The 56,555-nt window shown below is 66.5% G+C and carries 50 protein-coding genes, 2 tRNA genes and 1 riboswitch (2 of these 53 cut by a window edge); of the genes, 20 read left to right on the top strand and 32 right to left on the bottom strand.

The genetic code is table 11. The annotated features are described in order from the left end of the window. A protein-coding gene (locus AC1DIM_RS00500; RefSeq protein WP_477708736.1) for an RluA family pseudouridine synthase crosses the window boundary here: on the bottom strand, positions 1-686 show its 5' portion. Its footprint begins 322 nt before the window's first position; only the first 686 of its 1,008 coding nucleotides appear in the window; the start codon lies at positions 684-686; its stop codon lies beyond the left edge, outside the window. Positions 687-796: 110 nt separating this feature from the next. Between AC1DIM_RS00500 and AC1DIM_RS00495 the strand changes: the two genes are divergently transcribed. Both AC1DIM_RS00495 and AC1DIM_RS00490 read left to right on the top strand, forming a co-directional pair. Beyond that, positions 797-1,462 carry a helix-turn-helix domain-containing protein gene (locus AC1DIM_RS00495; protein ID WP_477708541.1) on the top strand — a complete coding sequence of 222 codons (666 nt, stop codon included), beginning with the start codon at positions 797-799 and terminating at the stop codon, positions 1,460-1,462. Beyond that, the gene (locus tag AC1DIM_RS00490; RefSeq protein WP_477708540.1) at positions 1,452-2,144 is read left to right on the top strand and encodes an SRPBCC family protein; all 693 of its coding nucleotides are present in this window, start codon (positions 1,452-1,454) and stop codon (positions 2,142-2,144) included. The genes AC1DIM_RS00495 and AC1DIM_RS00490 overlap by 11 nt, the downstream gene beginning before the upstream one ends. A gap of 37 nt (positions 2,145-2,181) precedes the next feature. Here the strand turns inward: AC1DIM_RS00490 and yczR are convergent, their stop codons facing one another. Continuing rightward, positions 2,182-3,810: a MocR-like transcription factor YczR gene (gene yczR, locus AC1DIM_RS00485; protein ID WP_477708539.1), complete on the bottom strand. Its 1,629-nt coding sequence runs from the start codon at positions 3,808-3,810 to the stop codon at positions 2,182-2,184. A 61-nt stretch (positions 3,811-3,871) separates the two neighbouring features. Between yczR and yczE the strand changes: the two genes are divergently transcribed. Further along, positions 3,872-4,504 carry a membrane protein YczE gene (yczE, locus tag AC1DIM_RS00480; RefSeq protein WP_477708538.1) on the top strand — a complete coding sequence of 211 codons (633 nt, stop codon included), beginning with the start codon at positions 3,872-3,874 and terminating at the stop codon, positions 4,502-4,504. An 11-nt stretch (positions 4,505-4,515) separates the two neighbouring features. Here yczE and AC1DIM_RS00475 read toward each other — a convergent pair whose 3' ends face one another. Genes AC1DIM_RS00475 through AC1DIM_RS00460 form a run of 4 tightly spaced genes read right to left on the bottom strand, consistent with a single transcriptional unit; the run spans position 4,516 to position 12,544 of the window. After that, entirely contained in the window at positions 4,516-5,391 is an 876-nt protein-coding gene (locus AC1DIM_RS00475; protein ID WP_477708537.1) for a DNA-formamidopyrimidine glycosylase family protein, read from the bottom strand. 35 nt (positions 5,392-5,426) lie between these two features. Then, on the bottom strand, positions 5,427-10,547 hold the full coding sequence (locus AC1DIM_RS00470) for a DNA glycosylase AlkZ-like family protein (RefSeq protein WP_477708536.1): 5,121 nt from the start codon (positions 10,545-10,547) through the stop codon (positions 5,427-5,429). Between the two features lie 56 nt (positions 10,548-10,603). Further along, positions 10,604-12,088, bottom strand: a complete 1,485-nt coding sequence (locus tag AC1DIM_RS00465; protein ID WP_477708535.1) for an FAD-dependent oxidoreductase — start codon at positions 12,086-12,088, stop codon at positions 10,604-10,606. A 60-nt stretch (positions 12,089-12,148) separates the two neighbouring features. Then, positions 12,149-12,544 (bottom strand): DUF4232 domain-containing protein, encoded by a 396-nt coding sequence (locus tag AC1DIM_RS00460; protein ID WP_477708534.1) that lies wholly within the window; start codon positions 12,542-12,544, stop codon positions 12,149-12,151. A 1-nt stretch (position 12,545) separates the two neighbouring features. Between AC1DIM_RS00460 and AC1DIM_RS00455 the strand changes: the two genes are divergently transcribed. After that, positions 12,546-12,782, top strand: a complete 237-nt coding sequence (locus AC1DIM_RS00455) for a hypothetical protein (RefSeq protein ID WP_477708533.1) — start codon at positions 12,546-12,548, stop codon at positions 12,780-12,782. 112 nt (positions 12,783-12,894) lie between these two features. Here the strand turns inward: AC1DIM_RS00455 and AC1DIM_RS00450 are convergent, their stop codons facing one another. From AC1DIM_RS00450 to AC1DIM_RS00435, 4 genes are all read right to left on the bottom strand, one after another. Next, positions 12,895-13,644 carry a YcnI family copper-binding membrane protein gene (locus AC1DIM_RS00450; protein WP_477708532.1) on the bottom strand — a complete coding sequence of 250 codons (750 nt, stop codon included), beginning with the start codon at positions 13,642-13,644 and terminating at the stop codon, positions 12,895-12,897. 88 nt (positions 13,645-13,732) lie between these two features. Then, the gene (locus AC1DIM_RS00445) at positions 13,733-14,350 is read right to left on the bottom strand and encodes a hypothetical protein (RefSeq protein WP_477708531.1); all 618 of its coding nucleotides are present in this window, start codon (positions 14,348-14,350) and stop codon (positions 13,733-13,735) included. Positions 14,351-14,433: 83 nt separating this feature from the next. Further along, complete coding sequence (locus tag AC1DIM_RS00440; RefSeq protein ID WP_477708530.1) at positions 14,434-15,774, bottom strand: hypothetical protein; 1,341 nt, start codon at positions 15,772-15,774, stop codon at positions 14,434-14,436. A gap of 70 nt (positions 15,775-15,844) precedes the next feature. After that, entirely contained in the window at positions 15,845-16,924 is a 1,080-nt protein-coding gene (locus tag AC1DIM_RS00435; protein WP_477708529.1) for an NAD(P)H-dependent flavin oxidoreductase, read from the bottom strand. A gap of 191 nt (positions 16,925-17,115) precedes the next feature. On the opposite strand from AC1DIM_RS00435, the gene AC1DIM_RS00430 reads away from it, so the two are divergent. Further along, positions 17,116-17,460 carry a hypothetical protein gene (locus tag AC1DIM_RS00430; protein ID WP_477708528.1) on the top strand — a complete coding sequence of 115 codons (345 nt, stop codon included), beginning with the start codon at positions 17,116-17,118 and terminating at the stop codon, positions 17,458-17,460. Position 17,461: 1 nt separating this feature from the next. Here AC1DIM_RS00430 and AC1DIM_RS00425 read toward each other — a convergent pair whose 3' ends face one another. The 3 genes from AC1DIM_RS00425 to AC1DIM_RS00415 form a co-directional block, all read right to left on the bottom strand. Further along, positions 17,462-18,646, bottom strand: coding sequence for a cation:proton antiporter (locus AC1DIM_RS00425; RefSeq protein WP_477708527.1), 1,185 nt, complete (start codon positions 18,644-18,646; stop codon positions 17,462-17,464). Between the two features lie 65 nt (positions 18,647-18,711). Then, on the bottom strand, positions 18,712-19,107 hold the full coding sequence (locus AC1DIM_RS00420) for a hypothetical protein (RefSeq protein WP_477708526.1): 396 nt from the start codon (positions 19,105-19,107) through the stop codon (positions 18,712-18,714). 122 nt (positions 19,108-19,229) lie between these two features. Beyond that, on the bottom strand, positions 19,230-19,793 hold the full coding sequence (locus tag AC1DIM_RS00415; RefSeq protein WP_477708525.1) for a M23 family metallopeptidase: 564 nt from the start codon (positions 19,791-19,793) through the stop codon (positions 19,230-19,232). A gap of 268 nt (positions 19,794-20,061) precedes the next feature. On the opposite strand from AC1DIM_RS00415, the gene AC1DIM_RS00410 reads away from it, so the two are divergent. Further along, positions 20,062-20,841, top strand: a complete 780-nt coding sequence (locus AC1DIM_RS00410) for a type 1 glutamine amidotransferase domain-containing protein (protein WP_477708524.1) — start codon at positions 20,062-20,064, stop codon at positions 20,839-20,841. Positions 20,842-21,172: 331 nt separating this feature from the next. On the opposite strand, the gene AC1DIM_RS00405 is transcribed toward AC1DIM_RS00410, so the two are convergent. After that, positions 21,173-21,262: transfer RNA gene (locus tag AC1DIM_RS00405), tRNA-Ser, on the bottom strand. A gap of 183 nt (positions 21,263-21,445) precedes the next feature. Here AC1DIM_RS00405 and AC1DIM_RS00400 point away from each other — a divergent pair. The 5 genes from AC1DIM_RS00400 to AC1DIM_RS00380 all read left to right on the top strand — a co-directional run bounded on the left by AC1DIM_RS00400 (position 21,446) and on the right by AC1DIM_RS00380 (position 27,021). Then, positions 21,446-22,894 carry an HNH endonuclease signature motif containing protein gene (locus AC1DIM_RS00400; protein ID WP_477708523.1) on the top strand — a complete coding sequence of 483 codons (1,449 nt, stop codon included), beginning with the start codon at positions 21,446-21,448 and terminating at the stop codon, positions 22,892-22,894. Positions 22,895-23,177: 283 nt separating this feature from the next. Continuing rightward, complete coding sequence (locus tag AC1DIM_RS00395; RefSeq protein ID WP_477708522.1) at positions 23,178-24,221, top strand: zinc-dependent alcohol dehydrogenase; 1,044 nt, start codon at positions 23,178-23,180, stop codon at positions 24,219-24,221. A gap of 3 nt (positions 24,222-24,224) precedes the next feature. Continuing rightward, positions 24,225-24,620: a 6-pyruvoyl trahydropterin synthase family protein gene (locus AC1DIM_RS00390; protein WP_477708521.1), complete on the top strand. Its 396-nt coding sequence runs from the start codon at positions 24,225-24,227 to the stop codon at positions 24,618-24,620. A gap of 2 nt (positions 24,621-24,622) precedes the next feature. Next, positions 24,623-25,750: a glycosyltransferase family 4 protein gene (locus AC1DIM_RS00385; protein WP_477708520.1), complete on the top strand. Its 1,128-nt coding sequence runs from the start codon at positions 24,623-24,625 to the stop codon at positions 25,748-25,750. Continuing rightward, entirely contained in the window at positions 25,747-27,021 is a 1,275-nt protein-coding gene (locus tag AC1DIM_RS00380) for a DNA glycosylase AlkZ-like family protein (RefSeq protein WP_477708519.1), read from the top strand. Before AC1DIM_RS00385 ends, AC1DIM_RS00380 begins: the two co-directional genes overlap by 4 nt. Positions 27,022-27,037: 16 nt before the next feature. On the opposite strand, the gene AC1DIM_RS00375 is transcribed toward AC1DIM_RS00380, so the two are convergent. Continuing rightward, a complete protein-coding gene (locus AC1DIM_RS00375; protein ID WP_477708518.1) occupies positions 27,038-27,541 on the bottom strand; it encodes a nucleoside deaminase in 504 nt (167 codons plus the stop codon). Between the two features lie 60 nt (positions 27,542-27,601). On the opposite strand from AC1DIM_RS00375, the gene AC1DIM_RS00370 reads away from it, so the two are divergent. The 3 genes from AC1DIM_RS00370 to AC1DIM_RS00360 are packed head-to-tail and all read left to right on the top strand — an operon-like array spanning position 27,602 to position 29,476. After that, the gene (locus AC1DIM_RS00370; protein WP_477708517.1) at positions 27,602-28,393 is read left to right on the top strand and encodes a phosphatase PAP2 family protein; all 792 of its coding nucleotides are present in this window, start codon (positions 27,602-27,604) and stop codon (positions 28,391-28,393) included. 12 nt (positions 28,394-28,405) lie between these two features. Further along, positions 28,406-29,041, top strand: a complete 636-nt coding sequence (gene upp / locus AC1DIM_RS00365) for a uracil phosphoribosyltransferase (protein ID WP_477708516.1) — start codon at positions 28,406-28,408, stop codon at positions 29,039-29,041. Positions 29,042-29,101: 60 nt separating this feature from the next. Next, complete coding sequence (locus tag AC1DIM_RS00360) at positions 29,102-29,476, top strand: VOC family protein (RefSeq protein ID WP_477708515.1); 375 nt, start codon at positions 29,102-29,104, stop codon at positions 29,474-29,476. 110 nt (positions 29,477-29,586) lie between these two features. On the opposite strand, the gene AC1DIM_RS00355 is transcribed toward AC1DIM_RS00360, so the two are convergent. From AC1DIM_RS00355 to AC1DIM_RS00325, 7 genes are all read right to left on the bottom strand, one after another. After that, entirely contained in the window at positions 29,587-30,030 is a 444-nt protein-coding gene (locus AC1DIM_RS00355) for a YdeI/OmpD-associated family protein (RefSeq protein WP_477708514.1), read from the bottom strand. Positions 30,031-30,195: 165 nt separating this feature from the next. Beyond that, entirely contained in the window at positions 30,196-30,900 is a 705-nt protein-coding gene (locus AC1DIM_RS00350; protein ID WP_477708513.1) for an aggregation-promoting factor C-terminal-like domain-containing protein, read from the bottom strand. 5 nt (positions 30,901-30,905) lie between these two features. Beyond that, positions 30,906-31,067: riboswitch (cyclic di-AMP (ydaO/yuaA leader) on the bottom strand. 220 nt (positions 31,068-31,287) lie between these two features. Beyond that, positions 31,288-33,363, bottom strand: a complete 2,076-nt coding sequence (locus tag AC1DIM_RS00345) for an ArnT family glycosyltransferase (protein ID WP_477708512.1) — start codon at positions 33,361-33,363, stop codon at positions 31,288-31,290. A 3-nt stretch (positions 33,364-33,366) separates the two neighbouring features. Further along, positions 33,367-35,514, bottom strand: a complete 2,148-nt coding sequence (locus tag AC1DIM_RS00340; RefSeq protein ID WP_477708511.1) for a glycosyltransferase family 39 protein — start codon at positions 35,512-35,514, stop codon at positions 33,367-33,369. Then, positions 35,511-36,902, bottom strand: coding sequence for a bifunctional glycosyltransferase family 2/GtrA family protein (locus AC1DIM_RS00335; RefSeq protein ID WP_477708510.1), 1,392 nt, complete (start codon positions 36,900-36,902; stop codon positions 35,511-35,513). Before AC1DIM_RS00335 ends, AC1DIM_RS00340 begins: the two co-directional genes overlap by 4 nt. An 82-nt stretch (positions 36,903-36,984) precedes the next feature. Then, positions 36,985-38,463 (bottom strand): sensor histidine kinase, encoded by a 1,479-nt coding sequence (locus tag AC1DIM_RS00330; RefSeq protein ID WP_477708509.1) that lies wholly within the window; start codon positions 38,461-38,463, stop codon positions 36,985-36,987. 11 nt (positions 38,464-38,474) lie between these two features. Beyond that, positions 38,475-39,215 carry a response regulator transcription factor gene (locus AC1DIM_RS00325; protein ID WP_477708508.1) on the bottom strand — a complete coding sequence of 247 codons (741 nt, stop codon included), beginning with the start codon at positions 39,213-39,215 and terminating at the stop codon, positions 38,475-38,477. A 219-nt stretch (positions 39,216-39,434) separates the two neighbouring features. On the opposite strand from AC1DIM_RS00325, the gene AC1DIM_RS00320 reads away from it, so the two are divergent. Then, positions 39,435-40,403 (top strand): hypothetical protein, encoded by a 969-nt coding sequence (locus AC1DIM_RS00320; RefSeq protein ID WP_477708507.1) that lies wholly within the window; start codon positions 39,435-39,437, stop codon positions 40,401-40,403. Between the two features lie 222 nt (positions 40,404-40,625). Here the strand turns inward: AC1DIM_RS00320 and AC1DIM_RS00315 are convergent, their stop codons facing one another. Then, positions 40,626-40,868 (bottom strand): hypothetical protein, encoded by a 243-nt coding sequence (locus tag AC1DIM_RS00315; protein ID WP_477708506.1) that lies wholly within the window; start codon positions 40,866-40,868, stop codon positions 40,626-40,628. A gap of 103 nt (positions 40,869-40,971) precedes the next feature. On the opposite strand from AC1DIM_RS00315, the gene AC1DIM_RS00310 reads away from it, so the two are divergent. From AC1DIM_RS00310 to AC1DIM_RS00300, 3 genes are all read left to right on the top strand, one after another. Continuing rightward, positions 40,972-41,838, top strand: a complete 867-nt coding sequence (locus AC1DIM_RS00310; RefSeq protein ID WP_477708505.1) for a winged helix-turn-helix domain-containing protein — start codon at positions 40,972-40,974, stop codon at positions 41,836-41,838. 236 nt (positions 41,839-42,074) lie between these two features. Beyond that, on the top strand, positions 42,075-42,602 hold the full coding sequence (locus AC1DIM_RS00305) for a SixA phosphatase family protein (RefSeq protein ID WP_477708504.1): 528 nt from the start codon (positions 42,075-42,077) through the stop codon (positions 42,600-42,602). Positions 42,603-42,629: 27 nt separating this feature from the next. Continuing rightward, positions 42,630-43,655, top strand: a complete 1,026-nt coding sequence (locus AC1DIM_RS00300) for an EamA family transporter (protein WP_477708503.1) — start codon at positions 42,630-42,632, stop codon at positions 43,653-43,655. A 526-nt stretch (positions 43,656-44,181) separates the two neighbouring features. Here the strand turns inward: AC1DIM_RS00300 and AC1DIM_RS00295 are convergent. The 5 genes from AC1DIM_RS00295 to AC1DIM_RS00275 form a co-directional block, all read right to left on the bottom strand. Then, positions 44,182-44,832 carry a TetR/AcrR family transcriptional regulator gene (locus AC1DIM_RS00295; protein WP_477708502.1) on the bottom strand — a complete coding sequence of 217 codons (651 nt, stop codon included), beginning with the start codon at positions 44,830-44,832 and terminating at the stop codon, positions 44,182-44,184. Further along, complete coding sequence (locus AC1DIM_RS00290) at positions 44,829-46,865, bottom strand: YhgE/Pip family protein (RefSeq protein ID WP_477708501.1); 2,037 nt, start codon at positions 46,863-46,865, stop codon at positions 44,829-44,831. The genes AC1DIM_RS00295 and AC1DIM_RS00290 overlap by 4 nt, the downstream gene beginning before the upstream one ends. After that, entirely contained in the window at positions 46,862-47,608 is a 747-nt protein-coding gene (locus tag AC1DIM_RS00285; RefSeq protein ID WP_477708500.1) for an ABC transporter ATP-binding protein, read from the bottom strand. The genes AC1DIM_RS00290 and AC1DIM_RS00285 overlap by 4 nt, the downstream gene beginning before the upstream one ends. A 66-nt stretch (positions 47,609-47,674) precedes the next feature. Further along, the gene (locus AC1DIM_RS00280) at positions 47,675-49,144 is read right to left on the bottom strand and encodes a dihydrolipoyl dehydrogenase family protein (protein ID WP_477708499.1); all 1,470 of its coding nucleotides are present in this window, start codon (positions 49,142-49,144) and stop codon (positions 47,675-47,677) included. 217 nt (positions 49,145-49,361) lie between these two features. Continuing rightward, positions 49,362-49,435, bottom strand: a tRNA-Arg gene (locus tag AC1DIM_RS00275). Positions 49,436-49,710: 275 nt separating this feature from the next. On the opposite strand from AC1DIM_RS00275, the gene AC1DIM_RS00270 reads away from it, so the two are divergent. Further along, positions 49,711-51,546 carry a phosphoenolpyruvate carboxykinase (GTP) gene (locus AC1DIM_RS00270; protein WP_477708735.1) on the top strand — a complete coding sequence of 612 codons (1,836 nt, stop codon included), beginning with the start codon at positions 49,711-49,713 and terminating at the stop codon, positions 51,544-51,546. A 151-nt stretch (positions 51,547-51,697) separates the two neighbouring features. Here the strand turns inward: AC1DIM_RS00270 and AC1DIM_RS00265 are convergent, their stop codons facing one another. The 4 genes from AC1DIM_RS00265 to AC1DIM_RS00250 form a co-directional block, all read right to left on the bottom strand. After that, positions 51,698-52,858 (bottom strand): globin domain-containing protein, encoded by a 1,161-nt coding sequence (locus AC1DIM_RS00265; protein WP_477708498.1) that lies wholly within the window; start codon positions 52,856-52,858, stop codon positions 51,698-51,700. Between the two features lie 175 nt (positions 52,859-53,033). Further along, positions 53,034-53,507 carry an RrF2 family transcriptional regulator gene (locus AC1DIM_RS00260; RefSeq protein ID WP_477708497.1) on the bottom strand — a complete coding sequence of 158 codons (474 nt, stop codon included), beginning with the start codon at positions 53,505-53,507 and terminating at the stop codon, positions 53,034-53,036. Between the two features lie 15 nt (positions 53,508-53,522). Beyond that, on the bottom strand, positions 53,523-54,041 hold the full coding sequence (locus tag AC1DIM_RS00255) for a hypothetical protein (protein ID WP_477708496.1): 519 nt from the start codon (positions 54,039-54,041) through the stop codon (positions 53,523-53,525). Continuing rightward, positions 54,028-55,446, bottom strand: coding sequence for a phosphomannomutase/phosphoglucomutase (locus AC1DIM_RS00250; protein WP_477708495.1), 1,419 nt, complete (start codon positions 55,444-55,446; stop codon positions 54,028-54,030). Before AC1DIM_RS00250 ends, AC1DIM_RS00255 begins: the two co-directional genes overlap by 14 nt. Before the next feature lie 161 nt (positions 55,447-55,607). On the opposite strand from AC1DIM_RS00250, the gene AC1DIM_RS00245 reads away from it, so the two are divergent. Next, positions 55,608-56,555: the 5' end (the start) of a RecQ family ATP-dependent DNA helicase gene (locus AC1DIM_RS00245; protein ID WP_477708494.1), read on the top strand. Its footprint extends 1,233 nt past the window's final position; the window shows 948 of its 2,181 coding nt (coding positions 1-948); the start codon lies at positions 55,608-55,610; its stop codon lies beyond the right edge, outside the window.

Below are 56,555 nucleotides of genomic sequence, written 5' to 3'. Positions count from 1 at the left end.
GAGGCGCCGCCGTCGAACGTTCCCAGCCGTTCAATCCGGGTCTCCGCGTTCGGTTCGCCGTCGATCACTTCGGCCAGCAGGTAGCTGCGGGATTTGGTCATCCGGTTGCGGACCACCACGGGGAAGTCCACGGCGGGGTACCCGGCAGCGGGCTCCGCGGCGGAGACGCACTCGTATTCCTTCTGCACTTGGCGCTTCTCGAACAAAACCTGGTACTTGCCGCGCGTCTCGGGGTTGGTGGACAGCAGCAGCACACCGGCGGTCATACGGTCCAGGCGGTGCATGGGGATGAGGTCCGGCAGGTTCAGTTGGTTGCGCAGCCGGACCAGGGCCGATTCCTGGATGTAGGTGCCGCCGGGGGTGGTGGGCAGGAAGTGCGGCTTGTCCACCACCAGGAGGTGCTCGTCCTGGTGCAGGATGCTGATGTCCACCGGGATCCGTGTCTCCGGCGGCAGGGTCCGGTAGTACCAGATGAAAGTATGGTCATCGAGCTTTGCGGCCCGGTCCAGGGGGATGCCGCCCTCGCCCACGATCTCGCCGGCGTCGAACCGGTCCTCGATGCCCTGCGGATCGATGTGGCCCCAGCGGTGCATCATGTAGTCCATCGCGGTGGTCCATGGCCCCTCGTCCGGAAGGCGCAGGCGGGTGGCGTTGACGCCGTCGCGCACGGGGAGGGGGGATTGCATCACCGGTCTATTCTACTTTGCTGCTGCCTTGTCCCCATTTCGAGCGATTCCGATAACCGACGGTAAAAAAGTTCTTGACAAGAAAAGTTGTCGGTAAGCATACTGGAAGCATGTTGGACATCGAAGTGATCGAGGACCCGGCAGCGGCGGAAGCGTCGCTGGACCCGATCCGCACGCRGATCCTCCGGGAGTTGGCGGAGCCCGGGTCAGCCACGCAGCTCGCCGCGAAGGTTGGCCTGCCGCGGCAGAAGGTCAACTACCACCTCAAAGCGCTCGAACGCCACGGGCTGGTGGAGTTGGTGGAGGAGCGGCGCAAGGGGAACGTCACCGAACGTGTCCTCCAGGCGACGGCGGCCTCCTACCTGATTTCCCCCGTGGCGCTTGCGTCGGTGGCGCCGGATCCGCACCGGTTCTCGGACCGCTTCTCGGCCTTCTGGCTGCTGGCGCTCGCCGGCCGGATGGTTCAAGAGGTGGGCAAGCTGATCGCCGGCGCGGCCGCGGCGCGGCAAAAGCTGGCCACGTTCGCGATCGACGGCGAGATCACCTTCCGCACCGCAGCGGACCGGGCCGCGTTTGCCGAGGAACTCGGTGTTGCCGTGGCCCGGCTGGTGGACAAATACCACGACGGCGGCGCGCCAGTAAACGGGTCAGGCGCTCCACCGGGCGGCACCCGGGCGGCCAACGGACGGAAGCACCGGCTCGTCGTCGCGCTTCACCCCTTCCTCAAGACCCCTACCAGAACCACCTCAGCGAAGGAGCAGGACAATGACAGATAACCGCGAATTTGAGATCGTCTACGACACCGAACTGCCGGGCACTCCCGAGCGCGTCTGGGAAGCCGTGACCAATGGCACTCCGGCGTGGATGTTCCCCACCGACCAGTGGCCGGACGTCAAAACGGTGCAGGAATATCCCTCTCACCTGGTCTCCCGGATGGATGGCCCTGATGGCTGGTTCAACCAACTGGAGCACGTCCTTGAACCGCTCGACGGCGGCCGCGCCCGGCTGCACTACGTCCACAGCGGGATTTTCGCCGACAACTGGGATGAGCAGTACGACGGCGCCAGCAAGCACACCGAGTTCTACCTCCACACACTGGGCCAGTACCTGGCGCACTTCGACACCCGGCCGGTGGTGTTCACGGACATCCAGGGGCCCGCGGCCTCGCAAACGCCGGACGGATTCGACCGGCTGAAGAAAGCCCTCGGTGTGGACTCTGCCGCCCAGGGTTCCGCAGTGCACGTGGAGGTCGACGGCGTCGGGCGGCTCACCGGGGAAGTGGACTTCATCAACGAGCACTTCCTCGGGCTCCGGACCGCCGACGCGATGTACCGGTTCTTCGGCCGCAACGCCTTCGGCGCGCCGGTGGGCATGACGGTCCACGACTTCAGCGGCAACGGCGATTCGGACGCCACTGCCAGCGCCTGGAGTGGATTCTTCGAACGGGTTTACGCGTAGGGCAGCAGCCGATTCCGTATCTTTTCGTGTCGCAGGCTCAGGCGATGGCCACGGCCGGGGCATTCCTGAGGGTCTGGCGGAGCTGCGGGGCGGCCTGGAGCCTTCCCTGGGCGGAGCACAAGGCCAGGACTGCCGTCTCCAGCTGTTCCGGCGGCAGGGTGAACGGCACCCGGAGGTAGCGTTCGAAGGCGCCTCCCATGCCGAAGCGTGGACCGGCGGCCAGCCTGATGCCGAAGTCCGGGGCGATAACCGTCAGTGCGGTACTGATGGGCGCCGGCAGCCTGCACCAGACGGAGAGCCCGCCGGCCGGGTGTTCCGTGCGCCATTCCGGGAGGTGTCCGGCCAGCAGTTCCAGCACGGCGGCGCGGCTGTCCCGGAGGGCGCCCAGCCGGACGGGAAGCGGTTCGTCCAGTGCTCGGACCAGGTGGGCTGCAGCCAGTTGTTCCATGACCGGGCCGCCCAAATCCAGGGACGACCGTGCTGCGGCAAACTGCTGGATCATTGCTTCCGACGCGCGGATCCAGCCCGTCCGGAGACCTGCCCAGTGGGATTTACTGAGCGAGCCGATGGTTACCACCGCAGGACTGAAGGCAGCCACGGGAGTGGTCACGGCGCCGTCGAGGTTCAACGCCCGAAGCGTTTCATCAACCACCAGCACGGTACCGGTGTCCGCTGCCATGCGGACCAGTTGGCGGCGCTGGCTGTCCGGCATCAGTTGCCCGGTGGGGTTGTGGAAGTCCGGCACAACGTACGCCATCTTGGGGCGCTGCTGAATCATGGCGGCGCGCAGGGCGTGCATGTCCCACGCCGGACCGGGCGGACCGGGCGGACCGCCCGGGAATCCCGCAGCGCCGGCACCGCGGCTGGCGCCGGCGTCGTGCATTGACCCGGTGTCGCGCACTGAAGTGAACGCGACAGGGATGGCCCGGCAGCCCGCGGCCCGGATGGCATCCAATGCGTTCGGGTAGCTGGGGTGCTCCACCAGCACCCTGTCCTGCCGCCCGGCCAGCGCCCGGATGATGACGTTCAAGGCGTGTTGCGCTCCCGACGTCACCAGGATCTGCTCGGCAGTGGTGGGCGCGCCTGCAGCGGTATAGCGCGCAGCCACAGCCTCGCGCAGGGGGAGCAGGCCAATGGCGTCGTAGCCGAAACCCGGCAGGAGGGCGGGCAGTTCGGTGAGGGCTGCCGCGAACGCGCGATGCACCACCTCGCCGCTCGCTGGCAGCGATGCGTAGGCGAGGTCGATCAGTCCATCGGGTGCGGCAAGCCCGGGTGCCGCGAGCCCGGGAGCGGCAAATTCCAGTTCGGCGGATTCGTGCCCGAGCGTCAGCGCCGGGCTGCCAGGAGTAGTCGCCGCCGGGCCGCTGAACATTCCGGGTCTCCTTGGCGTCATGCGCGGAATCCGGGTCCGGCCCCGCGAGCCTTGCCCGCTGCTGAGGAATCCCTCCTCGCGGAGGAGGGCGTACGCGGCCGTCACGGTGGTCCGGCTGACGCACAGTACCTCCGACAGGGCCCGCTCGCTCGGGAGCGCGGTATCCAGGGCCACCCGGCCGTCCAGGACCAGGAGGCGGACGACGTCGGCCAACTCGCGGTACGCGGGCGCGGCGCCGAGGTGCCACTCGCCGAGGAGGCGTGCCAGTGCGGACGGGTTGAGGGAGGCAGACATAAAGCCAGTATCTCAAACTGGCTATGTAATTCAATGCCAGTTTTCTGGCAGGGTTGTGGTCATGTTGACCCGCAGAATCCTTCAGCTTCTTATCGGCCTGGCCATGTACGGTCTCTCGCTGGCGCTGTTCATCCGTGCAGGCCTGGGCCTTGACCCTTGGGATGTCTTCCACCAGGGCGTTGCGGGCAGGACCGGTTTGAGTATCGGCGCGGTGGTCGTCATCGCGAGTTTCGTGGTGTTGTTGCTGTGGATCCCGCTGCGGCAGAAGCCAGGCTTCGGAACGCTGGCCAACGCGGTCCTGGTGGGTGTCTTCGCCGACGTCGGGTTGGCGCTGATCCCGGAGTTCTCCCACCTGGGCGGCCAGATCGCGATGCTCGTCGGGGCCGTGGTGCTAAACGGCATTGCAACCGCCTGTTACATCGGGGCGCGGTTCGGTCCGGGCCCCCGGGACGGCCTGATGACGGGACTGGCGCGGCGGACTGGCTGGTCCGTGCGGATCGCGCGCACCCTGATTGAGGTGGTGGTTCTCGGCATCGGGTGGCTGCTGGGCGGCTCCGTGGGCGTGGGCACCGTGGTCTACGCCCTGGCAATCGGGCCCCTGGTCCAACTGCTGCTGCCCTGGTTTATGGTGCCGGCTCCCGTGAAGGAAGCCGTGGCGCCCGAGCCCCGGGAAAGTGACGCACTTCGGTCCTAGGGCACCAGCGGCTAGTCCACCAGGGGCTCATCCACCGGCGGCTGGCACTTCGGGCAGAAGTAGATGTCCCGTTCTTCCTCGCCGTTGAGCTTTCCCAGTACCGCACGGCGGATGGGGGTGCCGCATTTGAGGCACGGCTGGTGTTCGCGGCGGTAAACCCAGTAGCCCGGCCTTCCGGCCATTCGTCCCACCGGCATCCCGCGGGGATTGAGGATGGTGACCCGGCGTCCGGGGCCGAGGTTTGCTTCCAGCAGTTGCTTGGCGTCCGTCATGAGCGTCCGGAGGTCCTGGACACCGGAGACGGGTGTTGCCGGGTGCACCCCGGACAGGAAGCAGGCTTCGCAGCGATAGATGTTGCCGATGCCCGCCAGATTGCGCTGGTCCAGGAGGGCAACACCGATGGGCACCTCCGGCGCCGCGCGGATCCGCTGTTCCGCTTCGGCCAGGTCCCAGTCCGGGCCGAGCAGATCCGGTCCCAGATGACCCACGATCGTGTCCTCATCTGCGGTGCGGACCACTTCCACAATCCCCAGGGAGAAGCCGACAGCGTCCGCCACCGCAGTGCGCAGCACGCAACGTGCGGTGAATCCCGGCTTTCGCCAGCGTCCGCCGGACGGGTAGACCTGCCAGGCACCTTCCATTTTCAGGTGCGAATGGATGGTCAGCCTTCGCCGCTCCGGGTCCTGTTCGCCCCCGCCATGTTCGCCCGGTCCTTGCACGCGCATCAGGAGGTGTTTGCCGCGCGGCACAACTTCGGTCACGGTCCAGCCGGCGAGGTTGAGGGTGGCAAAGCGTGGCACGCGGAAATCGGACCCGGTGAGAGTCTGCCCGGCCAGGGCCTGGTGCAGCTGGGCGGCCGCCCGCCAAACGGAATCTCCCTCAGGCACGGATCCTCACTTCCCCGGACTGCATCTTCCGGATCTCAGGCACGGATCCTCAGCCCCTTGGGAGTGGAGTAGGCGCCGGCGGCAGCGAGCGCTCTGGCGACGGCGGTGTCCAGGATGTCGTGACCGTTGACCTTCTCCATGATCAGCTTTTCCACAGCACCGCGGGTGACCACCCCAACCAGTGCGGCGCCGGCGGCGGACAGGATGGCATCGTCATCGCTGAATGCCAGCAGGGTCTTGCCGCCGCGCTCCACGTAGAGAATGAGGGCGCCGTCCACGACCACTACCAGGGAACCGGCTTTCCGCCCTGGCCGGTGGCCGGTGCCGGCTTCCTCGTTGAGGGCCGGCCAAGCCAGGGCTGCACCGTACGGGTTGGCCGGGTCGGTGGCGGCGAGTGCCAGGGCGATGGGTTCCGGTTTCGCCAGTTGGCTGTCCTCGGAATAGGAGCGCAGCCGGTCCACGGTTGCCGGGACGGCGAACTGGGCAGCGCCGAGATGCTCGATGAAGTATCCGCGGCGGCAGCGGCCGGCCTCCTCCAGCCTGGCCAGGACTTTGTACATCAGGCCAAAACCGCCAAGGATCTGTTCCGCCATCACCGATCCCCGCGTCACCACGCCGTATCGGTCCAGCAGCAATTCTGCTGTGGCACGGGCATGGATGGTGGCATCCAGTTCAGGCAAAGGCAGCGCCGACCACCGTCCGGCGGCCAGCGGCGGGGTGGCTGCTGCGCTGCCCGAGGAGCCGTACCTGCCGCCGCCGAGGCCGGGCGAGCCCAACCCCGAAGAGCCCAAGAGGCCGGTGCCGTGGGAGCGGCCCAGCCTGCTCAGCCGTGGTGCACGGGCCCGGGGTGCGCGCGCCACCTGCCTGTGGGCGGTATGGCCACCGGCGATCAGGGCACGGACCGGCGCAAAAGTGTCCCCGGTGACGCGGCCAGCCCAGGCCAGATCCCACAATGCCGAGACCACGTCCCGGTCGCTGAGGACGGAGTCCATGCCGCCTGCGACGTCCGTCAGTTGGCGGAAGAAATAGCCACCGCCATTGTTGCGAAGGTGGTCGAGCAAACGCTGTTGGGCATCCCCCGGCTTGTACTCGATGGCCGGGTTTAGCGTCAGGTCGGCGGAATCGGCCAGATGCATGCTCACCCAGCCGTCATTGCCGGGGAGGGCGCCCGCCCCGGACCAGAGGACCTCGCCGGCGGCCATAAGTTCGTCCAGCATGGCGGGCTGGTAGTTGGAAACCCGGCTCGCCAGCACCAGCGGCTCCCACGCCGACGCGGGTATCGGCACGCCGGACAGTTGGTCGATTGCGGTGACAATCCCATCGAGTCCCCGCAGGGACGGCTGCCCGCGTCCGGACCCCGGGGTGCGGACGTGTTGCCAGGCGGGAAGGAAACGCCCGTAGGCGGCGGCGTCCACCGGTTCCACTTCTGCACGCAAAGCCGCCAGCGAACGACGCCGAAGCTTCCGGAGCACTTCGGCGTCGCACCACTCGCTGGTGGTGGGCGTCTGTGCTTCCTGTTGTTGTTCCTGCGTGACCGGCTGGGGCTGGCCGTCCGGTTCGGCGGCGGCAAGGGTTTCCGGCGGTGTGACGTGCGGACGGAACTCGCCTTCCACCACACGGCCATCGGCAGCTAGCCGCTTCAGCGCAGTGCCAACTACGGCGACGCCGAGGCCCAGCCGGGCCGCGGCTTCCATCGCCGTGAAAGGTCCGTGCGTGCGTGCATACCGGGAGACGAGGTCGCCGAGCGGGTCAGCGACGGGTTCGATGAAAGCGAGCGGGACACCCATGGGTAGCGGCACGCCGATGGCGTCGCGCAGGCGGGCTGCGTCCTCGACGGCGGCATAGCGCTCAGCCCCGCCGAGGTTTACCTTGATGGCGCGTGCGGCCCGTTGCAGTGCCGCCAGGTGGGACGCGGCCAGGGCGGTATCGGCATGCGGGGTTTCGACAGGCGCAACCACCGGGGAGCCCTCACCCTCCGGGGCAGGCTCTCCCAGCAGGGCCGGCTCAACCAGCGGGGCTGTCTCAACCACCACGGTTGCGGCCGCTTCAACTTCCGGGTCCAACCGGGCGGCAACTTCCGCGGGCGTCAGCGGCCCCAGCAGCCGGAGCAGGTCCGCAACACCTTCCATGCCGCGGGCACGTCGGTCCGGCGCAAGCCGCTGGAGTTCGAGCTCGGTGGCGTCGATGACTTTCGCGTCGAGCAGTTCGCGGAGTTCCACGCGCCCGAGCAGTTCATTCAGGAGGGTTGAGTCCAGGGCCAGGGCAGCCGCACGGCGTTCGGCCAGCGGCGAGTCACCTTCATACAGGAACTGCGCCACGTACCCGAACAGCAAGGACTTGGCGAACGGTGACGGCTGCTGGGTGGTGGTCTCTACGATCCTCAGCTCGCGGCGTTCCACCGAGGCGGCGATGTCCTTCAGCGCCGGCAGGTCGTACACGTCCTGGAGGCACTCGCGGACGGTCTCCAGAACGATGGGGAACGTGGGATATTTCCGCGCGACGTCGAGCAGTTGTGCCGACCGCTGGCGTTGCTGCCACAGCGGCTGCCGCTTGCCCGGCGTCTGGCGGGGCAGCAGCAGGGCACGCGCGGCGCACTCCCGGAATCTCGAGGCAAACAGGGCGCTGCCACCCACTTCCGCGGTGACAATCTGCTCAAGTTCCTCGGGATCAAAGATGAACAGCTCGGCCCCGGGCGGTTCGTCCTCCATCATGGGGACGCGCAGCACGATGCCGTCGTCCGCGGCCATCGCGGAGCCGTCCAGCCCGTACCGCTGGTGGAGCCGTTGCCCGACGGCGAGTGCCCACGGCGCGTGGACGGGCATGCCGAACGGGCTGTGGAGGATGACCCGCCAGTCGCCCAGTTCATCGTGGAACCGTTCCACCACCAGGGTGGTGTCGCTCGGGACAACGTCGGTGGCAAGCTTCTGCTCGCTCAGGTACTGGATAAGGTTGTTCGCGGCAAAGGCGTCCAGCCCGCTGGCCGTGCAGCGCTCGGTGGCAGGGCCGACGTCGGACGCCGAGAGTTCGCGGACGAACGCACCCAGGGCGCGGCCCAGGTCCACCGGCCTGCCCAGCGAGTCGCCTTTCCAGAACGGGAGCTTGCCTGGCTGGCCGAAGGCGGGGGAGACCAGGACGCGGTCATGGGTGATGTCTTCGATCTTCCAGCTCGTGGCACCGAGGGCAAAGATGTCGCCCACCCGGGACTCGTAGACCATCTCTTCGTCCAGCTCGCCCACGCGGCGCCCGCCTTTGGCGGGGGACGGGGTGGAAGTCTTGCCGTCACCGGAAGGCGAGGCCGAGCCCTCAACCTCGGTGCCGATGATGTAGACGCCAAACAGTCCCCGGTCCGGGATGGTGCCGCCGGAGGTGACGGCCAGCCGCTGGGCGCCCGGCCGGCCTTCGATGGTGCCCGCATTGCGGTCCCAGATAATCCGCGGCCGCAGTTCGGCGAATTCGTCAGAGGGATAGCGCCCCGCCAGCAGATCAAGCGTCGCCTCGAAGGCTGAACGGGGGAGGGAGGCGAAGGGCGCTGACCGCCGGACCGTGGCGAACCATTCCTCCACGTCGATGCTGCCCAGGGCGGTGGCAGCAACGGTCTGCTGGGCCAGGATGTCCAAGGGATTGGCGGGTACGAACAGCCGCTCGATCTTTCCCTCGAGCATCCGCTCCACCGTGATGGCGGTGTGGACCAGGTCTGCACGGTGCTTGGGAAAGAGCACACCTTGGGAGATTTCGCCGACTTGGTGGCCTGCCCGGCCCACGCGTTGCAGGCCGCTGGCCACTGACGGCGGGGACTCCACCTGGACCACCAGGTCCACGGCGCCCATGTCGATGCCCAGTTCCAGGGACGAGGTGGCCACAACGCAGCGGAGCCGGCCGGACTTCAGGTCATCCTCGATGAGGGCGCGTTGGTCCTTGGAGACTGAGCCGTGGTGCGCGCGGGCCAGCAACGGATCTGCTCCCGCGGTGCTGCCGGCCTGCGCCATCATGTGGGCGGGTGTGGCTGTGGAGACCGGAACTCCACCGGAGGCCGGGCCGCGGCCAGACGCCGATACACCTCCGGCCGCGCCGCCGGCGGGAGATTCCGGAGAATCAGAGTCTCCCCAGCCACCACCGGCTGCCACGAGCTGACGTTCGGCGTAGATCTCGTTGAGCCGGGCCGTGAGCCGCTCAGCAAGGCGGCGCGAGTTGGCAAACACGATGGTGGACTGGTTGGCCAGCACCAGGTCAACGATTTTTTCCTCGACATGCGGCCAGATGGACGCCTGCGGCTGCAGCCCCGAAGCCGGCCCGGAGTCGAAGGCCCCCGCCGCGCCCTGAAGGTCGGACATGTCCTCCACAGGCACGGAAACGGTCAGGTCCCAGGTTTTCCGCGAAGGAGGCGCCACCACTTCCACCGGAGCGGAACCCGCCAGGAACTGGGCCACGAGCTCCCGGGGCTCCACGGTTGCAGACAGGCCGATCCGCTGGGCGGGCTTTGGCAGGAGGGCGTCAAGCCGTTCCAATGAAACCGCCAAGTGGGCTCCACGCTTGGTGCCCGCGACCGCATGGACCTCGTCAACGATGATGGTGTCCACCTCGGTGAGGGTTTCCCTTGCCTTGGACGTGAGCATCAGGAAGAGCGATTCCGGTGTGGTGATCAGGATGTCCGGCGGGTTGCTGAGCAGCGAGCGGCGGTCCGACGCGGTGGTGTCACCGGACCTGACCCCCACCGTGATGAGCGGGGCAGGCAGTCCCAGCCGCTTGGCCGTCTGCGTGATCCCGATCAGCGGCGCGCGCAGGTTCCGCTCAACGTCCACCCCGAGGGCCTTCAACGGCGAGATGTACAGGACACGCGTCTTCCGTTTGGGCGGACGCGGCCGCCTGCCTTTGGCGGCCGGGGCATCCAGGCCGGGCAATTCAGGGTCAGGGGCAGGAGCCGAAACCAACAGCCGGTCCAGGGCCCACAGGAACGCGGCGAGGGTCTTTCCGGAGCCGGTCGGGGCTACCACCAGGGCATGCGAGCCAGACGAAATGGCGTTCCAGGCGCCGTTCTGGGCAGGCGTTGGTTCCGAAAAGGCACCGAGGAACCAGTCCCGGGTGGGCCTGCTGAACCGGCCCATGGGAGTGCCGGTAAGGGCGCCCGGGCCCGCTGCCGGCGGTTGCTGCTCCTGCATTCCTCCATCATGCCCTACCCCGCTGACAGGATTGCCGGGCCCTCCCGCCGGACGAATCAACCCTTCCCTGCCGGCGGAAGGTTCTTGGTGGCAGGGCCTTCGAGGAGCTGCCCGTCACTGTTGAAGCGGGAGCCGTGGAGCGGGCAGTCCCACGTCCGTTCGCTGTCGTTCCAGTGCACAATGCCACCGAGATGGGTGCAGACGGCGGAGAGCCTGCACGTGGTTCCCCCGACGGTCGAGACAGCCACCGGTCGGGCACCGTCGCGGTAAACCCTCCCGGCGTCGTCGGGCGGTGGCGTTCCGTCGGAGGCGAGCTTCACCCAGCCGGTGGCGAGGGTCGCAGCCACCTTGGCGTTAAGGGTAACGGCCTGGGCAGCGCCGGCGGGCGAGGTGATGCGGTGATGGATGGTGTCCGCCCAGGGGATCTTTCCGCCGAGGATCTCGGCCGAGATGCCGAGGGCAACCGCCACGGCGTTGGTCATGCCCCACTTGTTGTAGCCGGTGCCGAAAAGGATCCTTCCCCGCCCCCGCGGCAGCTTGCCAAAGAACGGCATGAGGTTGGTGGCCTGGTAGTCCTGGGCCGACCAGGTGTGGGTGGCCGCGGCGCCGGGGAAGTGGGTGCCGGCCCAGTCGAGAAGGCCCGAAAGGTGGGATTTTTCCGACGTCGTCCGCCCCACGTGGTGCCCGTGCCCGCCCACCAGCAGGAGCCTGCGGCCGTCCGCTTCATAGTCGCGGAGGGAATGCGTGGGATCTTCGGCGGAGAGATACATTCCTGGCGGCGGTGTCAGCCCGGTCGGCAGCTCAAGCGCCGCGGCGTAGGACCGCTGCGGCTTCAGTTTCGCGAAGTAGAGGCCCCGGTCCAGTACCGGGGTCCCGGTGGCCAGAACGACATGGTCAGCCGAGACGTTGCCATGATCGGTTTGGACCGTCAACGGTCCACGCCCGGTCACGTCCTGCAGCCGGACCCCGCCCGCCACGCTGCCGCCGCGGGCGCGGACGTCCAGCAGCAGGCCGTCCAAAACGTCCATGGGATTGACCTGGGCCTGGTCGGCCAGCATGAGGGCGCCCTGGATGGGGAAGGGAAGGCCGGCGTCGAGCACGTACTCCACGTTGAGTCCTGCCGTGGTTGCCGCAATGAGTTCCTCGCGGAGCCGCTCGGCCCCGTCGCCGGTGGTGGCATAGGTGTAGGCGTCCCGGCGCTGGTACGGCAGGGCGTTCTCGTCGAGGTAGCGCAGCAGCCACGCCTGCCCCTCACGGTTCGCCTCAACGTACGCCTGGACCTGCTTGTCCGAATACTGCCGCGACAACGAGCCCAGGACGGTTCCCTGCAGGACGCTGACCTTGGCCGTGGTGTTCCCCGTTGTCACGGCACCCGGGTACCGGGCTTCCAGCACCAGCACCCGCTGCCCCGACCGTGCAAGCAACAACGCTGTGACCAGGCCGGTCAGGCCGGCGCCCGCGACCACGGTGTCATACTCTGCGCCGGCCCTGAAAGGGTCAGAACTGAAGGTCTCTTCGCGGTCCAACCAGAGGGACATCATGAAAGCTAAGTGTACTTATCACTGACGGTTACGCCCATAGGTCCGGCCGCCTGGAACAGCCTAGGCCGGCTGGAACGCTCCGATAGTCAGCAATTCGATGGCTGCGTTGCTGCAGGCCTGGGTGGGCTGGGCCAGGAAGAGGGACGCAGTGTCCTCCGGGGGATAAATCCGGTAACCGGCCGCGGGCGTCAGGGTGCAGTCTGAGTAGTTTTCTGCGTGGGTGTAGCGGAGCACGGCTTTACCGCCCTGGCCGGGCGCCAGCAGAACATCCGCAACAGGTGTTGACTCGTCGCGTTTCGCCGGGGCGCCGATGGGTTCGCCGTTGGCGTCCGCGGTGAGGGAGACGCCGGGGAATCCCTTCAGGACACACGGCTCGGAGCCGGTGTTGGTCAGCGTGAGGGTCATGTAAACGCTGCCCGCCGCCCCGCCGCCGGTGGCGTCGGTGGCGGCGGACAAAGTGGCAGCCTTGCACAGCGAGGGGCCCGCCGACATGCTGGTGGGCGCGGACGACGACGACGACGACGTCGGTGACTGGGACTGGGTCGGAGCCGCCGAGGTAGCGGCGGGGCTGGCTGTGCCGGTGGCGGGTGCCGAGGATCCTTGCGGCTGCGCTTGGCTTGAACCGCACGCGGTGAGCATCAGTGCTGCCGCGGCGACCGCCGTCGTAACCAAAAACCCTTGTGAAATGCGCTGAGACGTCATGGCATAACCTTTGTTGTTGCTGTGACCGGAGTCAACGATGCCACGGGTCGGTGTGGGGATTTGATGCCCGGATCGTAATGATCCGGGCATCAGACCCGCCAACGTTACGAAGCAGACTCAGCCTTACGCTTCGAGCTGCTGCGTACGAAGGCTACGCCGCCCAACACCAGTCCACCGAGCCCGGCGGCCAGGCCTGCCCAGCTGCGGGCGTCGGCACCGCTGCTGGTCACCGCGGCTGCCTGCTCCGTGTCTGCCTCAGGAGTGGAGGCCGTGGAAACCGCATGGGAAGCCGAAGCATGGGCGTCCGCAGCTGCGGAGATGGTGATGGACGGCGCCGGCGCCTTCAGGGAGTGCGGATCCTGGCCGTCCTTGGCGATCTCCGACCAGTCAGTCTGTCCCGTCTCACAGCTTTGCAGGGTAGGGAAGTAGAGCGTGGTGCCGGCGGCGTCGGGCAGTTTCACGGACAGCACCAGGGCGTCCCTGAGTGAGTGGTCCAGCGGGGCTTTGGCCGTGTAGACAATCTGGCTGGTGCGTTTGGTGATGGAACTGCCGTCCGCCAGCTTCTTGGGCTCCGCCAGCTGTTCGGTCACCTTCTCCACGGTCCAGTTGGGGTTGACGGTGGGCTGGGCGTCGTTGAGTTCGGCCGGCAGCGTGATGGCCACCTTGGTGGTGCCGGACTCGTCGCAGCCGTGCGGGATGCCGAAGGTCAGCAGGGCATAGGAGTTGGCCGCGGTTTTGTCCGGGGTAACGCCTACGTGGGCGGACGCGCCGGTGGCGGCGGCCAGCAGGAGGACGGCGGCGCCGGCAGCCGCGGCTGCAGGGGTGAGGGTACGGCGAAGTGCGGTGGTGTTCATGGGTGTGCCTTTCGGACGCATGCCTGTTGCAGGCATGCGGAAGTACGGGATGAGGCCCGCCAGCCGGTGAAGTCCGGTACGGGCCGGGTCAGGGAAGAACGACGGCGGAAGGCGGGCCGCGTCGGCTGTCCTGCCTGAGGTTCCGCCAAGGGCGGTGGGGGAGAACCGCAGGGGTGTGGGGCACCGCCCGGGGGGTGCCGGCGTCGGGCGTTACTGCTTCGGGGAGCCGGACGAGGGGTTTGAGCCAGGCAGCGAGGGCCCAGAGGGCGGCCTCACCTTTGGCGAGCAGGAGCGCACACGCGGCGGTGGCCAGGGCATGGGTCGCAAGCATCAGGATGCTCGTGGGGCTGGCCAGGGCGTGGACGTGCGCGGCGGCGTCGAGGGCAGGTAGCGCTGCGGCGGAAAAGTGGTGGGCGTCTGTCGCCGGGTGGGAGGCCACCACGGGGGTGCTGAACGCCGTGAAGACTTCGTGCAAGGCGAACTGTCCGGCTCCCAGCACGGCGATCATCGCCGCGAAATCCAGCTTCAGCCGGGTGGCTGTGGTGGCCGCCAAGACTGAAAGGGCCAGTACCGCGAGGAGGATTTCCGGGGCGGGGAGATCGCCGCCGCCCAGCACGTGGGCCCCGGCGGCAAGCGTGAGGATCCCCGTGGAGAGCGAGGCAGCGCGCAGGAAATGGAAGGGTGCCCGGGCGTGGTGAGCGCGCACTGTTCCTCCCTTGTTTCGGTGCTGCCGGTTGAGGCGTCGGCGCGCTGCAGGTCCCTGCAACGCTGCACGACGACGTTCAGATTCTATCTATTTTTGGTCGGACGGCCAGTGTGTGACGGGCCATGCAGGGGGACAACGTTGGACCCGGACTCCAGACCGTTGGCTGGTTCGGGAGCAGGATTCAGGAAACCCAAGGCCAAGTCCACACACTGGATGGCCACCGGCGGAACACGATAGTCAGTCCCGGCTTCCACCAGCCCCAACTCCGCCAGCAACAACAGCCGCTGCTGGGCCTCCAACGCTGCGAACGATGCATAGATCTCTTCGAGGCCGCTCTCGGCCAGCTCCGGATCCGCAAACTCGGTGTCACCGAGGAATGGTTCCGGGTCCATCGCCGCCAGACTTTCGAGGTGGGCCACGGGTACCGGGTCATCAGTTGTGCCGTAGGCGAGGATGGCGCAAAGCGTCTCCGACACCGTTTCCCGGTCCCATGCGTCGTCCGATTCGCTGAGAATCCGGACTAAAAGGACCACGCATAGCATCCGACGCATGTCCAGCCGTTCGTCGACCTTGGCACTGTTCCAGGCGGTCAATGCGGGGCCTGGTACGGCACGGGTGGAACTGAGTGTGATGAGGCCGGCGCCGACCAGCGCCGCCCAGATTTCACGGAGCACCGGCACGTCGAACATGGTGCTCACCTCCAAGGGCGCGTCCGGCTGGCCGGAAACCTCGAGCTCCTCGCGGGCCCCGACGGTCCGTGCCCCGCGTTTGCCTCGGGCCTGCACCTCCACGGCGGCAGCGGCCGCCTCGATGTCCTTGAGCCGCAGGGCACCGGTGGCCGTGACTTCCTTGCCGGTGCCCAGCCAGTCCAGGAGGGAGGACGCCCGCTGGATCAGGGGCATGGTTTTGAATGCGGCGTCCTGCTCCTCACCGCTGAGCTGAGGCACCGGGATGTCCGGAAGGCCCGGGGCTGCCGCGTCGATGCCGCTGCCCAGCACCGAATGAAGTTCCTCGTAGGCGTCTTCCGTCCCTGTCCAACGGCCGGTCCCCCTGAGGAAGTGGGCGAATGCGTGCAGGGCGAAGTAGAAGTCGTCCAGGGCCTCCTCAGCCTGTTCCGGGTCCAATGCTGCAATGACCGATTCAACCGCGGGCTGGACGCTTTCTCCGGGAATCTCTGTGGCAGAGCTTGAACCGTCGATGGCGTGCCGGGCCGTGAGGAAGAGTTTGACCAGTTCGAGGCATTCGAAGGCCTCGGCAGGATCGGGGGATTCAGCGCCGTGCCATTGAATGAACTCAACAGCCATCGAATCAACGGCCCGATGGTTCAGGACCAGTTGCAGGGGCATCTTGGGGGCTGGCGGCACTGCCTTGAGGTGCCGCTGGTTCTTGCTTTTGGTCTTGGACCTGCCGGTCTTTTTCGCCAAGGATTTGCCTCCGGTCCAGTGGCGGGGGTTCCCCGCGTTTGCCCGCGGGATCTCCGGAGGCATATCGAGCTTACAAAACAGGGCTGCCGGCGAGAAGTTCGGCGAGGACGTCAGCGGCGGAGTCGTGTCGGATCAGGGGCGCGGCCTGGCCTGCCCAGAGCGACATCAGCTCCGTGTTTCCCTGTGCTGCCGCCTGGGGCCGGAAACGGCCGGTTAGCCAGTTCTGGGCGGGGAACGGGGCGGTTCCCGCGGCCTCGGAGAGTTCGCGGATGATGCGGTTGGGGATGCCGCGGGCCAGCCGTCCGCTGAGGACGCGCGTCAGCACCGTTTCGCTGGCGGCAGGGCTGTGAAGGATGGCGCGGTACGCCGGGACGGCAGCGGATTCCCGGGTGGCCAGGAAGGCTGAGCCCACCTGCACTGCGTCGGCGCCGAGCGCGCGTGCGGCTGCGTAGCCGCGGCGGTCCGCGATGCCGCCGGCAGCGATCACCGGAATCCTGATGGCGTCCACCACCTGCGGGATCAGGGCAAACGTGCCGATCAGCGACTCTTCGGCAGGTTTGAGGAATGAGACCCGGTGCCCGCCGGATTCCATGCCGCTGGCAACCACGGCATCCACTCCGCCCGCTTCCAGCGCTACCGCTTCGGCCACGGTGGTTGCAGTGCCCACCAGCACGATTCCGCGCCGGTGGGCATCCTCCACAAGTTCCGGAGCCGGCACGCCAAAGACAAAACTGACGACGGCGGGACCCGACTCCAGCGTGGCTGCCACCTGCTCGTCGTAGTCGGGCATGTAGCGGTCGGGCATGGCCGGCAGGGGCAGGCCCACCTCGTCGAAGTAGGGCTTCAGGGTTGCTGCGTACTTGTCGAAGTCTGTTTGGGGGAGCGAGGTTGTTTCGTCTCCGGTGGGAACCCAAAGGTTCAGGGCGAACGGTTTGGCGGTCGCCTTCCTGAGCTGCGCGGCGGTGTCACGGATGGCGTCGGCACCGTAGCCGTAGAGGCCGTAGGAACCCAGCCCACCGCCGTCGCTCACTGCTGCGGTCAGTTCCACGGAGGACACTCCGCCGAAGGGTCCAAGGACCACCGGAATCTCCGTGCCAAACAGCTCGGTGAGGCGGTTCCGGTGAGTGGGGGTACGGTGCTCCGGCGTCATGTGTGCTCCTGGAAGGTCGCTGGTGGCTTCGGCTCCAGTCTCGCAGGGCACGTGCCGGACCCCAAGCCCGTATGGCCTGTCGGCCCTGTGGGCCCTGTGGGCCCTGTCGGCTCTGTGGGGGCCTATGTACCCCGTCAGGGGCCCGGGCTAAACTGCTCGCGTAAGTCGCCGACAATCTCAGGAGACACACCATGAACTACTCAGGGACTGGCAACGAGAAAGCCGTTCTGGCCAGCGAACTCAACCGAACCCATGTTGGGCAAACTGTCAGCTTCGAGCCGGACGAATTCACGTTGGTTTTCGGCAAGATCGCAGCCATCGCGCGGAAGGAAGGCGGGGTCACCATCGCCTTGCGCGGCGTGGAAGGAAGCGGCGGCCTGCAGTCCAGCTACAGCCTCCCGGGCAGCCAGAACGTGTACTTGCAGCCGGACATGCTCACGAACACCGAGTCCACCATCAAGGATCTTTTCGGGAAGGTTCAGGAAAACCTCCGCGGCGGCGGGCACCGGGGAGATGACAAAACGGACAAGCTCTGATCTACACCGCGTTCTTTGGTGGGTGCGGGCTTGCACCATGGGGAGCTGGCGGCGCGCCCTTCCCGAACGCCCGTGCCGCCTGGGAGCCGGCGGCGGCACTGGCTCCGATGCTGATGAGGGCACCCAGAATCATGGCCGCAGCTTCGCCCGGCTCCAGCAGGTGCAATTGTGAGCCGATGGTGGCCGCGGCGACTGGAACACCGAGTTGCGATGCCGTCATGATCGCCAGCGGCAGCGGTTGGCCCAGCAGCCGCAGGCTTCCATGCACCAGCAGGGTACCGAAGCCCAGGCACACCCCCAGCAGGATCATCCGGGGGCTGCCTGTCAAGGCACGCAAATCCAGTGACGCGCCCAACCACACGAAGAACACGGGCCCAAGAAAGCCGTCGCTGACAGCAAATAGTTGATGCGCAAGGCGCCGCGGCTCACCGACGGCTGCGACCACCAGGCCGAAGGAGAAGCCGGCCAGCATGATGGAGACGTGCCCGGCAACAGCCAGCCCCGCCAGCGCGAACAGCAAAGCCAGTTGGATGCGCAGCTCGAGGGCGAACTTCCGGTCCTCGGACATGTCGTGCAGCCGGGCCCGGGTGCCGCTGCTCTCGAGGGCGCGGAGCACAAAGTAAAGGACCGCCGCGCAGCCGGCCACGGCGGCGGCCCCGATGGCCGCCATCCCGGCGTTTGGTGGGTCGACGGCGAGCGGAAGAGCCACAATACAGGCGATGTCGGCGATGGCCACTTGCGCCGTGGTGGTCAGGACCTTGGGCCCGGCCAGCCGCAGGGAGTCGATAATTGGCAGCACTAGTGCCGCTGACGAGGACGCCAGCAGAACTACGTACAAAGGTGCATGGCCAGTGCCGAAAATCAGGGCAACAAGGATTCCGACGACGGCGGCGAGCCCTGCGGCTATGCCTGCCCGAAGGGCGCCCGCACCGAGGGCAGGGCGGATTGCTTTATCCCGGACGGGAACATGTGACCCGGCGACAAACATGATTAAGGCGAATCCGACGTCGGCCACGAAGGTGAATGTGGGATCGCTGGAATCCACCAGCCCCAGCCCTGTCCGTCCGATGGCTATCCCCGCCAGAAGCTGCCCCAGCACCACGGGAAGGTGCCACTTTTGGGGGAGTGCCAGCAGCGGCCCGAGCAGGGCAACGGTGGCGATCAGCGAAAGCTGAAGGAATGACACATGCCTCCTCTGCTGGCGTTCTCTGACTGGCGTTCCGGGGAACGCTGTGTGGCGGCGGGCAGCAGTTACCGGGGAAGGGGCGCCAGCTTGAGCGGGATGTCCGTGTTCTCATCCGTATAGTAGCTGGCGCAGACCCGGTGGTAGCCGTCCGCTACCTGCGCGGGAACGCCGCCGGCCAGGTCGCCGCGGACCATCAGGATGGGGGAAAGCCGTTTGCCGTCCTTGATTTTCTTCAGGTCCGCAGCCACATGGGCGTTGTCCGGCGGCAGCAACACCAACCGGGCGGCCCTCAGGATGTCCTTGGCCTTGCGGTGCTCGATGGGGGCATCCCTGAGCGCCGAGACAACGGTGCCGACGACGTCGTCCGCACCCAGCAGGGACAGGTAGCTGGAAGCGTTCGGATAATCCTGGTCCTCGGGCGCGGGCAGCCAGAGCACTTCGCTTTTGTCTTCACCATGCATGGCGTTCTCCTGGGTGGGTCAGCGGGTGCGGATGATGGTGCTCAACAGTACGTACGCACCGACAGGACGGTCAACGGTCCGCCTCCGATATCGTCCGCGCCCGGGTTGGCAGGAGGCTCGGATCAGGTCTTGACGATTTCAGACTCCCCGGGAACCCACACGGTCCCGTCAGGGCCGCGGAAGGCAAGGGGCACTCCGCGGGCCCGTTGCCAGTCAGTCGAGTCAGTTACCTGGACATGCACGTGCGGCTCGGTGCTATTGCCGGAATTACCGCATTGGCCGACCGGATCGCCCGCCTTCACTGGCTGCCCCGCGCGTACTTGGACCGTGCCCTGGCGCAGGTGCGCAAGCAGCACAAAGGGGCCGTCAGTACCTGCGGCGATCACGACGTGATTCCCGGCCACGGCCGCAACACCCGCGCGGATCCGTGCCGCCTGACCCAGCGTGTATGCCACGAGCGCCAGCTGTGAGCGGCGACCTTCGTGATCCGGCTGGCCGTCAAGGACAGAAATCACCGTCCCGGACAAGGGCGCGAGGATCGGTTGCCCGAAGCCGATGAATACTTCAGGGCGTTCCGCAGCAACGAGGGAGCGCCACGTGCGGGGCGCGGACCTGCCCGCATCATTGACCGCGACGAAGTCGATCGCATGGGAGGTCCCGAAAGCGTATGTACCGTGGCTTGGCACACGGCGAGCGGGGCTGTTCTCCACCCGCCAACTACCCCGAAAAGGCAGCTCGAGAACAACTGCATCCGCTGCAGGCCGCGGGGAACCCCTAAAAGAGCCGTGGGCGGGTCCGATGCTCTTGAGGCTTGCTGTTCCTGCCAGGAAGGGCGCTGTGCGGCGAGTCATAGTCACATGGTCCCCGGTTCGCTGGGATCAAGGCAACGGGCCTGGACGAGATCTCCTGAATTGGGCTGAGCGTAGGGTGGAACTTGGACGATAGGAGCACTTCATGAAGAAAATCCTCATGGTACTGACCAGCGTTTCCGAGATCGGCGACACGGGAGAGAAGACCGGCTACAACGTGGCCGAGGCTGCACACCCTTGGAAGGTCTTCAAGGATTCCGGGCATTTCGTCGACTTCGCATCCATCAAGGGCGGCCAGCCCCCGCGTGATGAGGTGGACTCAGAAGATCCCATCCAGGTCGCGTTCACAAAGGACGAGACCACGCGCGCCGGGCTCTACAACACTGCCCGCGTCGACGTCGTTGATCCTAAACAGTACGACGCCGTCTACCTCGTGGGAGGCCACGGCACCATGTGGGACTTCCCGGACAGCGAAGGCTTGCAGAACCTCGTAGCCAGCGTCTACAACGCCGGCGGCCTGGTGGGCGCGGTCTGCCACGGGCCGGCCGGCCTGTTGAACGTGGAACTGGCCAACGGATTGCGGCTCGTCGAGGGCAAGAAGGTCGCGGCCTTTACCAACGACGAGGAGGTTGCCGCAGGGAAGGACAAGGTCATCCCGTTCTTCTTGGCAGACCGCCTGGAGGAACAGGGCGCCACCCACGTCTTCGCTGGGGTCTTTGAGGAGATGGTCGTGGTTGACGACCGGCTGGTGACCGGCCAGAACCCGGCCTCAGCCGCCGGCGTGGCCAAGGAGATGGAAAAGCTCTTCGCCGAGGTCATCCACCGCGAAAAAGCCGAGGAACAGCACGAGACGGAGGCTCTGCGCGCCGATAAGGACGCCGAGAAGAACGCCAAGAAGGCGGCCGCGGCGAGCGCCGAGCACTAACGCCCGCAACGCCAGTCAGCGACACTGCTGCAACGGACACAGTCACGGAAGCGGAAGGAGTTCCGGCTTCTCGCGCTGATCGCCACGCTCTATAGTGCTGAGTGCCTCAACTCGGTGACCCGAGGTAACCCAATACGTCGATTTCTATCGCCGCGTCTGCTAACTCCGCAGGCGCTACCGCCCCGGCGAGGCAGCCGCCGTCAATCCAGCCATCCGAGCTCCTCCCTGAGAGGACCCGCGGAGGGGGCCGTCCGGGTTGCCAGAGCGGGTGCAGGATCAAAGCAAAAGGCCCTGCTTCCCTTTTTAGAAGGGAAGCAGGGCCTTTCTCACTTGGCGGTGACGGTGGGATTTGAACCCACGTTGGCTTTGACACCAAACAACATTTCGAGTGTTGCACCTTCGGCCGCTCGGACACGTCACCAACCTGAATAGGGTACCGGAGCATGGCTCACATCCCCAAAACGGCTCGTGATTTGTGGGCAGGTCCGGATTGCTTCAGAGCGGGGGTACGACGGCGGGGCCTCCTGTTTCTGGCAGCGCCCGGTTATCCACATAGGCGGTTTGCTTGGACCATTTTGTGCGTGCGTGCCGTGATGCTTGGGGTATGGATAGCACAGTGGCGGCGGAGACGGCGGAGGACCTGTCGAGGACTTTCGCTGAGCTGGCCGTGCGGCTCCGGGAGGGGGACGAAGCGTCGGGTTCGTGTGCTGCTGATCCGTTGCGGCGGCGGGCGGATCAGTGTTTGGAAGCGCTGGCCACGCTCTCGCGGGCTGAGGCGACGGTGGCTGCCTTGAAGGTTTATGCTGCGGCTGATTTCGCCGCCACTGCCCGCATGATCGCGGGGCCGGCGCTATCGCCGGCGGACCACACTAGACAGGAGATGTCGGTGATCGCCGAGGTCGCGTGTGTGCTGACGGTCAGGGAGCCGGCCGCTGCCACTCTGCTGGCCGAGGCACGTGAACTGACCACAGCGCTGCCGTTGACGTTGTCGGCGCTGCGGGCGGGGACGATTTCGTGGCAGCATGCCCGGATCGTGGTGGATGAAACCCTCAGTCTTGATCAGGCCGGCGCGAAGGCGTTGGAGGCCCATTTCCTGGACCCGGACGCGCCTAACCCGGCACGCGGCCCTGCCGGGGAAATGGTTGCGGGACGGTTCCGGGCCAAAGCCCGGACCTGGCGGGAACGGCACCACCCGGACAGCATCGAAAAACGCCACACCAAGAGTGCCTTGGACCGTCGCCTGGAGTACTCGCCCGACCGGGACGGGATGGCCTGGCTTTCGGCCTACCTGCCCGCGGACACGGCAGCCGGGATCTGGGAGCGGACCACCACCGCCTCCCGGGCAATGCAGGGCCCCACCGAGGCCAGGACCCTCACCCAACTCCGCGCCGACACCGCAGCGGCCTGGCTCCTCGGCGGGGAAGCCGGCCTGGTCCCCTCCCCGAAAGCCCAGGTCCTGATCACCGTGCCGGTGTTCGCGCTCATGGGCCTGACCGAGGAGCCCGCCGTGTTGGACGGGTACGGTCCCATCCCACCATCCATGGCCCGTACGCTCCTTGCCGATGGTGCCCAGTCGTTTCACCGCGTCCTGACCGACCCCCGCGACGGGGCGCCGCTGGAGATCGGGAGGACCAGCTACCGGATCCCCAAAGCCATGCGCCAATGGCTGAGGATGCGGGACGGCAAATGCCCCTTCCCTGGCTGTTCCAACCAGTCCCTGGACAACGAAGCGGACCACCTCGTCGCCTGGCACCACGGCGGCACCACCGGGATCTCCAACCTCGGCCAACCATGCCGCAAGCACCACAAGCTGCGACACACCACGCCTTGGACACCCACCGAAGCCACCCAAGACAAACCACCAGGCTGGATCTCACCGTCCGGCCGCCACTACGAAAGCGAACAACCCGACTGGGAACCACCCCACTGGCCAGATGGGAATGTTCACGATGCCCAACGGTCGGTAGCTTTCCAGGTGTCTTCAGGTCAGGTGCCACAAGATCCAGTGCCGCTGGGTCGGCCGCCACGACATGATCCGGTGCTCCTCGAATAGAGTGCTCCTCGAATAACGTGCTGCTCGAACAATAGGCGTGGGCCATTCGCTCCGGTACTCACGGGCGCGCAGCGCCACACGTCCGCCGGCAGCGCCACACGTCTGCCGGCAGCGCCACACATCCGCCATATGGGGCTTCTGATCTTGCGATCTGTCCAACTGCGCTGCCCCTCCGCACCGGGATCCACTCCCAGCAGTCCCTGGGACCGCTGGTGAATCGCGGCTTCCTCCCTGGGTACCTACTACCTGCATTGGCCTCTATCGGACTAGATTCGTAAGCAAGATGACTACATCAGGCGAACGAACTCTTCAAGCAGCTCAGGCAACGGCCTATTGGACCACTGGCCCGGAACAAGGTGAACTCCGGGATGAGCTGCTGCCTGTCCCGGGACCCGGGGAGGCGCTGGTCCGTACCCTCTACTCCGGCATCAGCAAAGGCACGGAAATTGTGGTTCACACCTGCTCCGTGCCGCCGCGGGTGGCCGAGGCCATGCGCGCGCCACACCAGGAGGGCTCGTTCCCTTCGCCGGTGAAGTTCGGTTACCTGTCCGTCGGCATCGTGGAACAGGGCCCTGATGAATGGATAGGCCAAAAGGTCTTCTGCCTGAAACCGCATCAAGACCGTTACGTCGTCGACACCGCCGCGCTGACCAGGATTCCCGACGGCGTCCCAAGCCGCCGCGCCGTGCTCACGGGGACGGTGGAAACAGCTATCAACGCACTCTGGGAAGCCGGACCGAGGCTCGGGGACAGGATCGCCGTCGTGGGTGCCGGGCTGGTCGGCGGGACGGTGGCCACGCTCCTGCGTACGTTCCCCTTGGCCCGCTTGCAGCTCGTTGATCTGGACCCGGAACGGAAGCAGCTGGCGGACAAACTGGGCGTGGAATTTGCCCACCCGGACGATGCCAAAACCGACTGCGACATCGTGTTTCACTGCTCCGCTTCCCAGGAGGGCCTGGAACGCAGCCTCCAACTGGCAGGCGACGAGGCCGATGTCATTGAAATGTCCTGGTACGCCAACCGCGACGTCACCTTGCCGCTCGGCGAGGACTTCCATGCCCGCCGGCTCTCCATTAGGGCCAGCCAGGTGGGCGTTGTGGCCCGGGCACGCAGGCACCGGCGGACCACTGCCGACCGACTGAGTCTGGCAGTATCTCTCCTAAAGGACCCCGTTTTTGATGCCTTCCTCACCGGCACATCGCCCTTCACGGACCTGCCGGACGTGGTGCAGAACCTGGCCAGCGGAAGACTCGAAGCCCTCTGCCACGTGATCGAATACCCCAACGCTGAAAAGTCCAGTAGCCCAGACCCCCAAGACAGGACGTAGCCCGTGTTCAGCCTGACCATCCGCCGCCACTTCATGATCGCCCACAGCCTCCCGCGCGAGGTCTTCGGCCCCGCACAGGCCCTGCACGGGGCCACCTTCGTGGCGGAGGTGACATTCCGGCGTCGTGCTTTGAACCAGGATGCAATAGTGCTGGACATCGGAGCCGCGGGCGGCATCATCGACGATGTCCTGGCCGGGCTCAACTACACCAACCTCGATGAGCACCCGGACTTCGCCGGCAAACTCAGCACCACCGAGGCGCTGGCCGAACACATTGCCCAAGCTGTGGCGGGCAAGATCAAGGACGACGCTGACGGTCGCGAGCTTGCCGGCGTCGACGTCACCCTGCGCGAAAATCCTGACGCCTGGGCTACGTACGCCCTGGACCTGACCGCCTGACCGTGCATGTCAGGTTCCTGGCCCCCGGCAACATCCGCCACAACTCAGGCGGCAACGTCTACAACGCACGCCTCACCGAAGGACTGCAGAGTTTGGGCGTCAACGTTGAGGTGCACTCGGTGGATGGGGACTGGCCGGACGCCGGGATCAGTGAACGACGGCGGCTGGGCAGCCTTCTGGGAGCCGGTGAACCAGAAGCCCGGATCATGTCAGCCACGGTCACCGTGGTGGATGGGCTCATCGCCTGCGGCGCCCCTGACGAACTGGAGGCTGCCGCGGCTGCGGGGCACAGCGCCTGGATCCTGCTCCATATGCCGTTCCCCAGTCATGTCGACGGCGAACGGAGGGCGCTGCAGGCGGCCGCCGGCGTGATCTGCAGCAGTACGTCGGCCGCGGACCACGTCAGGGCACGGCACGGCATCGCGGCCAGCCGTGTGGCGCTGCCCGGTACGGATTCCGCGCCGGTTGCTGCCGGTTCGGACCCCGCCCGCATCGTCTCGGTAGCGGCGCTGCTGCCCAACAAGTGCCAGCTGCTGCTAGTGGAGGCGCTCGCCAAGCTCCAGGACCTGGCCTGGACGGCATCCCTGGTCGGCACGGAGGATGCCGACCCCGCCTACGCGGCGGAGATCCGTGCGGCCATCAGCTCGCACGGATTGGACAGCCGGATTCGGCTGACAGGCCAGCTCGCCGGAAACGCCCTGGCGGACGAATGGAACCGGGCGGACCTGAGCGTGCTCGTGTCGCAGGCCGAGTCGTTCGGCCTAGTGGTGACCGAATCGCTGGCCCGCGGAATCCCGGTCATCGTGCGGGCCGGCACCGGGGCCGTGGAGGCGCTGGCCATTACGGCGCGGGCCGTGACCGCGCCGGCCGGCACACGCAAAGGTGACGGCACATTCAGAGGCGGGCCGGACGCCCTGCCAGGAACCGCCGTCGTACTTGCCGGCAGTGAGAACAACCAGCCGGAGGTTCTCGCAGGGACCATCCGGAACTGGCTGTCAGACCCCGCGCTCCGCGACGATTGGCGAACCGCGGCCCTTGCTGCCCGGGACCATTTGCCCGGCTGGGACACGACTGCACAAAAAGTGGCGGCCATCCTCTCCACGCCCCCACCGGTGGACAATGGGGCATGACCACGCACGCAGCCCCCGCCGTTAGCCGCAATCCGCACTTGGCTGCTCCAGAGTCCCAAGCTCGAGAACTGCCGGCTCCGGTGAACCTTACTCCTGAGCTGCTCAGGGCGTGGGCCTGGCACAAACAGGGGCTCGACGGTTCGCTGCAGGGCTCTGACGCCGCTGACGTCTTCACCAGGGCAGGTTGGGCACGCTCTGTCGGCGGGGCCAACCCGTATCTCACTCTCTTTGCGCGCGCGGGCATCAGCCGCGCACAGGCGGACGCCGATGTCCTGGCCCTCAAGATCCATGAGCTGCCCACCGCCCGCCGCTGCACCTACGTCCTGGGCGCGGATGACTTCGCGTGGGGGCTTCAGATCGGCCGCGATGCCGCTGTGGCTCCGTTCCGCGTGCTCGCCAGGATGGGCGTCGAACGCGGCGAGGTCACGCTCCTGGAGGAACAGATCCTCCACGCCTTGGCCGAAGCCGGTGGCCCGCTGGACCCCAAGCAGCTCAGGGAGCTCCTCGGAGATTCGGTGCGGAACCTGGGCGAGGAAGGCAAAAAGAAGGGCGCCGCCACCACGCTGCCCACGGCCCTTGGGCTCCTCCAGGCGGATGGCCGGATCCGGCGTGTGCCGGTCAACGGCCGGCTGGACCAGCAGCGCTACGCCTACACGCTGTGGGGGCTGCCGCGCGCAGCCATGGACGACGACGCGGCCCGCGCCCTGCTCCTGGAGCGCTACCTCGGCTGGACCGGCGGCGCCACGCTCAAACAGTCGCAGTGGTTCACGGGCTTCACGTTGACGCACACCAAGGCAGCGTTCGCCGCGATTGGTGCTGTGGAGGTCGCTACTGCTCACGGTGAGGTGCTGTGGATGATGCCCGACGACGTCGGCCGCCTCGCTGCGTTTGGCCCGCCTGCGGAGGAACAGATCCAGTTACTCGCCGGTACAGACTCGCTGGTTCTGCTCAGGCGGAACTCAGCGGACCTGTTCGCTGAACCCGACAGGGACAAGAAAGTCTTGAACTCCACCCTGGCGCTGCAGGCTGACCTTCCGGACCATCCCATTCTGGACCGCGGCCGGATCATCGGGCTGTGGCAGTACGATCCCGCAGAATCGCGAATTGCCCACTGGCTCTTCGCCGGCGCCACACCTGCGGTTACCCGGCGCATCGCCGAAGTGGAGGCGTGGATCCGGGATGAACTGGGCGACTTCCGCTCCTTCAGCCTGGACTCGCCGGCATCCCGCCGGGACCGGATCGACGCCCTGAACGCCGCCGGTACTGCCTAGGCTCTGCGGTGGGCGGTTAGGCCCTGCGGTGGGCGGCGAAGAAATCCCTCAGCAGGGCCCCACACTCGTCTTCCCTGACGCCGCCGTAGACCTCCACCCAATGATTGAGCCGGCGCTCGCGGAGGACATCGAACACCGAGCCGGCCGCTCCGGCCTTCTCATCCCAGGCGCCGAAAACCACCCGGGGAATTCTGGCCAGGACTACGGCGCCGGCGCACATGGCACACGGCTCCAGGGTGACCACGAGCGTGCAGTCCGCTAGCCTCCAGCCGTCCCCGGCGCCTCCATCGAGCTTCGACAGGGCACGCAGCTTCTCCGCCGCCTGGCGGATGGCCACCACCTCCGCGTGGGCGGTGGGGTCACCCAGATCCTCCCGCTGGTTCCGGCCGGAACCCAGCACGCCGCCGTCGGGCCCGATAACAACAGCGCCGATGGGTACATCCTCCGTGGCCAGAGCCAGGCGGGCTTCGTCGAGGGCAAGGCCCATCCACTCGCTGTGTTTAATTTCGCCGGGCGCCATGGCTCAATGATAGTTTCGATGGATATCCGGTTTGCCACGCACTAACGCCAGGAGCACCACGTGGATACCCTCCCGCAGCGGTTGAGGAAATGGTTTGGGCCCTATGCAGCGTTGACGATCACGCTTCTGATTGGCGGTGCGATCATTGTGGCGCTGGCCGTTTTGGGTGCCGAAGTGTATGACAACGTGGTGGACGAGGCCGGCCTGGCGAACCTGGACAAACCTGCCCTGTCGTATGCCGAAGACCTGCGGAACCCTTGGCTGGATTCGGTGGTGACAGGGTTTACGAATATCGGTGGCGGGATCGGCATGCCGATTCTTGGCAGCATCCTTGTCGCCTGGCTGACGTACCTGGGAAGGACCTGGCGGCCGCTGATCCTGGTGGGCGGCGCCGCGGCGTTCTCCATCACTGCCACCACGGTGGGGAAGAAGTTGGTGGGACGCACCCGGCCGGACCACGCCGATGCGGTACCGCCCTACGAAAACTCGCCGTCCTTTCCCAGCGGCCACACGCTGAACACCACAGTGGTCATCGGACTGGTGGTCTACCTGGCATGCCTGCAGTTCCAACGGACGCTGGTCCGGGTGTCATTGATCACCGGCGGAACGCTGTTCATCATTGCCATGGGTCTGAGCCGAGTCTTCCTGGGCCACCACTGGCTCACCGACGTCATTGCCGCCTGGCTGCTCGGCCTGGCCTGGGTGGGAATTGTGATCCTGGCGCACCGCCTGTTCCATTTCTTCCGGCGGCGTGAACACCGTGGGCCTGCACCCACGTTTGACCGGCCCGTGGTGCGTGATGTGGTGGAGGAGGGCGGCATTACCGGGCACGGCAAGGGCAACGCCGGATGATAGTTTTGACCCATGCGCACTCTTGTTGTGGACCACCCGCTGGTCGCCCATAAGCTCACCGTCCTGCGGGACAAAAACACATCGTCTCCGGTCTTCCGGATGCTGACGGAAGAGCTGGTGACCCTGCTCGCCTACGAGGCCACCCGCGATGTCCGCACCCAGCCTGTGACCATCGAGACGCCGGTGAGCACCACCATAGGCACCGCCTTCACCAAGCCCACTCCCTTGGTGGTCCCCATCCTCCGCGCCGGCCTTGGCATGCTCGAGGGCATGACCAAACTGGTCCCGACGGCCGAGGTGGGTTTTTTGGGCATGGCCCGGGATGAGGAAACCCTGGACATCATCACCTACGCCGAACGCCTGCCGGAGGACCTCACCGACAGGCAGATCTTTGTGCTGGACCCCATGTTGGCCACCGGCGGCACCCTGCGCGAAGCCATCAAATTCCTCTTCAAGCGCGGCGCCTCGGACGTCACCTGTATCTGCCTGTTGGCCGCGCCGGAAGGCCTGGCGAAGTTGGAAGAAGAACTTGCTGACTCCAACGTCACCATCGTTCTGGCCTCCATCGACGAAAAGCTCAATGAGAAGTCCTACATTGTGCCGGGGCTCGGCGACGCAGGAGACCGCCTCTACGGCATCGCCGGCTAGTTTCCGGCACAACGGCAAAAAGGCCTTCCGGATTCAGGAGCCCGCCGCTAGCCTGTGCGGATGGACTGGAAACTCGAGCTTGTCTTTGTCCCTGTATCCGACGTGGACCGCGCGAAGGATTTTTACGTCAACAAGGTGGGGTTCAACGCTGATTACGACGAGCGGCCCAGCGACGGCATCCGCTTTGTCCAGCTGACGCCGCCCGGCTCGGCCTGCTCGATCTGCATAGGGGAAGGGCTCAATGACGCCCCGCCAGGCACAGCCCCGAGCTTGCAGATGGTGGTCCCCGACATCCAGGCCGCCCATGAGCACCTCAAGAACAACGGGGTGGACGTGAGTGACGTGGACGTGCAGGATTGGGGCCATTTTGTGTACTTTGCAGATCCCGACGGCAACAAGTGGGCCGTGCAGTACATTCCGGGCCGCCAACCCTAAGCTCCCCGCGAGCCTAAGCCACGGGCCGCGAACCTAAGCCCAGGGCTGCGAAGCCTCGGGGTTGATTCGCCTGGGCGACGCAGCAGCGCGGTGGACGCATTGGCGGGGGCTCATTTCTTTCCGGCCTTGAGGTCGGCTACGACCTTCATGATCCGACGAGCCCGAGTTTCCGCTGTCTTGGCGTCGCCGATCGGCTCCACGTACCGGCGCTGTGTGCTGTAGTTCAGCGTGCCGTAGAACGCCTGGGCGGCCGGGTCGGCGGCCAGGGCGGCTGCGAGGTCGTCCGGGACTTCGATGATGCGCGGCTGGGTATCCAGTTCAACGTCCACTTCGACCGTGTCACCGGACGCTACGCCGGTGACGTCCCGGTTCGCCGTGCTCACTCCAATTAGATACTGCCCGCCCATGACCGCAATGCTGCTCCGGTAGCTCTTGCCGTTGATGGTCACCACCACGGGCGGACGCTTGCCTGCCCCGAGTGCCGCGACCACCCCCTCGGGAACATCAATGCCTGCCTTGTTGCCGCTGCCGATGATGGTGGTGGTGAATTTCATGGGCCAAGTATGACCCGGCGGCCCGAAGCATGGGAAGGAAGCAGGGGCTGCCGGGACGGCTGGCTGGCGGCGGGGAGACAAAAACAGCAGGCCCTGAACCGGGGGTTCAGGGCCTGCTGCATCCTGGCGGGACTTCGAAGAGTAGGGCTCAGGACAGAATGGGGTTTAGTACCAGTTGTGCGACAGGTGGAAGTTCAGCGCGCCGCACGGCGACTGGTAGCGCTCCTGGATGTAGTTCAGGCCCCATTTGATCTGCGTGCGGTAATTGGTGAGGTAGTCCGCCCCGGCGCTCGCCATCTTCTCGGCTGGCAGCGACTGGACGATGCCGTACGCGCCACTGCTGGCGTTGGTGGCTGTGGTGGTCCAGTCGGATTCCTTGGTCCACAGTGTGTGCAGGCACTGCATCTGGTCAGCGGACCAACCGTAGCTGGCCAGCTGGCCGGCGGCGTAGGCCTGGGCTCCGGCGGGGTCATTGACGGCCACAACAGGAACGGGCTCCGGTGCGGGGGCAGCTGCAGGAACGGGAGCTGGTGCAGGAGCGGGCGCTGGTGCCGGAGCGGGAGCAGGTGCGGGCTCGGCGGCCTGCGGCGCAACGCTGATCTCAGGAGCGGCGGGTTCCGGCGCAGGCTTGGCCTGCATTTCGGCCTTTTCCATTGTCAGCTGCGACTCGACGTCGGCCGTGGATAGCTTCTGGGTATCGCTGACCGCTGTCAGCGCGCCGGATTCGGACGCCTGGCCCGCTGCACCCAACCCGATCAGGAGGGCGCACGCCGTGCCGAGCACGGCTGCACGCTGTCCCAGCGAGGGAATTCGGTTGCGAAGTTTGGTTGACCCGTCCTGCGGGCGCGTTTGTACCTTGGATTCAGACATGGTTGATCGCCTCTCACACCTGCGGAGTTAGCTGTCGGGTTCGGATGAGGGCATCCGGCCACACGGAAGATCACGTGCTGGCTTCACCCCAAGGGCGACAATAAAAGCCCGGGACTCTGGGTCCCCCGCCTCTGCCTCGATCGAACGGAATCCGGGAAGCGGCAGAGCTTGGCGTCATCCGGATGTGCGGCCCGAACGGGATCCGCACTCTATCGACGGTACAGGAGCATGGCGATTAAGTCACATTTCGGTAACGAGGATCACGACGGCGGCGTGTTGCCTTGCGTCGATCGGCAAGCGCGCTTTGTGACCGCCACAATGGGGGGCGGCCCCTTCGCGGCCGCCAACCCGTTTTCAGTCCGTCGGGCTTACTCAGCCCATTCCGGTCTATCCGGCCAAGGCGTAGACCGTGGTGCCGCCGATGGTCTGCGCCGGGAAGTTCGCCGCCACCCATTGGGCTATCTGGGACGGCGCGTCCGATCCGCTGGTGGACCGCATATTCCCGCTGGCAATGAAGTAATGCACCCTGCCTTGCCTCACCAGATCCTGGAACTGGGCAACGGTGGGGGAGGGGTCTGTTCCGTTGAAGCCGCCCACGGCCATAATCGGTAGTTCCGTGGCCAGTTGGTAGCCGGCCGCGTTGTTCGAACCCACGACGGCAGCTGCCCAGGTGTAGCCGGACGCACCATCTTTCAGCGCTGCAACAAGCTCGGACGACGGCGTGGTTGCCCCGAGGAGGCCACCCATTCCGCCGGCTTGCCGATTACCGCCGCCGGCGTTCCCCCCGGGGCCGCCCTGACCGGATCCGCCCTGCCCGGTGCCGTTGGGGCCAACGCCGTTGGTGCCGAAGCCGTTGCGCGCCCCGCCGGCAGCGCCACCGAATCCGCCCGCCGCAGTCGCGCCAGGACGGAAACCGCCTGCGCTTGTCAGCGGCCCGGCACTGACGATCGCGCCGCTGTGGGCCGCGGCCGCAGTTGAAAGCGAGAAGGCCAGCGGACCCGCGAGGGATGCCGCGACGGCGAGGACCGCCGTCGTCCGCTGAACGAAACGGATCTGCAGGAGCCTACCAAACAGCACACCCGCGGCGCCGGCGAGCCCGCCGATCAGAACCAGCCAGCGGAGCCACGGACCGTATGCAGCGGTAGTGCCCAACAGGTCGAAGGCCATCAATGCCGCAGCCGCGACTGCAGCGGAAAGTAGCAGGGCCGCGACGGACTGCCGCCGGTGCTGCCAGAGAAGGACACCGCCCAGCCCGGTCAGCCCCGCGATTCCGGGCGCCAGCGCCACCGCGTAATACGGGTGGATGATGCCGGCCATGAAACTGAACACCAACGCGGTGACCAGCACCCACGAGCCCCACACCATGACCGAGGCGCGCACAGGGTCCGTGCGCGGTGCGCGGCGGCCAACCCACAGCAGGCCGGCGGCGAGGAGCAGGACGGAAGGCAGCAACCACGCGATCTGGCCGCCGAATTCGCTGTTGAACATCCGCAACAGGCCGGGGATCCCCCAGCCGTTTCCGCCGCCCACGCTGCCGGTTTCGTCGCCGGTCAGGCGGCCCAAACCGTTGTAACCGAGCGTGAGCTCAAGGATCGAATTGTGCTGCGAACCGCCAATGTAGGGTCGCAGATTCGCCGGCGTCAGCTCCACAGCGAGGAGCCACCAGCCGGCGGAGGCCAGCATGGCTGCTCCCGCCCCCGCCAGCCGGAGCAGGCGTCGGCCGATTCCTCCCGGCGCCGCCACGGCGTAGGCAAGGGCAAAACCGGGAACCACCAGCAGCACCTGGAGCTGCTTGGTGAGGAAGCCGAAGCCCAGGAACACCCCGGCCAGCACCAGCCAGTGCACCTTGCCGTCCTGGATGGACCGGAGCGTCGCGTAACCGGCGGCAGTCATGAGAAGTACCAGCAAGGCATCGGGATTGTTGAACCGGAACATCAGCGTGGCCACCGGTGTGGTGGCCAGCACCACGGCGGCGAGCAGGCCTGCGCGGTGCGCCAGCCGGGTATCACCAGTGGCCGGTGCCGCGGCCCGCCGTACCGCGAGATACAGCAGCCAGGCGGTGGCCACCCCCATTAATGCTTCGGGCACCAGGATGCTCCACGAGCTCAAGCCGAACAGACGGACTGCCAGGCCCATGATCCATAGCGAGGCCGGGGGCTTGTCAACGGTGATGGAGTTGGCGGCGTCTGAGGAACCGAAGAACCAGGCGGTCCAGTCCTGTGAGCCGGCCTGGGCTGCCGCGGAGTAGAACGCATTGGCCCAGCCTGATGCTCCCAGGTTCCAGAGGTACAGCACCGCCGTGGCCAGCAGAACCGCCGCCAACTCCACGTGCTCCCGGAGGTGTCGTGGACGGCCGCCCTGCGAACGGCCAGCTGGGGGACGGCCCGGCTCGGGGCCGCTGGCTGCCCCGCCCGTTGCCTGCTGAGGCTCGCCGGTGGCGTCGCTTGAGAAGTGGATGGCCATGGCTTACTGCTTAGTCAGCGCGTACACGGTGGAGTTGCCCACGGTCCGGGCCTGGAAGTTGGCCTGCACCCATGCGGCCACCTCGGAGTTGCCGCCGCGGCCGCCCATGCCCCCACCGCCCATGCCGCCGCCTGCGATGAAGTAGCCGATCTCTCCCTTGGACACCATGTCCTGGAACTGCGCGAGAGTCGGATATGGATCGCCGCCGTTCCAGCCGCCCAGGGCAATGACACTGGTGTTGGTTGCGAGTTCCAGGCTGGCGGCCTGGGTGGCACCGGAGACAATCGCGGACCACTTGGTGGTGGTGGCGGAGAGTAATGCGGTCACCGCGGAATCCGCCGTTCCTTCGCCGCCGGGCCCCCCGGCTGCATTGCTGCCGCCGGGTCCGCCGGCTGCACCGCCGCCGTCGGGACCGGCCGCTCCAATGGGGTCGCCAGTGCCCGGGAAACCGCCCGCAGCGCTGTCGCTGGAAGCGCCGGTGCCGCCCCGGTCGTTCCGGAACCCGGCCGCCCGGTTACCGAAGCCGGCCGCCGAGGAGCCTGCAGGGCCCGACGTCGGGATGGATCCTGAGTGCGCGGTGGCAGCAGTCGCCAGCGTCCAYGCAGCCGTTCCGAGGCCCCCGGCCAGRAGGGATACGACGACGACGGCCGCGGTTCCGGCGTGCCGGAACCTGCCCGCTGCGCCCCGGGAGTCGAGTCGAAGGATAATCGCTGCGGCGGCGAGGATGCCGAGGACGACGATGACAATGCGCAGCCCCGGGAGCCAGGACGCATCGCTGCCCAGAAGCGCCGCGGACCAGATGGAACTGCCCAGGATTACCACGGCCAGGACGATCCGGGCCGGCCAATACGCGCGGCCACGCCACAGCTCCACGGAGCCGATTCCCACCAGGGCTGCGATTGCCGGAGCCAGGGCCACGGAGTAATAGGGGTGGACGATGCCGCTCATGAAGCTGAAGACGCCGGCCGTGACCAGAAGCCAGCCGCCCCACAGGATCAGGGCAGCGCGGGTACGGGACGTGCCGACTTCCCGGCGGGTGAAACACAGGCCGGCTGCCAACAGGACCAGTGCCGTCGGCAATAGCCAGGACACCTCGCTGCCGAAGCTGGTGCCGAACATGCGCAGCAGGCCGGCGGCCCCGCCGAACCCGCCGTTCCCGGCTCCAAAGCCGCCAGCACCTCCTGGGGCCCCCGCGCCGCCACCGCCCGGCATACCCTCGCCGGAGCCGGTGATGCGGGACAACCCGTTGTAGCCGAAGGTCAGTTCCAGGAAGCTGTTGGTGGTTGAGCCCGCCATGTAGGGCCGTGCCGATGCCGGGGTCAGCTGGAACAGTGCCACATAACTGCCGGCCACTACAACGATGCCGACCAGTGCGCCGAGCAGGTGAAGCAGCCGCCGCCCGAAGGTGGTGGGCGCCGCCCACAGGTACGCGAGTCCGAGGGCAGGAACAATCAGGAATCCCTGCAGCATCTTGGTGAGGAATGCCAGGCCCACCACTGCGCCCGCGGCCACGAGCCACTTCCAGCCCGCCCGCTCGACTGCACGGGTGGTGAAGTACGCCCCGAGGACCAGGCAGAGGGTCAGCATGGCGTCGGGGTTGTTGAACTTGAACATCAGTGCTGCCACGGGCGTCAGCGCCAGGGCGCCGCCGGCCAGCAGGCCGGCCCCCGGTCCGGAGACGCGTTTGACGGTCAGGTAGAGGAAGCCGACGGCGGCCACCCCCATGAGTGCCTCGGGCACCAGCATGCTCAGCGAAGAGAAGCCGAAGATCCTGCCGGCGAGGGCAGGGATCCACAACGCAGCAGGGGGTTTGTCCACCGTGATGGCGTTGCCGGCGTCGAGTGAACCGAACAGGAAAGCCGTCCAGTCCTTGGTTCCGGCCTGGATGGCAGCAGCGTAGAAGGAATTGCCATATCCGGTGGCCGCGAGGTTCCACAGGTAGAGAATGGCCGTGGCCACCAGGAGGCCCACCGCCGAAGGCCGGACCCAGCGGGGCTGGCTGCCGAAAGCGTAGCGGGTCCACCGGGTGGTGGGACCCGCGGCGCCGGGAACCGAAAGTCCGGCATGTGCGGTGGCGGCCTGCCCTGCAGGGGCTGTCGGCGGCGTACCCGAGGCGGATCCGCCGGCTGCCGGGGTGATGGTGGAGGTCATGATGCTGCCGTTTCCGTCGAAGTGGTGATGGGGGCTGCGGCCGCTGGAACAGCGGGCGGCCCAGGAGCTGCCGGCGAACCGAGGGACGCAGGGGCTGCCGGCCCGCGAAAGACCCACAGCCGGAACAGCAGGAACCTGACGGCGGTAGCGGCGAGGTTGGCGCCCACCACGGTGAGGACTTCTGCCCAACGGTCCGGCGTCGTCGTACTGTGCACCACGGCGAGCGCCCCGGAGGTGAGCAGCAGGCCGATGCCGAAGACGATCAGCCCCTCGAAATGGTGCCGCACAGGGTTGCCGCCCTGGATGCCGAAGGTGAAACGCCGGTTGGCGGCGGTGTTGGCCACCGCGGTGCTCAGCAGGGCCAGGAAGTTGGCCAGTTGGGGGTCCATGAAGCCGCGGCAGAACAGGAAAATGAGCAGGTAGGCGAGCGTGGAGGCGGCGCCGATGGCACCAAACCTGACGAGCTGGCCGAAGAGGCTGCCCACCCGGGTCTGCTCGGCGGCGCGGGATGTAGCCGGCAGCGGGCCGCGGGCCAGAGCGGCACGCAATTCCGGCACGGGGATGCGGCCGTAGACCAGGTCCCGGGTCAGCCGGGCCATGCCGCGCATGTCGGCCAGCGCGGTGCGGACCACGTCAACGCTGGAATCGGGATCGTCGATCCAGTCCACCGGGACTTCATGGACGCGCAAGCCGCAGCGCTCGGCGAGGACCAGGAGCTCAGTGTCGAAAAACCACGAGTTGTCCAGGGTGTAGGGCAGGATCTGCTGCGCGACGTCCGCCCGGATGGCCTTGAAGCCGCACTGTGCGTCGCTAAACCTGGCACCCATGAAGGAATGGAGCATGAGGTTGTAGCCGCGGGAGATGAATTCCCGCTTGGGCCCACGGACAACCCGCGAGTTGCGGGTCAGCCGCGTGCCGATCGCGAGGTCCGAATGCCCCGAGATCAGCGGAGCCAGGAGGGGTGCCAGCGCGGCCAGATCGGTGGACAAATCCACGTCCATGTAGGCAAGGACGGGCGACGGCGAGGCCAGCCACACTTTCCGTAGCGCGTTGCCGCGGCCCTTTTCCTCGAGGTGGACCACCACGAGTTCCGGCAGCTCCCGGGCCAGGCGTTCGGCGATCTTCAGTGTTCCGTCCGTGCTGGCATTGTCCGCCACGGTAATACGGAAGCTGTGCGGGAAGGACTCCCGCAGGTGGGCGTGGAGCCGGTGCAGGCATTCCGCCAGGTCACGCTCCTCGTTGAAGACGGGAATGGTGACATCGAGGACAGGGACGGCAGTCCGGGTGTCCACGGGGGCACGCCGTCCGGTGGCCCGCGGGGACGGAAGGCCCAGCGGCGCCACTGCGGCGTCCGGCAGGGTTCCTGAGGTGGAGTCGGTGAGCGTCATAAGTCAAGAGTGGCGCCGGCTCATTTGAGTCCTTTAGGTGCAACCTGTGACATGCCTGTGTAAGTCAGCTGACAGGCTGGACTCAGGCTGCCGCAACCTTGGATCCAGGCAACCGGATGGCGAACTCGGTCCTGCCCGGCCGGGACGTCAGTTCAACACTCCCGCCGTGCGCCTCCACAATGGACTCCACGATGGAGAGCCCCAACCCGGACGAGCCCTCCGAGCCGGAGCGGGCGGCGTCCGCGCGGGCGAAGCGGGAGAAGATCCTGCTTTGGAATTCCGCCGGAATTCCCGGCCCGTCATCGGTGACTGTGACAACAACGCTGCCATCGGCTGACCGCATCACGCCCGTGGCAACGGTAGTGCCGGCCGGCGTGTGCTTGCGCGCGTTGGACAGCAGGTTGGCCAGGACCTGGTGGAGCTGGGTGTTGTCTCCCCGGACGGTGATGGGTTCTTCCGGGAGCCTCAGCTGCCAGACGTGGTCAGGGGCCATCACCTTTTCGTCGCTGACGGTCTCAACCACCAGTTGGGTGAGGTCCACATCGGTGGTCTCGGGAGCCTTGCCTTCGTCCAGCCGGGCCAGCAGCAAGAGGTCCTCCACCAGCGTGGTCATGCGCTCGGACTGGCTCTGCACCCGCCCCAGCGATTTGCGGCCGTCCTCGGTGAACGTTTCCGTCATGCGCATCAGCTCCGTGTAGCCGCGGATGGCTGTCAGCGGGGTGCGCAGCTCGTGGGATGCGTCGGCCACGAACTGGCGCACCTTCGTTTCACTGCGCTGGCGCGCTTCCAGAGCGCTGGAGACGTTGTCCAGCATGAGGTTCAGTGCGTGTCCAACGCTGCCGACTTCCGTGCTGGGGTGGGCAGCCGCCGGCGGCACGCGGACCGCCAATGCCACCTCACCGGCGTCGAGCGGCAGCTTGGACACCTTCGTGGCCACGTCGGAAAGCTGCTCCAGCGGACGCATGGTGCGGCGGATCAGCGCCGTCCCGGCAAGCCCGATCAGGACAAGCCCGCCCAACGACACCAGCACCATCGTCAGTACCAGCGAGGCTTCCGTAGCGTGTTTTGTCGCCAGCGGGAGGCCGGTGATGACGACGTCGCCGAAGGGGGTCTCGGTGGCCATCAGCCGGTAGTCGCCGGTGGAGAGTGTCCGGTCCATCGGGACGCCGTTGTGGGGCAGCGCCTGCAGGATGGTGATGTCACGGGAAGCCAATGCCGTGCGGGTTGCATCCGATGACAGGAAGCCTGCTTCCTTGCTGACTTGCCCGCCCACTACACGCGCATTGAGCGTTCCCACGCTCTGCCCGCGGGCGTCCAGGGGGTCGGGACGCCCTGACGGGTTGCCTTCGGGCGGCCGGCCGCGGGAGGCCAGCATCAGCTGCGCGTCCAGCTGGTTGGTCAGGACCACGTCCATGGAGGCGTAGCTGACGACGCCGATGGCGCCGGAGATGGCCACCAACAGGGCCATCGAGAGCAAAATCAGGCGCGTGCGGAGGTGCCAGGTGGAAGGGTTGAGCCAGTAGCGGCCGGAATGCCGGGGAACACCGGAAAGAGCGGACATGCGGAGCGCGGCTAGTCTGCGGGCTTGATGACGTAGCCGGCGCCGCGCACTGTGTGGATCATCGGCGGGTGGTTGGCCTCGATCTTCTTGCGCAGGTAGGAGATGTACAGTTCCACGATGTTGGCCTGGCCGCCGAAATCGTAGTCCCACACCTGGTCCAGGATCTGGGCTTTGCTGACCACACGTTTGGGGTTCTCCATCAGGTAGCGCAGGAGTTCAAACTGCGTTGCCGTCAGCTGGATCTCGTCGCCGCCCCGGGTGACTTCGCGGGTGTCCACATTCAGGGTCAGGTCGCCCACCACCAGTTCCGCGGTGTCCATGGCGGCCACGCCGGAGCGCTGGACCAGGCGGTGCAGGCGCAGCAGGACCTCTTCCATGCTGAAGGGCTTGGTGACATAGTCATCGCCGCCGGCGGCCAGCCCGGCGATGCGGTCCTGGACGTCGTCCTTGGCTGTGAGGAAAAGCGCGGGTACCTCCGGCGCAAAGGTGCGGATCCTGCCCAGCAGCTCCACGCCGTCGAACCCTGGCAGCATCACATCCAGCACCAGGACGTCCGGGTGGAAGTCCTTGGCCAGCTTCACGGCGGCCGGCCCGTCGGCTGCGATGGCCACGGACCAGCCGGCCATACGCAGGCCCATGCTCATGAGCTCGGACAGACTGGGTTCGTCGTCCACCACGAGGGCGCGGATCGGCGAGCCGTCCGGGTGCGTGAGCTGCGGAAGGTTGTTGGTCATGGAGTGCGGGGATGCCATGGGACAACTCTCTGATCTGCCGGTGTGCCGGTGCTTTGCGGTTCCTGTGTGCGTGCTGTGAGTTCCAGCGTAGCCACCTGTCGGTGTGGGCGTACGCAGGGCTGCGGCAGACACGTCACAGGCAGATGTGCCCTGCCGCACAGCACGCACACAGCAAAGCGGCAGACGCTGTTGGGACAAATCGTCACCAGCAGTACCGACTTCCTCAGGAGAAAAGCCATGGAGCAGGAAAACAACAGCGCCGTCCCGGGGGCCGCAGCGGACAACGGGCAGCCACAGCGACGGGCACAGACCGGGCAAGGCGGGCCTGGCCCGGTCTGGGAGGGAACGTCGGAAGGATCGCCGGAGGTAACCGCGCCCCACCAGGGGACGCAGGGCTGGGACGGCCCGCCCGCTGCGCAGCAAGGCCAGCCTGCCCAAGGTTGGGACGCTCCGGGCCAGTCAGGCCCTGCCTGGGGTACGACGCCGGCCGCCCAGCAGGGTGGGAATGCCGGGACCGGTTGGGGCGCACCCCAGCGGTACTCCCCGCAGGCTGCCTCACGTGCCCCCGGAAACAGGACCTGGACTGCGAAGAAAGGCATGGTTGTAGGGGGCGTGGCGGTGGTTGTTGCTGCTGCTGCAGCGGGCGCCGGCGCCTATGCGGCCGGGAGCGGTTCGAGTGCGGTTGCGGCCAACGGCCAGGGCGGGGCCAACGGGCAGGGCGGGGGTGCCCAGGGCCAGTTTGGTCCCCGAAGCCAAAGCGGCATGACCGGGCCCGGCGGTGCCGCAGGCGGAATGAACGGCGGCCCCAGCGGACTGGGAATGGGAATGGGCGGCCTCAGTGCGGCCATCCATTCTGAGTACGTGATCCTCCAGGACTCCAGCTACGTGACCATGGCAGGCCAGACAGGAACCGTCACGAGCATCTCGGGGAGCTCCCTGACCGTCAAAAGTGACGACGGCTTCACGCGCACCTACACCGTCGGCTCCGGCGTCCAGGTCTCGGAGGGAATGCGGCAGCGCGGGGGATCCTCCGGTAGCACGCTCGGCTTGTCTGATGTCACGGCCGGTGCGAGCGTCCGCGTGACCGCCCTCAAGGGGTCTGATTCCTACAGTGCAGAGGCCATCCAGTTGGCAACGTCCGGCACCTCCACTGCCCCGAATTCCGGGACGTCCGCCGCCCCTAGCTCGGGAACCACCACGAACTAGCGCTGGTAGGGGCCCGTAGGGGCCTCGTTGGGAGGCGCGGGCGCTCGATAAATCGTGCCCGCCTGCAACAAATCTCCAGGGGTGATTGGACAAGGGACCTTGGCAATGCGCCGATTTTACGTCAAGCGCGTGAAGTTTCAGAAAATTCCATCACAGGTCACGATTTCGAATAATATTCTTCAACAAGCGAGTAAGGGGTCGACAGGAGAGAATTAATACAGCCTAGATGCCGACCCGCCGAATTGTGATGCGACGCACATTCTCGTCTCTTTGTCTCAACATGCGGACGAATGGCCCCTTTGTTACTTGCAAGTTTTCATTGTTACGTTGCACACTTTCAATTGTGAACAAGAACTCAACAGCAACTGCAGCTGCAGAATATTGGCCCAGCACATCAGCTGCTGCCGACATGCGCTGTTGTCGAATGCACGCCTGACCTTCAAACCCCACGAAGTTCTTAGGCATTCGCCTCCCCAGTCCAGAGTCGGGCGCCCTCCCAGATATTCATTGCGGGCAACCCCAGCATTCGAGCCGCAATGACGGCCATTCACATTGAGGTAAAGCATTCATGTCAGTTGCATCCGGATACGTCCACATCTCAGTCCGTAACGCAGGTAAGCCCAACCAGGCTTCGGGGCTACGTCAAGGTTTTGGTACCCGTCAGGCGTTCGCCCCGGCCGCCTCCGGAACCAGTTTCCCCGCTCCCGGGTACGTTCCCCAGGGCTACAACCCCAACTCCTACGGCCAGCTCCGTGCCGTGCAGCCCACTGAAGCTGCGCCGCTCACCGCACCGACGCCGGTGGTAGCAGGGAACAACGCGCCCCGGCCCGTCGCGAACGACAACCTCGCCCGGGGATTCGTCCTCTACATGGGCATCGACGAGGAGACAGCGGCGGCTGCCGGAACCTCCATCGCCAAGCTTGCCCAGGAAATCCGCGCCTACGCACAGTCCCTCGTGACCGGTGCCGAAAGCTATGCTGCCGTGGCCATGGCACCGGCCAGCACGCCCGGTTCCGCGCTCGACGTCGTCCGTTCCACCTTCGGTGACCCGACAGTCAATGCACAGAAGCGCACCGAAACCGCACGGCTGCAGCAGGCCGCGGAGCCTAGGCCGTCCGGCGTCCTCATCGACCTGGCCCGCCGCGAAGTCCACCTCGACGGCGAATCCCTGAACCTGACCTTCAAGGAATTCGAACTCCTCAACTACCTCGTCGAAAACGGCACCCGCACCGTTGGCCGCGATGAACTGCTCGAAGGCCTGTGGCGCAACGCCGAGGAAGTCCCCAACGAGCGCACCATCGATGTCCACATCCGCCGCCTCCGTTCAAAGCTCGGCCGCCTGGCCAACACCGTGCGCACCGTCCGGGGCCAGGGCTACCGGTTTTACGAGCACCCCGAAGTAGTGGTCTGGGCCGCTCCGGAATACTCGATCTAGCCTTAGCTTCAGCACCGCCAAAAGGCGGCACGATCCCTCTGCGCCTGCGCTCGTACCGCCCCACCGCCTCCCTAACCTCGCAAGCTCGGCCAGGGGACCCGGGCGGCGTGGGCCCCAACAACGGCGCTTTCGGGATGTGCCGCCTTTTGGCGTTCAGTCTCGGGCTTTCCGAGCATGTACCTCCGCGGCTGGGTGGGCCTCCGCGGCTGGTGTTTTTGAGCGTTAGGCTTGGGGACATGAGTGACCACCACATCAAACGCTTGGTGATCATGCGCCATGCCAAGGCTGACTGGCCCGGCGGGGTTGCCGATCATGAGCGGCCGCTGGAGGAGCGCGGGCACCGGGAGGCGCCGCTGGCCGGCAAATGGCTGGTCAAGCACCAGATCCTTCCCGACTTCATCCTGTGTTCCAGCGCGCTGCGCACCCGGCAGACGTGCACGTGGGTGTGCGCCGAGCTGGGGGATAAGGCGCCGACGCCGAAACTTGAGGACGGCCTGTATGCCGCCTCTGCGCTGCGCATGCTCGCCGTGGTCAACCATGTGCCGGACACAGTCACCACCCTGATGCTCATCTCGCACATGCCCGGCGTCCAGGACCTCGCCATGCATCTGGCATCCCGGGACTCGAACCACGACGCCTACATGGACGCAGCCACGCGTTACCCCACCAGCGCCCTGACAGTGCTGGAAACTGAAAAGTCCTGGGCCGAACTCGACGGCCAGGATGCCCGGCTCACCAAATTCAAGGTGCCCCGCGCCCACTGACCCGCTGCAGTCTGGCAGAGTTGAACGGTGAACCTCCGACACTCCCTCCTTGCCCTGCTGGTCGCCGTCCTCTGGGGCCTGAACTTCGTGGCCATCGACATGGGCTTGCATACCGACGCCGGTGAGGTGCCGCCGCTCCTGTTCGTGGCCATGCGGTTCGTCCTGGTGGTCTTCCCCTTGATCTTCTTCATCAGGAAGCCGGATGTGAGCTGGAAGGCGATCATCGGCGTCGGGCTCTTTATGAGTGCCGGCCAGTTTGGCCTCCTGTATTTGGCCATGGCCCTTGGCATGCCGGCCGGCCTTGCCTCGCTGGTGCTGCAGGCGCAGGTGCTGCTGACAGTTCTCCTGGCGGCCGGGTTCCTGGGGGAGCGGCCCAGCCGCAGCCAGCTGTTCGGCGTGATTCTTGGCGTTGCCGGGCTGGCCGTGGTGGCCGTGGGCCGCAGTGCGGTGGCGCCCCTGCTGCCGCTGATCATAGTGCTGGGCGCGGCGCTGTCCTGGGCCGCCGGGAACGTCATCGCACGCCAGGCCAAGGCAGCCTCAGGGCTGGGCCTGGTGGTCTGGTCCGGGGCTGTGGTTCCTTTGCCCCTCGCCGGACTTTCGTTCCTGGTGGATGGGCCCGACGCCGTGCTCGGCACGCTGGCCCACTTGCAGCCGGTCACCATCGCCAGTGCGCTGTACACGGCTATTTTCGGGTCGTTGGTGGGGTACGGAATCTGGAACCGGCTGCTTGCCCGCTACCCGTCGTCGGCCGTAGTTCCCTTCACGCTCCTGGTCCCCGTGGTGGGGATGAGCGCGGCCTGGCTGGTGCTGGCGGAGGTGCCGGCGCTGGCCGAACTGGCCGGCGGAGCACTGCTGCTGGGCGGGGTGGCGACGGCGGTACTCACCGGAGGAGGCAGGCGTCAGCGCCGGGACGTGGTTTTGGCGCCGGACTTGGGCGCCGGTAGCGGCGCGGCTTTGGGTGCCGGCTTGCGCGCCGGAGATGCGGACGACGACGGCCGCTTGGCTGCCGCCGCCGGAAGCCGGGACGGCGCGCGGGAGCCGGAGGCGCGCTGAGCGGTTGCGCCGGTGCTGCGGGTAGCGGTGCGGCTAACGGTGTTCCGGGTTGCGGGCTTGCGCCCGGACGACGTGCCCCGGGCCGCCGGCCGTGTCCCGGCGCCGTGCCCGCTCCTTGAAGGCCAGGCCACGCCCAGAAACAGAACCAATACCGTGGCGACGGCTGAGGCGGCGGCCCAGAAGAAGTAATTGTCGGGATCGTTGGTGGGAAGGGGCGTGCCAATGATGGTCGACTGACCCACGAAGGCAAGCTCCCACGTGCTGAGGAAAGCCAGCGAGAAAGCGATGGTCAGACTGCTGGCCACCCCGGTGGCCACCAGGGCAATATGGCGGCGGCGCAGCAGGACTTCGGCCACCGCGGCAACGTACGCCACGGCCAGGAGCCCCAAAAACGTGACCGCCACGGCTTCCTCAAGCGTGATGGCAGTAAGCACCAGCATGCCCAGGGCGGCGACGGCCGCGATCAAGGCGAACTTTCCGCTGATACCCATGTGGCGCATGGGATCAATCATCCCCGAGGGTGGAGTTACTTCAGCACGTAGCCGCGCATGATTGCCATGATTGCTGCAACGCTTTGGTCACGGCTGCGCTCCGGGTTATAGGTCACCCGGTCCAGGCCCACAACAAAGCAGGCACCGAAGATTGCCGTCTCCAGGCTGCCGCGCGAGATGGTCCCGTCCACGGGATGGGCGGCCGCGACGGACTCGATGGCGTCGCCGATCACGGCCAGGAGTTCGGTCCTGAGCACGGCAAAGGTATCCCGCCACACGCTGGGAGTGCGCCAGTTTTCGCTGACCCATAGCCTCGCGAAGGACGGGTAGTCGGCCATGAAGTCCATGGCCTGCCCGATCATTGCCTCCATGGCCAGCAGGGGATCAACTGCGGGGGCACCGCCAGCACCGGGATCACCGGCCGCGCTGAGCAGGCGCGCCTTCAGGATGTCCACGCCATGCCGCAGCAACTGCGCGATCAAATCGGACTTGCTGCCGAAGTTGTAATAGACAGTGCCTTTGGAAACGCCCGCCGCGGCAGCGATCTCGTCCACGGTCACGCCGGCAGCACCGCGCTCGCCAATCAGCTCCATGGAGGCGTCGAACAGCTTTTGCCGGGTGGCGTTGGTCCGGGCCGGGCGGAGTTTCTTCTCAGCCGCACCATGGTCCGGCAGCGCGGTGCTCATACGGCAATCTCGGGCTTGAGCGTCTTGAGCGTCCAGTACTTGTGCTTCCGGACGGCGAAGGTGGACATCGCGGCGCCCAGCAACGTGTAGCCGAGCAGCCCCACGACAGTGGGCACAATCATGGACAGGTCCGCGCCATAGATGAGGTGCCGCATGCCGGTCACCACGTAGCCCATGGGGAGGACCTCATGCACCACGTGCAGCGGCTGCGGGGTGGTCTGCCACGGAAACGTTCCGCCCGATGATACGAGCTGCAGCACCAGCAGGATCAGCACCACCAGTTTGCCGGGCGACCCCAGCAAAGCCACCACACCCTGGATGATGGCACTGAACGCCATCGCCGCCGCCAGCATGAACAGCCACATCAGGACCGGATGCGCCGGGTTCAGGCCCAGCGCCAGGTCCACCACCAAGGTCAGGAGCGTGGCTTGGACTGCCGATACGGCCAGGAACGGGAGCCAGCCGCCGACGGCGATTTTCCAGGCGGGGGCGTTCGACGCCAGGGCCCGCTGGGTGATGGGGCGCATGGCCTGGATCAGCATAAAGATGCCGATCCACAGCGCGAGGGTGAGGAAGAAGGGTGCCAGCCCCGCGCCGTAAGAGCCTGCTTTGGCCTGGGAAACGTTGCTGACTGCAACCGGATCGGCGATCACCTGCGACAGGCTGTCCTTCTGCGCATCGTCGGGGTTGGGCACCTGCCCGGCACCGCGGGCAATTTCGGTCGCGAGCGTCCGCGACCCGTCAGCGGCCGTAACGGCGCCGGCCTCAAGCTGCCCCGCACCGGCGTCGACAGTCTTCGCCCCCTCTGCCAGGCGGCCGGCTCCGTCGAGCGCGGCCTGTTGGCCGGTGGCCAGTGTGGCCGCGCCGGTATGGAGCTGGTCGGCGCCGCCTGAAGCGTGTGCCACGGCGTCTTTCAAGGCCGGCGTGGCCGAGGCGAGCTGGGCGGCGCCCACACTCACAGCAGTGGCGCCGTCCGCCAGTTGCTGGATCTGGGTGGCATCGGCCTGGAGGGTGGTCTTCGCGGCGGCCACCGGGCTGGAGGCGGCTGCGGAGTCGAAATCGGCCAGGATGCTGTTCGCCTGCTCCTGCGTGATCACTCCGGCGGCGACGAGGCGGGTGTTCGATTCGATCGCCCGTGCCCGCAGCCCCCGGTCCGCGGCATCCAGTTGGGTGACAACGTTCTGGACCTTGGTGTTCAGCTGCGCGTTGCCCGCAGCCACCTGAGCCGCCCCGTTGGCCAGGGTCTGGGTGTCCGTAGGAAGAGTGGCGGTCTTGTCCTTGAGAAGGGTGAGGCCGCTGCTGAGCTGTCCGGCGCCGTCGGTCAGCTGGTTGGCGCCGTCCCGCAGTTTCAGTTGTCCGTTGTAGAGCCCCGCGGCTCCCGTGCTGAGTTCGGTAGTACCTGCGTGCAGTGTGGTGGCCCCGTCGCGGAGGGTGGCGACGCCGTCCGCCAGCTGTCCGGCCCCGTCTCCGGCCTTGAGCATCTGTGCGTGGATGGTGCCGAAGCCCGTGAGGAGCTGGTTTGCGGTCTCTTCGCCCACCTCCTTGGCAACGGTGCTGTGAACCGAGGTGGTCAGCTTGTCCACGATGGTGCTCAGCAGGTAGTTGTTGGCATCGTTGGTGGTGACGTTCAGCATCGCCTGGCTGGCTGAATCGAAGCTGCCCGGTGAGACCAGGTTGGTGGAGAAGTCCTTGGGGATCTTCAGCGCAAACGCGTACTTGCCGCTGCTGACGCCCTCATCGGCCTCTGCCGCCGTGGAGACCGGCTGCCAGTTGAAGATGTGGCCGTCTATCAGCCCGTCAGCCACCTTCCTGCCAGCCTGGAGCTCGCTGCCGTCGCCCGACGTCGCTCCGCCGTCTTCCACCACCAGGGCGGCGTCGATCTGGTTTAGGTTCCCGTAAGGGTTCCAGTTGGCGTACAAGTATACGGCGCCGTACAGGAGCGGCACCATGATCAGGGCAAGGATGGTCAGCTTCGGCAGTAACCCGCCGGTCATCCGCTTGAGTTCGGAACGGGCCAGCCGCAGCACGGTCACTTGGCGTCCTCGGTTTCGCGTAGGAAGGCTTCTGTTTCGTCGTCAGCCGGGGCAGGTTCGTTGATCGGTGCAGGGTGGGTCGGGGCAGGTTCCGGGGCGGCGGGGGTTTCGTCCGGCCGCTGGGCCGCGTTGCCGATCACGGCGACCGGTCCCGTCCACGAGTCCGGGAGGGCGGTGACGGTAGCGACGACGGCGAGTGGCCGGCCGGCGTCGTACGCCAGCGCTTCAAGCCGCGGCAGCCAGTCCGCAGCGCTGGCACTGTGCCTGTCCGGGGAATCCACCACCAGGAGATCAGTGTGCGGGTTGGCCAGCGCCAAGGCCGTCAGCAGCTCCATCCGTTTGCCGGCGGGCAGCTGTTCGGTCCAAAGATCCGCGATGTCCTCAAACCTGTTGACCTTGAGCCAGGGTTTGCTGAGGAGTGCGCCGCGGTAGCGCCGGGGGACCATTGCGAGGTCCTCGGTCACCAGGTCGCGCACGCTGAGGTGCTGCTCCGGTTCGTTCACTCCGGGGGAGTCGACCAGTGCGCTGGCGAGCCGAAGGGTCTTGGTACGCGAGTTGCCGGCCCACGTGATCTGGCCGCTGCTGGGCTTCATGCGGCCGCTGATGGTCAGGGCGAGTGCGGTCCGCTGGTCCTGCCGATCCGCTGCCACCAGGAGCAGCTCGCCCGGCGTGGCGCGCAGGGAGGTGGGCGGAAGCAGATCGTCGCGCCGGCCCTTCACATGGAGGTGCTGGACAAAGAGCAAGGGGGACCTTCCGACGGTTTATGTCTGCACCCATCGTAACTGAACTGACCGGTCAGTTCAAATAAGCTACAGGCCGTACTTCTCCAGCAACCGCAGCCACACCTCGCTGATGGTCGGAAATGACGGCACCGCATGCCATAGCCGGTCCAGCGGGACCTCGCCCACTACGGCAATCGTGGCGGCATGGAGCAGTTCGCCCACGTCCGGTCCGGCGAAAGTGGCGCCCAGAATGACCCTGCGATCCTCGTCGACCACCAGCTGCGCCCAGCCCGCGTAGTGCTCGGAGTGCAGCGATGACCCCGATACCTCGATGGGCAGCTCCACGGACGAGGCGTTGTAGCCGTCCTTCCTTGCCTGCTCCACCGTGCGGCCCACGGCGGCCAGCTCCGGATCGGTGAACACCACGCTGGGCACTGCGTGCTGGTTGGCCGTCTGGGCATAGCGGCTCCAGGCTGCCGGAGCGCCTTCCAGTTCGCCCTTGGCGCGGGCGGCAATCGCATCGCCGGTGGCGCGGGCCTCGTACTTGCCCTGGTGTGTGAAGTAGTTCTTGCCCGCCGCATCACCCACCGCATAGAGCCAGTGTTCCTTTCCCGCCAAGCCCTGGACTAGGCCAGTGGAGTCGGTGGCGAGCCGGAGCGGCTGCCCGTCCTGGGCCTCGAAGCCCACGCTTTCCAGGCCCAGGCCGTCGAGTGCGGGATGCCTGCCCGTGGAGACCAGGACCTTGTCCGCCGTCACGGTGATTTGTTCGCCGGCAGTCCGGTCACGCAGCGTCAGGGTGAAGGTGCCGTCGTCGTTTTCGTGGATGCTTTCCGTGGACGTGCCGAGGCGAATCTCCACGCCGTCCGCCCGCAGTCCCGCGGCCACGAGGCTGCTGGCCTTGGACGGGAAGCTGCCCAGAAGCCCGCTCCTGGCCACCAAAGTCACGTCAGCACCCAGGCGGGCGAACGCCTGGGCCAGTTCGGTGCCGGCCACGCCGCCGCCGAGGACGGCGAGCCGTTCCGGGATTTCCTTTGCCGACGTGGCCTCCCGGGTGCCCCAGACCCGCAGATCAGCCAGTCCTTTGATGGGCGGACGGCTCGGGGCAGACCCCGTAGCCAGCACGACGGCGTGACGGGCCTTGAGTCGGTAGGTGTTGCCATCCAGCCCGGCTACTTCCACGGCCCGGGGCCCGGTGAGCCGGCCGTGGCCGCGGATGAGTTCGATCCCGGCGCCTTCCAGCCACTTCACCGCGCCGTCGTCCTGCCAGTTGGAGGTCATATAGTCGCGGCGCTTGAGTACCGCCGCAGCATCCAGCGTGCGTGTGACAGCTTCTTCGGCGCCGGGTACGGTCTGCGCGCCGTGAAGGGCCGTGCCGGGGCGGAGCAGCGCCTTTGACGGCATGCAGGCCCAGTATGAACATTCGCCGCCCACCAGTTCGGCCTCGATGACGGCAACCGTGAGTCCACCCTGGACTGCCCGGTCGGCAACGTTTTCGCCCACCGCGCCTGCGCCAATGATTACGACATCAAATTCCCGGTCCAAGGTTTGGGGCGTCATTTCTCCAGCCTACGCCCGGCTCCCGGCGGCGGGGCCGGACGGGTCGGCTGCCGACGTGCGTAACTTTTGACCAGGCAGGGGAGCGGCGGCTCCGGAATTTCAGGGATCCAGAGTGATGTCGTGACCAAACGTGACGCATTCCGGACCGGCGCCTCAAGCAGCCCGGCGCTTAAAGCAAAAGGTCCGCACCGGCGAACCGGTGCGGACCTTTATTCTGTGCGCCCAGAGGGATTCGAACCCCCGGCCTTCTGTTCCGTAGACAGACGCTCTATCCAGCTGAGCTATGGGCGCATATTCTGTTTCGCGGAGTATCTCGCTCCCCGAACCTCGAATTACTTTACGCGAGGCTGGGCCCTCGTGCCAAATCGAGAGCCGTGTAATATAGCCGACTAGACCGGTCTACGTGACCTTTGTCACTTAATTCCATCGATTTGGACAGGTTTTCCTTGAATTTGCGCGGTTTCCATCCCAAAGGAGCAGAAACGTGCACCACTGACATCGCCAGTGACCCCGGGGCGGCCAATAACATTTAGGACACACCGATGAACCCGAGGAAGGGAACCGTAATGGGCGATCTGGCGCAGAAACCGTTGCTTGAAAAAGCACCCACCACGCATGCCGCGCTGCTGGCATGGGTAGATGAGGTTGCAGAACTTACTCAGCCGGACCGCATCTACTGGGTTGATGGATCCGAGGAGGAGAATACTCGTCTCACCGACGAACTCGTCGCAGCCGGCACCCTGACGCGGCTGAACCCGGAGACTTTCCCCAACTCCTTCGCGGCATTCTCCGATCCGGCCGACGTAGCCCGGGTTGAAGAGCAGACGTTCATCTGCTCCGAAAAGGAACGCGACGCCGGCTTCACCAATAACTGGATGGCTCCGGCCGAGATGAAGCAGAAGTTGCGCGGACTCTTCGCCGGCTCCATGCGCGGCCGCACCATGTACGTCATCCCGTTCGTGATGGGCCACCTTGACGCCGAGGATCCCAAGTTCGGTGTGGAGATTACCGACAGCGCGTACGTGGTCGCCTCCATGCGCATCATGGCCAACATCGGCACCGAAGTGCTGGACAAGATCACCTCGACGAACGCATTCTTTGTGCCGGCCCTGCACTCCCTGGGCGCGCCGCTCGAAGCCGGCCAGGCCGACGTGCCGTGGCCCTGCAACCCGGACAAGTGGATTGTCCATTTCCCCGAGGAACGCTCCATCTGGTCCTTCGGCTCCGGATACGGCGGAAACGCGCTGCTGGGCAAGAAGTGCTACGCCCTGCGCATCGCGTCCGTGATGGCCCGCGACGAAGGCTGGCTGGCCGAGCACATGCTCATCCTCAAGCTCACCTCGCCGGAGAAGAAGAACTACTACATCTCCGCGGCCTTCCCCTCCGCCTGCGGCAAGACCAACCTCGCCCTGCTGGACCCCACCATCGAAGGCTGGGAAGTCGAAACCCTCGGTGATGACATCACCTGGATGCGGATCGGCAAGGAAGGCGAGCTGCGCGCCACCAACCCGGAGGCGGGCCTGTTCGGCGTAGCTCCGGGCACCGGCTGGGGGACCAACCCCAACGCGATGCGCGCCATCGCCAAGGGCCACAGCATCTTCACCAACGTCGCCCTCACGGATGACGGCGGCGTGTGGTGGGAAGGCATGACCGAGGAGGTCCCGGCGCACCTGACGGACTGGCAGGGCAACTCGTGGACTCCGGATTCGGACAAGCCGGCCGCGCACCCGAACTCCCGTTTCTGCACGCCGATCTCGCAGATCGACATGCTCGCTGAGGAGTACTACAGCCCTGAAGGCGTAGAGCTCTCGGCCATCCTCTTCGGCGGCCGCCGCAAGACCACGGTTCCCCTGGTCACCCAGGCCCGCAGCTGGACCAACGGCATCTTCATGGGCTCCACGCTCTCTTCGGAAACCACCGCTGCCGCTGCCGGCCAGGTCGGCGTCCTCCGCCGCGATCCGATGGCCATGCTGCCGTTCATCGGCTACGACGCCGGCGACTACATGAAGCACTGGATCAGCGTCTCGGGCAAAGCCAACCCGGAACGGCTCCCGCACATCTTCCTGGTCAACTGGTTCCGCCGCACGGCCGATGGCGGTTTCGCGTGGCCGGGCTTTGGCGACAATGCCCGCGTCCTCAAGTGGGCCATCGAGCGGCTCGAAGGCAAGGCTGACGCCGTCGAAACGCCCATCGGCTTCGTCCCGGCGGCCCACTCGCTGGACCTTACCGGCCTGGACCTCACCCACGCCCATGTGGAAGACGCGGTACGCGTCGACCGCGACGAGTGGGATGCCGAGCTTGCCTCGATCGAAGAGTGGTACGCGAAATTCGGTGACTCCCTGCCGGAGGCCTTGCGCGCCGAGCTCGACGCCCTGAAGGAACGCATGGCGGACCACAGCTAGTCAGCTGGGGACAAACAGACATCACGACGGCGGCCCCGCACCTTTTCGATAAGGTGCGGGGCCGCCGTCGTTCCCCACGTGTGGGTCCGTCATCGAGTGCTCCGTAACGGCCCTTATGAGGCGTCAAAAGGGCCGTTATGGAGCAATGGATTTAGCTGGCGAGCCAGATGTCCGGGCCGAAGACCTCGTAGTGGATGGACGTGGCCGGGATGCCCGCGTTGATGGCCTCATTGCGGATATTTTTCATGAACGGCAGCGGGCCGCACAGGTACAGCGACGCATCGGCCGGAAGATCGACCTCGCGAAGGGACATGAAGCCTTCCTTGGTGCCCTCGACCGGCTGCTCCAGCCACAGCTGCAGCTCGGCACCGTCCAGGCGGTCGACGTCGTCCGTCATCTGGCCGCGCAGCGCCCAGCTGTCCAGGGTACTTTCCGCGTGCAGCACCAGGACTTGGCGCTCCGAACCCGCTTCTGCGAGGGAGCGCAGGATGGATGCGGTGGGGGTGCAGCCAATGCCGGCCGAGGCCAGGACTACCGGACCGTCGCCCTCTTTGAGGGTGATCTCGCCGTAGGGGTTGGAGATGTCCAGGACGTCGCCGACCTCCACGCTGTTGTGCAGCACGGGGGAGACCTCGCCGCCGTCGTCAAGCTTGGTGGTGAAGCTACGGCTGGTGCCGGCCTCGCCGGAGAGTGAGTACTGCCGCACCTGCCGAAGGCCGTCCGGCAGGACCACTTTGACGCTGACATACTGGCCCGGCAGTGCTGGCGTGATGGGGGTGTCATCCGCAGGCTCGAGCGTGAAGGTCATGGAGCCGGCGCCGGCCACAGTCTTGGCGGCTACCCGCCACGGAGCCCACATCTTGCCGTTAGCCTGCGCGGCGTAGAGTCCCTTTTCAAGCTTGATCAGGGCATCTGCCATCAGCCAGTACACCTCGGTCCAGGCCTCGGCGATTTCCGGCGTGATGACCTCCGCGAGGTCCTCTGCAATGGCGGCGAAGAGGTGCTCGTAGACCACCTGGTACTGGGGCTCTGTGATGCCGAGGGAGGCGTGGCGGTGCGCGATGCGGGAGAGTACGGTCTCCGGCAGGGTGCCGGGGTTGTTGACCAGGTGCGTGGCGAAAGCGGCGATGCTTCCGGCGAGCGCCTGCTGCTGGTCGCCCGAGCGCTGGTTGGAGCGGCTGAACAGGCCGTCGAGCAGTTCGGGGTGGGCAGCGAACAGGCGGGCATAGAACTTGGGGGTGATGGCGCCGATCCGTGAACCGACCAGCGGCAGGGTGGCCTCAATGACGGGGCGGGCTTTGTCCGAGAGCATGTGTACTCCTGAGGTAGGTAACCGGGGCCTTCGTCCGGTCGGATAATACGTGCATTTGAAATGCCTGTATTGATACCTCAATTTCTACACCCTGTAGAAATGCGAAATCAAATCGGGGCGTCATATGCCGGTTTGCTCCGGAGGGAGGCGTCCGTGCAGCGAGGCCAGTGCCGGGCTACAGCGCCGCTACGGCCTCGGTCTTGAGGCCAGGGCGAAGGCCGATCATCTGGAAAACGGGGGCCATCTGCCTGGATCCAGGCAGGTCGGCGACGACTACAGCGTCCAGTTCCCGGTAGAAGGCCTCGGAGGCGCGGGCCATGGCAGCGCGGAGCTTGCACTCATTGATCAGCGGGCAGTTGCCGCCCGGGGCTACGCAGTCGGCGGCGTCAGTGCGGGTGTTCAGTGCCCGCAGGACCTGGCCCACCGTGACCAGGCGGCCGGCCGGGCTGAGCCGGGAACCGCCGCTCCTGCCCCGTTCAACGTCGATCAGGCCAAGGCCCCGCAGTTTGGCCATCGCCTTGCTGACGTGGTTGTACGGTGTGGCCACGGCATCGGCAATGTTCTGCGTGGTGAGCAGCGTGGCCTCGGGGGCAGCAGCCAGGACCATCAGGGACCGGAGGCTGACGTCGGCGAAGGCGGTGATTTTCATGACCATCGCCGCGGTCTAGTCCACCCAGATGGCGGGCTCGTTGGTGTCGGCGGCGAGCTGGCCAAAGTCCAATTCGCCGCTGTCCGGGTTGGCAGCGTACGGGAGGACGGCGGCGAAGATCGAACCGTCGCGGTGCTCCGCGGCAACGTGGATGGCGTCCGAATCCTCCTCGACCAGCGTGATGTCGCAGACCACCGCGGCGGCACGGAAGTCAGACCGGTGTTGGCGGAGTAGTTCAGTGAGGTCGCTGATCATTGCATCGGCGTCGAAGTCGCCGTCCGAGCCTTCGTCGGTGTCCGCCGGGGTAACGGCCATGAGCCGGACCTCGCCGTCGTTCTCCACCACCAGTGCGAACGGAAGGAAGCCGCCGTTGCGCTGGAGCTGTTCCTGGGCAGCGCCAAGTCCTGTGCCCATCAGGTTCTCCAGGTCCGCGGCGCTGGCCTCCGGAACGGAATCCCGCCAAGACGGCGCCACCTGCCCGTCCGCGGCTTCGTGGGCAGCCTCCTGGGGCGCCTGGGGCTTAGCGCCGGACATTGGCCAGCACGCGGTCCCGCACGCGTTCCATCAGTTGCCGGTCCGTGGCCTCCACGTTCAGCCGGAGGAACGGCTCGGTGTTGGACGGGCGCAGGTTGAACCAGTAGCTTCCGTCGTTGGCCGTGAACGTGCTTCCGTCCATGGTGTCCACGATGATGTCCTCGGCGGCAAAATCTGCCTTGACCCGGTCAACGGCTCCCGCTTTGTCCTCGATTTCTGAGTTGATCTCACCGGAGGAGACATAGGGCTCGTACTCACGGCCAAGCTCTGACAGTGGGCCGTCCTGCTCGCCGAGGGCTGCCAGGACGTGCATCGCTGCGAGCATTCCGGTGTCTGCGTTCCAGAAGTCACGGAAGTAGAAGTGTGCGGAGTGCTCGCCGCCGAAGACGGCACCCTCCTCGGCCATGACTGCCTTAATGAAGGAGTGGCCAACGCGGGTGCGGACGGCCCGCCCGCCGTCGTTCGCTACCAATTCCGGCACCGCACGGGAGGTGAGTAGGTTGTGGATGATGGTGGGTGTCGCCTCGCCCTGACCCTGGGCGCGGGCGATTTCCCGGCGCGCCACCATGCCCGTGATGGCCGACGGCGATACTGGCTCGCCCTTTTCATCGATGACGAAGCAACGGTCGGCGTCGCCGTCGAACGCCAGGCCGATATCGGCGCCGTGTTTGATGACGGCGGCCTGCAGGTCGCGAAGGTTCTCCGGCTCGAGGGGGTTCGCCGGGTGGTTGGGGAAGGAACCGTCCAGTTCGAAGTAGAGGGGAATGATCTCGAACGGCAGCTTTGGCAGGAGGGCGTCGCCCAGGACTGCGGGGGTGGTGAGGCCGGCCATGCCGTTGCCCGCGTCCACCACAACCTTGAGCGGGCGGGAGCCGGACAGGTCCACCAGCCCGCGGAGGTACTCCGAGTAGCCCTTCAGGACATCGTGGACGCCGATCTTGCCGCGCGTGGCCGCGGCCGGGATGCGGCCGGTGTTCAGGTAATCCTCAGCGAGGGCCTGGATCTCCTTGAGCCCCGATTCGGAGGAGATGGGCTGCGCGCCGGCCTTGGCCATCTTGATGCCGTTGTACTCGGCGGGGTTGTGGCTGGCGGTGAACGTGGCACCGGCCGCGTTGAGGGAGCCGCAAGCGTAGTAGAGCTCATCGGTGGAGATGAGGTCAAGGAGCTGAACGTTGGCGCCGCGGGTGGCCGCGCCGTCGGCAAAGGCCTTGGCGAATTCGGGGGAGGAGGGGCGCATGTCGCCGCCCACCAGGACGGTCTGTCCTTCGAGTTCCAGGACGTCGACGAACGCGGCACCTACGGCTTCGACGATTTCGGCCGTGATGGAATCGCCCACGATGCCACGGACGTCGTAGGCCTTAAAGGATGCCGAGAGGTCAAAAGTCTTTGTCTGTTCGCTAGTCACGGGTCTTATCTTACGTGGAAGTGCACAGGTGCCTGTTGAGGGGGAGTGGGCGCCCTGTTTACGACCGAGGGGCTCGAAACCGTTGTGTCCGGACATGTGGGGTTGTCCACATAGGGAGCTCCAGGGATCCGGGTGTCGGTGGGGGCTGGGATACTGAATCAATGGTCGATACCCAGAACGCCGCCCTTCTTTCCGCTTCCCCCGATTCGCCGTCCACCACAAAGATCCAGGCGCTGGAGGTCCTCCGGGAACTCGTGGGGCATCCGGAAGCAGCATTCCATGACGGCCAGTTTGAAGCGATTGAGGCACTGGTCGACGGCGGCCGGCGGGCCTTGGTGGTTCAGCGCACCGGTTGGGGAAAATCGGCTGTGTACTTCGTGGCGTCACTGCTGCTCCGGCGCCGGGGTGCAGGACCAACACTGATCGTCTCGCCGTTGCTCGCCCTGATGCGGGACCAGGTGGCCGCCGCCGCCCGCGCCGGTGTGCGTGCCGTGGCCATCAACTCGGCGAACCAGTTGGAATGGGACACGGTGCGGGAACAGCTTGCTGCGGACGAAGTGGACGTCCTGCTGGTATCGCCGGAAAGGCTCACCAACCCGTCCTTCCGTGAGAACCAGCTGCCGGAGCTGATCCGGCGCACCGGTCTGCTGGTCATTGACGAGGCCCACTGCATCTCCGACTGGGGCCACGACTTCCGGCCGGATTACCGGCGGATCGCGGACCTGATCACGCAACTGCCGGACTCGGTTCCTGTCCTGGCCACCACTGCCACGGCAAACTCGCGCGTGGTCCACGATATCGAGGAACAGCTCGGGGCCGGCGTCCTGACCATCCGCGGCACCCTGGGCCGGGATTCCCTGCGGTTGGGCGTCCTCGCCCTCCCGGACTCGCGTCAACGCCTGGGCTGGCTTTTGACCCACCTCGGCGATCTGCCGGGCAGCGGGATCATCTACACACTGACCGTTTCCGCCGCGGAGGACACCGCCCGGCTCCTCGCCGAAGCAGGGCACGAAGTGCAGGCGTACACCGGCCGGACCGATCCAGCGGACCGGGAGCGTGCCGAGCAGCTGCTCAAGGACAACCAGGTCAAAGCGCTTGTGGCCACGTCG

The organism is Pseudarthrobacter sp. 01T43 (assembly GCF_056398665.1).
Note: the sequence above shows the minus strand (reverse complement) of the source record. Positions and strands in the feature narration are given on the sequence as shown.

Bases quoted from the DNA above. Each gene is read 5' to 3' on its own strand.
- AC1DIM_RS00490 (WP_477708540.1), top strand. From the start codon at position 1,452: ATGACAGATAACCGCGAATTTGAGATCGTCTACGACACCGAACTGCCG.
- yczR (WP_477708539.1), bottom strand. From the start codon at position 3,810: ATGTCTGCCTCCCTCAACCCGTCCGCACTGGCACGCCTCCTCGGCGAG.
- yczE (WP_477708538.1), top strand. From the start codon at position 3,872: ATGTTGACCCGCAGAATCCTTCAGCTTCTTATCGGCCTGGCCATGTAC.
- AC1DIM_RS00470 (WP_477708536.1), bottom strand. From the start codon at position 10,547: ATGCAGGAGCAGCAACCGCCGGCAGCGGGCCCGGGCGCCCTTACCGGC.
- AC1DIM_RS00465 (WP_477708535.1), bottom strand. From the start codon at position 12,088: ATGATGTCCCTCTGGTTGGACCGCGAAGAGACCTTCAGTTCTGACCCT.
- AC1DIM_RS00450 (WP_477708532.1), bottom strand. From the start codon at position 13,644: ATGAACACCACCGCACTTCGCCGTACCCTCACCCCTGCAGCCGCGGCT.
- AC1DIM_RS00435 (WP_477708529.1), bottom strand. From the start codon at position 16,924: ATGACGCCGGAGCACCGTACCCCCACTCACCGGAACCGCCTCACCGAG.
- AC1DIM_RS00430 (WP_477708528.1), top strand. From the start codon at position 17,116: ATGAACTACTCAGGGACTGGCAACGAGAAAGCCGTTCTGGCCAGCGAA.
- AC1DIM_RS00420 (WP_477708526.1), bottom strand. From the start codon at position 19,107: ATGCATGGTGAAGACAAAAGCGAAGTGCTCTGGCTGCCCGCGCCCGAG.
- AC1DIM_RS00410 (WP_477708524.1), top strand. From the start codon at position 20,062: ATGAAGAAAATCCTCATGGTACTGACCAGCGTTTCCGAGATCGGCGAC.
- AC1DIM_RS00400 (WP_477708523.1), top strand. From the start codon at position 21,446: ATGGATAGCACAGTGGCGGCGGAGACGGCGGAGGACCTGTCGAGGACT.
- AC1DIM_RS00395 (WP_477708522.1), top strand. From the start codon at position 23,178: ATGACTACATCAGGCGAACGAACTCTTCAAGCAGCTCAGGCAACGGCC.
- AC1DIM_RS00380 (WP_477708519.1), top strand. From the start codon at position 25,747: ATGACCACGCACGCAGCCCCCGCCGTTAGCCGCAATCCGCACTTGGCT.
- AC1DIM_RS00375 (WP_477708518.1), bottom strand. From the start codon at position 27,541: ATGGCGCCCGGCGAAATTAAACACAGCGAGTGGATGGGCCTTGCCCTC.
- upp (WP_477708516.1), top strand. From the start codon at position 28,406: ATGCGCACTCTTGTTGTGGACCACCCGCTGGTCGCCCATAAGCTCACC.
- AC1DIM_RS00360 (WP_477708515.1), top strand. From the start codon at position 29,102: ATGGACTGGAAACTCGAGCTTGTCTTTGTCCCTGTATCCGACGTGGAC.
- AC1DIM_RS00355 (WP_477708514.1), bottom strand. From the start codon at position 30,030: ATGAAATTCACCACCACCATCATCGGCAGCGGCAACAAGGCAGGCATT.
- AC1DIM_RS00350 (WP_477708513.1), bottom strand. From the start codon at position 30,900: ATGTCTGAATCCAAGGTACAAACGCGCCCGCAGGACGGGTCAACCAAA.
- AC1DIM_RS00345 (WP_477708512.1), bottom strand. From the start codon at position 33,363: ATGGCCATCCACTTCTCAAGCGACGCCACCGGCGAGCCTCAGCAGGCA.
- AC1DIM_RS00335 (WP_477708510.1), bottom strand. From the start codon at position 36,902: ATGACGCTCACCGACTCCACCTCAGGAACCCTGCCGGACGCCGCAGTG.
- AC1DIM_RS00330 (WP_477708509.1), bottom strand. From the start codon at position 38,463: ATGTCCGCTCTTTCCGGTGTTCCCCGGCATTCCGGCCGCTACTGGCTC.
- AC1DIM_RS00325 (WP_477708508.1), bottom strand. From the start codon at position 39,215: ATGGCATCCCCGCACTCCATGACCAACAACCTTCCGCAGCTCACGCAC.
- AC1DIM_RS00320 (WP_477708507.1), top strand. From the start codon at position 39,435: ATGGAGCAGGAAAACAACAGCGCCGTCCCGGGGGCCGCAGCGGACAAC.
- AC1DIM_RS00315 (WP_477708506.1), bottom strand. From the start codon at position 40,868: ATGCCTAAGAACTTCGTGGGGTTTGAAGGTCAGGCGTGCATTCGACAA.
- AC1DIM_RS00310 (WP_477708505.1), top strand. From the start codon at position 40,972: ATGTCAGTTGCATCCGGATACGTCCACATCTCAGTCCGTAACGCAGGT.
- AC1DIM_RS00305 (WP_477708504.1), top strand. From the start codon at position 42,075: ATGAGTGACCACCACATCAAACGCTTGGTGATCATGCGCCATGCCAAG.
- AC1DIM_RS00295 (WP_477708502.1), bottom strand. From the start codon at position 44,832: ATGAGCACCGCGCTGCCGGACCATGGTGCGGCTGAGAAGAAACTCCGC.
- AC1DIM_RS00280 (WP_477708499.1), bottom strand. From the start codon at position 49,144: ATGACGCCCCAAACCTTGGACCGGGAATTTGATGTCGTAATCATTGGC.
- AC1DIM_RS00270 (WP_477708735.1), top strand. From the start codon at position 49,711: ATGGGCGATCTGGCGCAGAAACCGTTGCTTGAAAAAGCACCCACCACG.
- AC1DIM_RS00265 (WP_477708498.1), bottom strand. From the start codon at position 52,858: ATGCTCTCGGACAAAGCCCGCCCCGTCATTGAGGCCACCCTGCCGCTG.
- AC1DIM_RS00260 (WP_477708497.1), bottom strand. From the start codon at position 53,507: ATGAAAATCACCGCCTTCGCCGACGTCAGCCTCCGGTCCCTGATGGTC.
- AC1DIM_RS00255 (WP_477708496.1), bottom strand. From the start codon at position 54,041: ATGTCCGGCGCTAAGCCCCAGGCGCCCCAGGAGGCTGCCCACGAAGCC.